Source organism: Sphingomonas sp., from assembly GCF_031372575.1.
GTDB lineage: Bacteria > Pseudomonadota > Alphaproteobacteria > Sphingomonadales > Sphingomonadaceae > Sphingomicrobium.
In genome coordinates, this window is the sequence record NZ_JANMLM010000016.1 from 1 (window position 1) to 52283 (window position 52283).

Annotated in this window: 68 protein-coding genes, 1 tRNA gene and 1 pseudogene (1 of these 70 running past the window's edge); 32 read left to right on the forward strand and 38 right to left on the reverse strand. The window is 63.6% G+C overall.

Annotated elements, in window-relative coordinates; genetic code table 11:
* The 5 genes and pseudogenes from RMN73_RS00995 to RMN73_RS01015 form a co-directional block, all read left to right on the forward strand.
* Positions 1 to 594: pseudogene (locus RMN73_RS00995) on the forward strand (ribonucleotide-diphosphate reductase subunit alpha); the annotation flags it as partial.
* 1 nt (position 595) lies between these two features.
* Positions 596 to 784: a hypothetical protein gene (locus tag RMN73_RS01000; protein WP_309601455.1), complete on the forward strand. Its 189-nt coding sequence runs from the start codon at positions 596 to 598 to the stop codon at positions 782 to 784.
* The gene (locus RMN73_RS01005) at positions 784 to 1191 is read left to right on the forward strand and encodes a PepSY domain-containing protein (RefSeq protein ID WP_309601456.1); all 408 of its coding nucleotides are present in this window, start codon (positions 784 to 786) and stop codon (positions 1189 to 1191) included. Before RMN73_RS01000 ends, RMN73_RS01005 begins: the two co-directional genes overlap by 1 nt.
* Positions 1192 to 1241: 50 nt before the next feature.
* Positions 1242 to 2300 carry a ribonucleotide-diphosphate reductase subunit beta gene (locus RMN73_RS01010; RefSeq protein WP_309601457.1) on the forward strand — a complete coding sequence of 353 codons (1059 nt, stop codon included), beginning with the start codon at positions 1242 to 1244 and terminating at the stop codon, positions 2298 to 2300.
* A gap of 102 nt (positions 2301 to 2402) precedes the next feature.
* The gene (locus RMN73_RS01015; protein ID WP_309601458.1) at positions 2403 to 3041 is read left to right on the forward strand and encodes a DUF4145 domain-containing protein; all 639 of its coding nucleotides are present in this window, start codon (positions 2403 to 2405) and stop codon (positions 3039 to 3041) included.
* A gap of 33 nt (positions 3042 to 3074) precedes the next feature.
* Here the strand turns inward: RMN73_RS01015 and RMN73_RS01020 are convergent, their stop codons facing one another.
* On the reverse strand, positions 3075 to 4139 hold the full coding sequence (locus RMN73_RS01020; RefSeq protein WP_309601459.1) for an HNH endonuclease: 1065 nt from the start codon (positions 4137 to 4139) through the stop codon (positions 3075 to 3077).
* A gap of 143 nt (positions 4140 to 4282) precedes the next feature.
* On the opposite strand from RMN73_RS01020, the gene RMN73_RS01025 reads away from it, so the two are divergent.
* Positions 4283 to 4483, forward strand: a complete 201-nt coding sequence (locus RMN73_RS01025; RefSeq protein ID WP_309601460.1) for a hypothetical protein — start codon at positions 4283 to 4285, stop codon at positions 4481 to 4483.
* 16 nt (positions 4484 to 4499) lie between these two features.
* Here the strand turns inward: RMN73_RS01025 and RMN73_RS01030 are convergent, their stop codons facing one another.
* The 5 genes from RMN73_RS01030 to RMN73_RS01050 form a co-directional block, all read right to left on the reverse strand.
* Positions 4500 to 4742, reverse strand: a complete 243-nt coding sequence (locus tag RMN73_RS01030) for a hypothetical protein (protein WP_309601461.1) — start codon at positions 4740 to 4742, stop codon at positions 4500 to 4502.
* A gap of 69 nt (positions 4743 to 4811) precedes the next feature.
* The gene (locus RMN73_RS01035) at positions 4812 to 5291 is read right to left on the reverse strand and encodes a hypothetical protein (protein WP_309601462.1); all 480 of its coding nucleotides are present in this window, start codon (positions 5289 to 5291) and stop codon (positions 4812 to 4814) included.
* Positions 5292 to 5304: 13 nt separating this feature from the next.
* Positions 5305 to 5877, reverse strand: coding sequence for a thermonuclease family protein (locus RMN73_RS01040; protein ID WP_309601463.1), 573 nt, complete (start codon positions 5875 to 5877; stop codon positions 5305 to 5307).
* Positions 5855 to 6682, reverse strand: a complete 828-nt coding sequence (gene ppk2, locus RMN73_RS01045) for a polyphosphate kinase 2 (protein WP_309601464.1) — start codon at positions 6680 to 6682, stop codon at positions 5855 to 5857. The genes RMN73_RS01040 and ppk2 overlap by 23 nt, the downstream gene beginning before the upstream one ends.
* 46 nt (positions 6683 to 6728) lie before the next feature.
* Positions 6729 to 6980: a DUF2171 domain-containing protein gene (locus RMN73_RS01050; protein ID WP_309601465.1), complete on the reverse strand. Its 252-nt coding sequence runs from the start codon at positions 6978 to 6980 to the stop codon at positions 6729 to 6731.
* A gap of 105 nt (positions 6981 to 7085) precedes the next feature.
* Here RMN73_RS01050 and RMN73_RS01055 point away from each other — a divergent pair, with 105 nt between their 5' ends.
* From RMN73_RS01055 to RMN73_RS01065, 3 genes are all read left to right on the forward strand, one after another.
* Positions 7086 to 7724: a hypothetical protein gene (locus RMN73_RS01055; protein WP_309601466.1), complete on the forward strand. Its 639-nt coding sequence runs from the start codon at positions 7086 to 7088 to the stop codon at positions 7722 to 7724.
* Between the two features lie 105 nt (positions 7725 to 7829).
* Positions 7830 to 8060, forward strand: coding sequence for a KTSC domain-containing protein (locus tag RMN73_RS01060; RefSeq protein WP_309601467.1), 231 nt, complete (start codon positions 7830 to 7832; stop codon positions 8058 to 8060).
* A 115-nt stretch (positions 8061 to 8175) separates the two neighbouring features.
* A complete protein-coding gene (locus RMN73_RS01065) occupies positions 8176 to 8442 on the forward strand; it encodes a hypothetical protein (RefSeq protein WP_309601468.1) in 267 nt (88 codons plus the stop codon).
* A 25-nt stretch (positions 8443 to 8467) separates the two neighbouring features.
* On the opposite strand, the gene RMN73_RS01070 is transcribed toward RMN73_RS01065, so the two are convergent.
* From RMN73_RS01070 to purT, 6 genes are read right to left on the reverse strand one after another with little or no spacing between them, the layout of a single operon-like run.
* Positions 8468 to 8872: a hypothetical protein gene (locus RMN73_RS01070; RefSeq protein WP_309601469.1), complete on the reverse strand. Its 405-nt coding sequence runs from the start codon at positions 8870 to 8872 to the stop codon at positions 8468 to 8470.
* A gap of 48 nt (positions 8873 to 8920) precedes the next feature.
* Positions 8921 to 9382, reverse strand: coding sequence for an arginine repressor (gene argR / locus RMN73_RS01075; protein WP_309601470.1), 462 nt, complete (start codon positions 9380 to 9382; stop codon positions 8921 to 8923).
* Positions 9379 to 10242 (reverse strand): acetylglutamate kinase, encoded by an 864-nt coding sequence (gene argB, locus RMN73_RS01080; protein WP_309601471.1) that lies wholly within the window; start codon positions 10240 to 10242, stop codon positions 9379 to 9381. The genes argR and argB overlap by 4 nt, the downstream gene beginning before the upstream one ends.
* Positions 10239 to 11402, reverse strand: coding sequence for a bifunctional glutamate N-acetyltransferase/amino-acid acetyltransferase ArgJ (gene argJ, locus RMN73_RS01085; protein WP_309601472.1), 1164 nt, complete (start codon positions 11400 to 11402; stop codon positions 10239 to 10241). Before argJ ends, argB begins: the two co-directional genes overlap by 4 nt.
* The gene (gene argC / locus RMN73_RS01090; RefSeq protein WP_309601473.1) at positions 11399 to 12406 is read right to left on the reverse strand and encodes an N-acetyl-gamma-glutamyl-phosphate reductase; all 1008 of its coding nucleotides are present in this window, start codon (positions 12404 to 12406) and stop codon (positions 11399 to 11401) included. The genes argJ and argC overlap by 4 nt, the downstream gene beginning before the upstream one ends.
* Before the next feature lie 27 nt (positions 12407 to 12433).
* Positions 12434 to 13585 carry a formate-dependent phosphoribosylglycinamide formyltransferase gene (gene purT, locus RMN73_RS01095; RefSeq protein WP_309601474.1) on the reverse strand — a complete coding sequence of 384 codons (1152 nt, stop codon included), beginning with the start codon at positions 13583 to 13585 and terminating at the stop codon, positions 12434 to 12436.
* A 36-nt stretch (positions 13586 to 13621) separates the two neighbouring features.
* Here purT and RMN73_RS01100 point away from each other — a divergent pair, with 36 nt between their 5' ends.
* Complete coding sequence (locus tag RMN73_RS01100) at positions 13622 to 14515, forward strand: peptidylprolyl isomerase (RefSeq protein WP_309601475.1); 894 nt, start codon at positions 13622 to 13624, stop codon at positions 14513 to 14515.
* Positions 14516 to 14518: 3 nt separating this feature from the next.
* On the opposite strand, the gene RMN73_RS01105 is transcribed toward RMN73_RS01100, so the two are convergent.
* The 3 genes from RMN73_RS01105 to RMN73_RS01115 form a co-directional block, all read right to left on the reverse strand.
* The gene (locus tag RMN73_RS01105; protein WP_309601476.1) at positions 14519 to 14782 is read right to left on the reverse strand and encodes a hypothetical protein; all 264 of its coding nucleotides are present in this window, start codon (positions 14780 to 14782) and stop codon (positions 14519 to 14521) included.
* A gap of 156 nt (positions 14783 to 14938) precedes the next feature.
* Positions 14939 to 15259 (reverse strand): PilZ domain-containing protein, encoded by a 321-nt coding sequence (locus tag RMN73_RS01110; protein ID WP_309601477.1) that lies wholly within the window; start codon positions 15257 to 15259, stop codon positions 14939 to 14941.
* Entirely contained in the window at positions 15256 to 15579 is a 324-nt protein-coding gene (locus RMN73_RS01115; RefSeq protein WP_309601478.1) for a PilZ domain-containing protein, read from the reverse strand. The genes RMN73_RS01110 and RMN73_RS01115 overlap by 4 nt, the downstream gene beginning before the upstream one ends.
* 212 nt (positions 15580 to 15791) lie before the next feature.
* Between RMN73_RS01115 and RMN73_RS01120 the strand changes: the two genes are divergently transcribed.
* Entirely contained in the window at positions 15792 to 17057 is a 1266-nt protein-coding gene (locus RMN73_RS01120) for a L,D-transpeptidase family protein (RefSeq protein ID WP_309601479.1), read from the forward strand.
* On the opposite strand, the gene RMN73_RS01125 is transcribed toward RMN73_RS01120, so the two are convergent.
* Positions 17058 to 17678, reverse strand: a complete 621-nt coding sequence (locus RMN73_RS01125) for a murein L,D-transpeptidase catalytic domain family protein (RefSeq protein WP_309601480.1) — start codon at positions 17676 to 17678, stop codon at positions 17058 to 17060. It lies immediately after the preceding gene.
* Between the two features lie 336 nt (positions 17679 to 18014).
* Between RMN73_RS01125 and rpsU the strand changes: the two genes are divergently transcribed.
* Positions 18015 to 18221: a 30S ribosomal protein S21 gene (gene rpsU, locus RMN73_RS01130; protein WP_294007032.1), complete on the forward strand. Its 207-nt coding sequence runs from the start codon at positions 18015 to 18017 to the stop codon at positions 18219 to 18221.
* Between the two features lie 32 nt (positions 18222 to 18253).
* Positions 18254 to 18805, forward strand: a complete 552-nt coding sequence (locus tag RMN73_RS01135) for an FKBP-type peptidyl-prolyl cis-trans isomerase (protein ID WP_309601481.1) — start codon at positions 18254 to 18256, stop codon at positions 18803 to 18805.
* Here the strand turns inward: RMN73_RS01135 and RMN73_RS01140 are convergent.
* The 5 genes from RMN73_RS01140 to pyrE form a co-directional block, all read right to left on the reverse strand.
* Positions 18802 to 19791: an AI-2E family transporter gene (locus RMN73_RS01140; RefSeq protein ID WP_309601559.1), complete on the reverse strand. Its 990-nt coding sequence runs from the start codon at positions 19789 to 19791 to the stop codon at positions 18802 to 18804. The genes RMN73_RS01135 and RMN73_RS01140 overlap by 4 nt on opposite strands.
* An 83-nt stretch (positions 19792 to 19874) precedes the next feature.
* Positions 19875 to 20852 (reverse strand): signal peptidase I, encoded by a 978-nt coding sequence (gene lepB, locus RMN73_RS01145; RefSeq protein WP_405051505.1) that lies wholly within the window; start codon positions 20850 to 20852, stop codon positions 19875 to 19877.
* Between the two features lies 1 nt (position 20853).
* Positions 20854 to 21261, reverse strand: a complete 408-nt coding sequence (gene acpS / locus RMN73_RS01150) for a holo-ACP synthase (RefSeq protein WP_309601482.1) — start codon at positions 21259 to 21261, stop codon at positions 20854 to 20856.
* A complete protein-coding gene (locus RMN73_RS01155; RefSeq protein ID WP_309601483.1) occupies positions 21258 to 21983 on the reverse strand; it encodes a pyridoxine 5'-phosphate synthase in 726 nt (241 codons plus the stop codon). Before RMN73_RS01155 ends, acpS begins: the two co-directional genes overlap by 4 nt.
* Complete coding sequence (gene pyrE / locus RMN73_RS01160; RefSeq protein WP_309601484.1) at positions 21980 to 22561, reverse strand: orotate phosphoribosyltransferase; 582 nt, start codon at positions 22559 to 22561, stop codon at positions 21980 to 21982. The genes RMN73_RS01155 and pyrE overlap by 4 nt, the downstream gene beginning before the upstream one ends.
* Positions 22562 to 22719: 158 nt before the next feature.
* Here pyrE and coxB point away from each other — a divergent pair, with 158 nt between their 5' ends.
* Positions 22720 to 23796 carry a cytochrome c oxidase subunit II gene (coxB, locus tag RMN73_RS01165; RefSeq protein WP_309601485.1) on the forward strand — a complete coding sequence of 359 codons (1077 nt, stop codon included), beginning with the start codon at positions 22720 to 22722 and terminating at the stop codon, positions 23794 to 23796.
* An 18-nt stretch (positions 23797 to 23814) separates the two neighbouring features.
* Entirely contained in the window at positions 23815 to 25497 is a 1683-nt protein-coding gene (gene ctaD, locus RMN73_RS01170) for a cytochrome c oxidase subunit I (protein WP_309601486.1), read from the forward strand.
* A 94-nt stretch (positions 25498 to 25591) separates the two neighbouring features.
* Here the strand turns inward: ctaD and RMN73_RS01175 are convergent, their stop codons facing one another.
* Positions 25592 to 26200: a peptidylprolyl isomerase gene (locus tag RMN73_RS01175; RefSeq protein ID WP_309601487.1), complete on the reverse strand. Its 609-nt coding sequence runs from the start codon at positions 26198 to 26200 to the stop codon at positions 25592 to 25594.
* A gap of 80 nt (positions 26201 to 26280) precedes the next feature.
* On the opposite strand from RMN73_RS01175, the gene RMN73_RS01180 reads away from it, so the two are divergent.
* Genes RMN73_RS01180 through RMN73_RS01215 form a run of 8 tightly spaced genes read left to right on the forward strand, consistent with a single transcriptional unit; the run spans position 26281 to position 31786 of the window.
* Positions 26281 to 27204, forward strand: a complete 924-nt coding sequence (locus RMN73_RS01180) for a heme o synthase (protein WP_309601488.1) — start codon at positions 26281 to 26283, stop codon at positions 27202 to 27204.
* The gene (locus tag RMN73_RS01185) at positions 27201 to 27332 is read left to right on the forward strand and encodes a hypothetical protein (RefSeq protein WP_309601489.1); all 132 of its coding nucleotides are present in this window, start codon (positions 27201 to 27203) and stop codon (positions 27330 to 27332) included. The genes RMN73_RS01180 and RMN73_RS01185 overlap by 4 nt, the downstream gene beginning before the upstream one ends.
* Positions 27329 to 27874, forward strand: a complete 546-nt coding sequence (locus RMN73_RS01190) for a cytochrome c oxidase assembly protein (RefSeq protein ID WP_309601490.1) — start codon at positions 27329 to 27331, stop codon at positions 27872 to 27874. Before RMN73_RS01185 ends, RMN73_RS01190 begins: the two co-directional genes overlap by 4 nt.
* Positions 27875 to 27915: 41 nt before the next feature.
* Positions 27916 to 28746 (forward strand): cytochrome c oxidase subunit 3, encoded by an 831-nt coding sequence (locus RMN73_RS01195; protein ID WP_309601491.1) that lies wholly within the window; start codon positions 27916 to 27918, stop codon positions 28744 to 28746.
* 4 nt (positions 28747 to 28750) lie between these two features.
* Positions 28751 to 29107, forward strand: coding sequence for a DUF983 domain-containing protein (locus RMN73_RS01200; protein WP_309601492.1), 357 nt, complete (start codon positions 28751 to 28753; stop codon positions 29105 to 29107).
* Positions 29104 to 29697 (forward strand): SURF1 family protein, encoded by a 594-nt coding sequence (locus RMN73_RS01205; RefSeq protein ID WP_309601493.1) that lies wholly within the window; start codon positions 29104 to 29106, stop codon positions 29695 to 29697. Before RMN73_RS01200 ends, RMN73_RS01205 begins: the two co-directional genes overlap by 4 nt.
* On the forward strand, positions 29697 to 30926 hold the full coding sequence (locus tag RMN73_RS01210; RefSeq protein WP_309601494.1) for a pitrilysin family protein: 1230 nt from the start codon (positions 29697 to 29699) through the stop codon (positions 30924 to 30926). The genes RMN73_RS01205 and RMN73_RS01210 overlap by 1 nt, the downstream gene beginning before the upstream one ends.
* Positions 30923 to 31786 carry a class I SAM-dependent methyltransferase gene (locus tag RMN73_RS01215; RefSeq protein ID WP_309601495.1) on the forward strand — a complete coding sequence of 288 codons (864 nt, stop codon included), beginning with the start codon at positions 30923 to 30925 and terminating at the stop codon, positions 31784 to 31786. The genes RMN73_RS01210 and RMN73_RS01215 overlap by 4 nt, the downstream gene beginning before the upstream one ends.
* Here RMN73_RS01215 and RMN73_RS01220 read toward each other — a convergent pair.
* Genes RMN73_RS01220 through RMN73_RS01230 form a run of 3 tightly spaced genes read right to left on the reverse strand, consistent with a single transcriptional unit; the run spans position 31776 to position 33360 of the window.
* Positions 31776 to 32414 carry a heme exporter protein CcmB gene (locus RMN73_RS01220; RefSeq protein ID WP_309601496.1) on the reverse strand — a complete coding sequence of 213 codons (639 nt, stop codon included), beginning with the start codon at positions 32412 to 32414 and terminating at the stop codon, positions 31776 to 31778. The genes RMN73_RS01215 and RMN73_RS01220 overlap by 11 nt on opposite strands.
* Positions 32411 to 32965, reverse strand: coding sequence for a heme ABC exporter ATP-binding protein CcmA (gene ccmA, locus RMN73_RS01225; RefSeq protein ID WP_309601497.1), 555 nt, complete (start codon positions 32963 to 32965; stop codon positions 32411 to 32413). Before ccmA ends, RMN73_RS01220 begins: the two co-directional genes overlap by 4 nt.
* The gene (locus RMN73_RS01230; RefSeq protein WP_309601498.1) at positions 32962 to 33360 is read right to left on the reverse strand and encodes a metallopeptidase family protein; all 399 of its coding nucleotides are present in this window, start codon (positions 33358 to 33360) and stop codon (positions 32962 to 32964) included. Before RMN73_RS01230 ends, ccmA begins: the two co-directional genes overlap by 4 nt.
* Positions 33361 to 33458: 98 nt before the next feature.
* Between RMN73_RS01230 and RMN73_RS01235 the strand changes: the two genes are divergently transcribed.
* The 9 genes from RMN73_RS01235 to hisIE all read left to right on the forward strand — a co-directional run bounded on the left by RMN73_RS01235 (position 33459) and on the right by hisIE (position 40462).
* Positions 33459 to 33549: transfer RNA gene (locus RMN73_RS01235), tRNA-Ser, on the forward strand.
* Positions 33550 to 33708: 159 nt separating this feature from the next.
* Positions 33709 to 33987 carry a YerC/YecD family TrpR-related protein gene (locus tag RMN73_RS01240; RefSeq protein WP_309601499.1) on the forward strand — a complete coding sequence of 93 codons (279 nt, stop codon included), beginning with the start codon at positions 33709 to 33711 and terminating at the stop codon, positions 33985 to 33987.
* Complete coding sequence (gene hisG, locus RMN73_RS01245) at positions 33984 to 34877, forward strand: ATP phosphoribosyltransferase (protein ID WP_309601500.1); 894 nt, start codon at positions 33984 to 33986, stop codon at positions 34875 to 34877. Before RMN73_RS01240 ends, hisG begins: the two co-directional genes overlap by 4 nt.
* Positions 34877 to 36139 (forward strand): histidinol dehydrogenase, encoded by a 1263-nt coding sequence (gene hisD, locus RMN73_RS01250; RefSeq protein ID WP_309601501.1) that lies wholly within the window; start codon positions 34877 to 34879, stop codon positions 36137 to 36139. Before hisG ends, hisD begins: the two co-directional genes overlap by 1 nt.
* Entirely contained in the window at positions 36136 to 37770 is a 1635-nt protein-coding gene (gene hisC, locus RMN73_RS01255; RefSeq protein WP_309601502.1) for a histidinol-phosphate transaminase, read from the forward strand. The genes hisD and hisC overlap by 4 nt, the downstream gene beginning before the upstream one ends.
* Entirely contained in the window at positions 37767 to 38357 is a 591-nt protein-coding gene (gene hisH / locus RMN73_RS01260) for an imidazole glycerol phosphate synthase subunit HisH (protein WP_309601503.1), read from the forward strand. The genes hisC and hisH overlap by 4 nt, the downstream gene beginning before the upstream one ends.
* Complete coding sequence (locus RMN73_RS01265; RefSeq protein WP_309601504.1) at positions 38354 to 39082, forward strand: 1-(5-phosphoribosyl)-5-[(5-phosphoribosylamino)methylideneamino] imidazole-4-carboxamide isomerase; 729 nt, start codon at positions 38354 to 38356, stop codon at positions 39080 to 39082. Before hisH ends, RMN73_RS01265 begins: the two co-directional genes overlap by 4 nt.
* A complete protein-coding gene (gene hisF, locus RMN73_RS01270; RefSeq protein ID WP_309601505.1) occupies positions 39069 to 39836 on the forward strand; it encodes an imidazole glycerol phosphate synthase subunit HisF in 768 nt (255 codons plus the stop codon). The genes RMN73_RS01265 and hisF overlap by 14 nt, the downstream gene beginning before the upstream one ends.
* Positions 39833 to 40462, forward strand: coding sequence for a bifunctional phosphoribosyl-AMP cyclohydrolase/phosphoribosyl-ATP diphosphatase HisIE (gene hisIE, locus RMN73_RS01275; protein WP_309601506.1), 630 nt, complete (start codon positions 39833 to 39835; stop codon positions 40460 to 40462). The genes hisF and hisIE overlap by 4 nt, the downstream gene beginning before the upstream one ends.
* On the opposite strand, the gene RMN73_RS01280 is transcribed toward hisIE, so the two are convergent.
* From RMN73_RS01280 to RMN73_RS01340, 13 genes are all read right to left on the reverse strand, one after another.
* The gene (locus RMN73_RS01280) at positions 40429 to 41193 is read right to left on the reverse strand and encodes an inositol monophosphatase family protein (protein ID WP_309601507.1); all 765 of its coding nucleotides are present in this window, start codon (positions 41191 to 41193) and stop codon (positions 40429 to 40431) included. The two genes, hisIE and RMN73_RS01280, sit on opposite strands and share 34 nt — an antisense overlap.
* Before the next feature lie 75 nt (positions 41194 to 41268).
* Positions 41269 to 41736: a prepilin peptidase gene (locus tag RMN73_RS01285; protein ID WP_309601508.1), complete on the reverse strand. Its 468-nt coding sequence runs from the start codon at positions 41734 to 41736 to the stop codon at positions 41269 to 41271.
* On the reverse strand, positions 41733 to 42548 hold the full coding sequence (locus tag RMN73_RS01290; RefSeq protein ID WP_309601509.1) for a tetratricopeptide repeat protein: 816 nt from the start codon (positions 42546 to 42548) through the stop codon (positions 41733 to 41735). Before RMN73_RS01290 ends, RMN73_RS01285 begins: the two co-directional genes overlap by 4 nt.
* Entirely contained in the window at positions 42545 to 43552 is a 1008-nt protein-coding gene (locus RMN73_RS01295) for a LytR C-terminal domain-containing protein (protein ID WP_309601510.1), read from the reverse strand. The genes RMN73_RS01290 and RMN73_RS01295 overlap by 4 nt, the downstream gene beginning before the upstream one ends.
* 1 nt (position 43553) lies before the next feature.
* Positions 43554 to 44531 carry a type II secretion system F family protein gene (locus RMN73_RS01300; RefSeq protein WP_309601511.1) on the reverse strand — a complete coding sequence of 326 codons (978 nt, stop codon included), beginning with the start codon at positions 44529 to 44531 and terminating at the stop codon, positions 43554 to 43556.
* Positions 44532 to 44535: 4 nt separating this feature from the next.
* Entirely contained in the window at positions 44536 to 45537 is a 1002-nt protein-coding gene (locus tag RMN73_RS01305; protein ID WP_309601512.1) for a type II secretion system F family protein, read from the reverse strand.
* Positions 45534 to 46925, reverse strand: a complete 1392-nt coding sequence (locus tag RMN73_RS01310) for a CpaF family protein (protein WP_405051506.1) — start codon at positions 46923 to 46925, stop codon at positions 45534 to 45536. Before RMN73_RS01310 ends, RMN73_RS01305 begins: the two co-directional genes overlap by 4 nt.
* Positions 46926 to 46927: 2 nt before the next feature.
* Positions 46928 to 48130 (reverse strand): pilus assembly protein CpaE, encoded by a 1203-nt coding sequence (locus tag RMN73_RS01315; RefSeq protein WP_309601514.1) that lies wholly within the window; start codon positions 48128 to 48130, stop codon positions 46928 to 46930.
* Between the two features lie 16 nt (positions 48131 to 48146).
* A complete protein-coding gene (locus RMN73_RS01320; RefSeq protein WP_309601515.1) occupies positions 48147 to 48776 on the reverse strand; it encodes a TadE/TadG family type IV pilus assembly protein in 630 nt (209 codons plus the stop codon).
* Positions 48773 to 49273 (reverse strand): TadE/TadG family type IV pilus assembly protein, encoded by a 501-nt coding sequence (locus RMN73_RS01325; RefSeq protein ID WP_309601516.1) that lies wholly within the window; start codon positions 49271 to 49273, stop codon positions 48773 to 48775. The genes RMN73_RS01320 and RMN73_RS01325 overlap by 4 nt, the downstream gene beginning before the upstream one ends.
* The gene (locus tag RMN73_RS01330; RefSeq protein ID WP_309601517.1) at positions 49270 to 50883 is read right to left on the reverse strand and encodes a pilus assembly protein TadG-related protein; all 1614 of its coding nucleotides are present in this window, start codon (positions 50881 to 50883) and stop codon (positions 49270 to 49272) included. Before RMN73_RS01330 ends, RMN73_RS01325 begins: the two co-directional genes overlap by 4 nt.
* A gap of 7 nt (positions 50884 to 50890) precedes the next feature.
* Positions 50891 to 51181: a hypothetical protein gene (locus tag RMN73_RS01335; protein WP_309601518.1), complete on the reverse strand. Its 291-nt coding sequence runs from the start codon at positions 51179 to 51181 to the stop codon at positions 50891 to 50893.
* Positions 51171 to 52283, reverse strand: partial view of a type II and III secretion system protein family protein gene (locus RMN73_RS01340; protein WP_309601519.1) — the 3' portion only. Its footprint extends 399 nt past the window's final position; only the last 1113 of its 1512 coding nucleotides appear in the window; its start codon lies beyond the right edge, outside the window; its stop codon occupies positions 51171 to 51173. Before RMN73_RS01340 ends, RMN73_RS01335 begins: the two co-directional genes overlap by 11 nt.

Genomic DNA, 52283 nt, shown 5'->3' on the forward strand with positions numbered 1-52283 from the left:
TGCCCCGACGCCGCCGACATGGGCGTGATGGAGCGCTTCAGCTGCAAGATGGCGATCGCGCCGACCGCGTCGATCAGCATCATCGCCGGCGGCACCTCGGCCTGCATCGAGCCGATCCCGGCCAATATCTACACCCACAAGACGCTGTCGGGCAGCTTCTCGATCAAGAACCCCTACCTCGAGAAACTGCTGTCGGAGAAATCGAAGAATAGCGAGGCGGTGTGGAATTCAATCCTCGAGCAGGGCGGCAGCGTGGCGCATCTCGACTTCCTCACCACCGAGGAAAAGGACGTGTACAAGACCAGCTTCGAGATCGACCAGCGCTGGCTGATCGAGCTCGCCGCCGATCGCACCCCGTTCATCGACCAGGCGACCAGCCTCAACCTGTTCATCCCCGCCGACGTCGACAAATGGGACCTGCTCATGCTCCACTTCCGCGCCTGGGAATTGGGCATCAAGTCGCTCTATTACCTCCGCTCCAAATCGGTCCAGCGGGCCGGGTTCGCGGGCGGGGTCGAGGCCGACAACACCGCCGAGCCAGCCAAGTACGAGCTTCCCACCACCGATTATGACGAATGCCTGGCGTGCCAGTGAAATGACCCTCGCCAATTTCATCATGCTCGGCATCGGCCTACTCGCCTTGGCGATCGGCACCGCCTTGCTCGCGCGGCGCGGCGGGAGTGAGGGGGGGCGAAACGCCCGCCGTATCGCCGGGACGATGGCACTGGCCCTCGGCGCGGTCCTGTCGATTTCCGCCTTCGCCCTGAAAGGGGTTCGTAACTGATGCGTACCTATCATCGCTGGCTGAGCGTGCTGTTCGGCATCTTCATCCTGTGGATTGCAGGGACCGGGCTGCTTAGCCACGCCGCTGCTTTGGTTCGCGACTCGCAGGGGCCCGCCGGCGTTGGCCCGACCGCCGCCGCGCAGATGGCCGCGGTCAAAGCGGCAGGCTTCGTCTGCCCCGAGACCATGACCTGCCGCGTCAAGCCCGACCCGGACAGCGCGTCGGCCTGGGTGAGCTATCTCCACCACCTCCACGCGGGTGAGGAGTTCGGCCTGACCGGAACGATCCTGTCGATCGCCTCGGGCTTTGCGCTCCTGTTTTTCGCCATCAGCGGCCTCTATATGTACGTCGTGATGTTCCGCCGCCGCGCCCGCCGCGCCAGCCATCCGCAGAGGATCTTCTGGTGAGACCTTTCGCCGCCCCCGCCCTCACTCTCTCGCCTTCAGGAGCCTGACCCATGTCCCTCACCGAAGCCCGCAAGCAGTATAAGCCGTTCGAATACCCCTGGGCGTTCGATTTCTGGAAGCGCCAGCAGCAGATCCACTGGATGCCCGAGGAGGTGCCACTGGGCGAGGATTGCCGCGACTGGGCGCAAAAGCTGACCGATCACGAGCGCAATCTGCTCACGCAAATCTTCCGCTTCTTCACCCAGGCCGATGTCGAGGTGCAGGATTGCTACCACGACAAATATGCCCGCGTGTTCAAGCCGACCGAGATCAAGATGATGCTCGCCGCCTTCAGCAACATGGAGACGGTGCACATCGCCGCCTACAGCCATTTGCTCGACACCATCGGCATGCCCGAGAGCGAATATGGCATGTTCCTCCAATATAAGGAGATGAAGGACAAGCACGATTACCTGTCGACCTTCGGCGTCGACAATGATCAGGATATCGCGCGCACCCTCGCCATGTTCGGCGGCTTTACCGAGGGGCTGCAGCTGTTCGCCAGCTTCGCCATGCTGATGAACTTCCCGCGCTTCAACAAGATGAAGGGCATGGGCCAGATCGTCAGCTGGAGCGTGCGCGACGAGAGCCTCCATTGCGAGGGCATCACCCGCCTGTTCCACGCCTTCGTCAAGGAACGCGATTGCCTGACCAAGGCGGTCCAGGACGACATCATCGACGCCTGCCAGAAGACGGTGCGGCTCGAGGATGCGTTCATCGACCTGGCGTTCGAGCAGGGCCCGGTCGAGGGAATGACCCCCAAGTCGATCAAGAAATACATCCGCTACATCGCCGATTGGCGCCTCGGCCAATTGGGCTTCAAGCCGATCTACATGATCGAGGAGCATCCCCTCCCGTGGCTCGCCCCAGTGCTCAACGGCGTCGAGCCCGCCATCTTCTTCGAACAACGCTCGACCGAATATTCCAAGGCCGCAACGCGCGGCAATTGGAACGAGGTGTGGGACAGCTTCGATCGCCGGCAGAAGGCCAAGGCGAGCGGGGATGTGGTCGAGGTCGAGGCGGATGCTGGCGAGGATATGTTCGCGCGGGCTGGTGTTGCGGCAGAGTGATCATTCGCGAGACTCCCGCTATGGCTGGCGAAGCGGCCTTAAAGGTCTCGGCGATGCGCAAGCGTCGCTGGAATTTCCGCGTGGGTGTGGCGGCGGAGTAAGATGGAAGACCCAGCTTTATTCAATGGCATCGTATACGGTCTGTCTCGATGTCCCCAATGCGGTGTCGCGAAACCGCTGATTTCTGCAGTGGTTAAGCCCGCAAAACATTTCGCAGACTCATTTTACACATATTGGCAGTTCACGGCTGAATGCTCAAAATGCCGTCGACACACTCTTTTCTACGGTCACACTGATGGGTCGGATCCTGAAGCGGAAAACGTCAAGATAAGCGAGACTTATCCTGAACTGCCAACGGTTGCAGAAGACTTGCCGGAAAGGGCAAAGCGATTCCTACAACAAGCGTTTGAATCAAAGCATGCGCCCGATGGTGTTGTAATGCTGGCGGCGAGCGCCATTGATGCCATGTTGAAGGACAAAGGCTATAAAGAGGGAGCTCTTTACAGCCGGATAGAAAAAGCCGCCGTCGACGGTACTTTAACAGAACAAATGAGGGATTGGGCACACGAAATTCGCCTGAACGCAAATGAGCCCCGTCATGCGGACGACGATTTTGACGGCTATTCATCGGCCGAAGCAACGCAAGTAATAGAATTTGCTAATGCTCTCGGGGAATATTTATTTGTGCTGCCTGCACGAGTACTAAAGTGGAAGTCCAAGACAACAGCTGATGAGTTATAGGATTACGCTGGAAGGAATGACGGTAGCAGTGCCCTAATTCTGCGCTTGAAATCCGAACCGTTGCCGATGCCACTCCAAATACCTGGGATGAGGCCGATGCGCTGCGGCAAACGGCCAATGCGCGCGGCGATCCGGACGGATCATTTTCTCAACGCCTTCCCGATCATTAATCTTATCACTTAAAAGAATATCGCCCGCTTCGCTCAACCCGATCAATCCTCGATCGAACATCCAGTGAATCGTGCCCGATAGCGCGATGCCGTTATTGATGGCATCCGGACCGCCGTCACCGACACCCATGATGTGGGCAGCTTCGGTTTCCAGGCGACCACCGCCGTTGACCAGCCGCATACCAGTAAGCGCGCAACGGCCATCATAAACGTGCAGAACTGCTCGCCGGAATTTGGCGTCGCGGACTTTGCGGCTGACCAGCATTGTCGCACGATCTACCGGTCCTTCGAAGGGCTGCTGCGCAGCCTCTCCGAGCATAGCCAGCATGGACTCGGGTTGGCCTACGCGAGGTAATTCGGGCTCAGCGTCCATCAGCCCGATCTCGACGATTCGGTTGAAGTCCGCATTATTTAGCGGTCGGATTGCCAGCTGCTTGCTGCCCTTGACGGTCCCATCATCGTTCAGCAATGCGCGTTCCATCGGCAACTTGTCTAAGCTGAATGGCACTGTCGTCCCGAAGTCGAGAAAGCTGCCTTGAGCAATCATCGCCAAATGCATGCCAGCGGTCACAAGATCGGGCACGATCTTGTCAACCTTAGCCACTGCGAAATAGCCTCGTCCGCCCGCCCGTCGTGGTTCGAGATAGACGATCCATTGTCCAACCATTCGCTGTGCCGCGAGAAGGTAGTTCGACGGAAAGCGATAGAAGTCTTTCGGCACGTCGCCGTAGATCGAATGTGACCCTGTGACGAACACGCCCTTCGTCACGCCGAGCGGCGCACTGGCCGCCGGCAACCCGGCGTACCGGTAAACGCCAGGACCGACGAATTCGAGCAATCCTTGATCGCGCAATTCCTGAAGCTCACGACTCAGCGTCTGCCATGGCGTCGCGCCGGTTGATCCGGTCGCTGCGATGATGGCGTTCATTTCTCCGTTTATCAGCGCTTGCCGACTAAATATGGTCGAACCAGTCCGCTGCACGTGCCGTCGGATCGCCGACGTCGCCGCATCGGACCAATTCGTGCCCACCAACTCTTGGATCTCCTGCTGCCTTTCGCCAGACTAGCGCAATGACCGATCCGAACAAGCGCATCGCAATCGTTTGCAGTTCGTGCGGCTCTGACAATGTCAGCCGCGACGCATGGGCGGTTTGGGATACGCGCGAACAACAGTGGGTGCTGCGCTGCGCTTTCGACTATGCCCACTGCCATAAGTGCGATGGCGAAACTCGTCTCGTCGAAGTGGAACTAAGAGAGACCGTCACCGAGTAAACCCGAACATAACCCCCTAAGCCCCGGTCGCCCTGGTCTCGACGTGGACCTCATAATCCTTCGCGGTCCAGCTGCCTGCGGCCATCAGCCCCAGGCTCGCAACCACGATCGCCAGTGCGAACACCACCACGCCGGTGATCACCATCCGCGTGTCGCGGCCCTCGATATCGGTGACGACCAGTTCTTTCTCGACCGGCACCGGATCACGCCGGATCGACACCCGCGCGCCGGTGCTCGCCAGATTGACGGACGGTTTCACAGGAGCGAGCGGACTGGCCATGACGGTGAAGCTACCGCACGAGGGTTATCATCTCCTTACCGCCGCGCGTTACGGGCAGTCGCCGATTCGTTGGCCGGTGATGGTGAAGTCGCCCGATGCCGCGTCGATGTAGGGGCCGCCGGGTTGTTCGTGATCGCCGTGAACCAGCGTTCCGCTCATGGCGAAGGCGTTGGTCGTGTGATGCCCGGTAAAGGCGAGCAGCATCGATCCCTCGCCCCGCTTGGCGCCGTCCATCCGGCACTTGCGGCCGCCGGCCAGGCGATTGCCGGTCAGCCGCTCCTCGGTCGCGATACAGCCCGGCCAGTCGGGAACCAGCCGCTGGAGCGGGTCAGCGGCGAAGTTTACCACATTGTCGGCGCTGAAGCAGATGTTGCCCTGGTCGCTTCGATCGTCGAGCGTTACCGACGCCTCGCCGACGATCTTGACCGCGTACAGCCCCGGCAACAGGTCGACCGGCGGCTCCTCCGCTGCGCCGGAACAGCCGGCCAGTGCAGTCATCGCCATCGCCACCACCAATGTCCGCATCATCGTTCCTCCATCCTCACCCGCACCAGCTGGTCTTGTGCCCCAGATAACGATGCGCCAGCCCGCTGGCCCGCATGTCCTCGGCGATCGACTGGCGGCTGCCGTCGGCGCGGTTGCGGCTGATCACGCGCAGGTCGCGGCCATAGCGATCGCGGCTGTCGTCGATCCGGCCGGTCATCATGAACGGCCCCTGGTTGAGCAACCGCATCAGCTCGACCGTCGCCGCCTCGCCCAGTCGCGCTTCCTCGGGGCAATTGGCGGGATGCGTCTCGGGCGCGTCGATCCCGACGATCCGCACCTTGCGCTGGCCAATCTTGAAGGTGTCGCCGTCGATCACGCAGGCATTTCCGCGCCCTGGACCGCATCGGGTGAAGTGGGCGTCGATCCGTTCGGGATTGGTCGACAAGAACGCGGGCGGCTCGATCAGCGCGGGATCGAGCGTCGGCCACAGCAGCCCGAGCAAAGCGGCGAGCCCCAGCGGCCGCGCCAGTTCGGCCGCGAAACTGCGCCGTCGCCGCGGTGCCAGCCAGTCATGGCGAAGCGCCCGCCGTCCGGCCCGGGTCCGCCTAATCGGCCTTGGCCTTCGCATCGCCTTTCCCGGCCTTCTTCTTCCCCTCGCCAATCGGGAAGTCGGCAATCGGCTTCAATCCGCCGAACCGTTCCGCGATCGGGTCATGGCCAAGCGGCGGCCAGTCGATCTTCTCGTCGGCAATCGCGGTGTCGGGCATCCGGTCGAGCAGGTCGCGTACCAGTGTCAGCCGGCCGCGTTTCTGGTCGTTGAAATTGACCAACGTCCACGGCGCGAACTTGGTGCTGGTCGCCTTGAGCATCGCTTCGCGCGCCGCCGTGTAATCGGCATATTTCTCCCGCGCGGACTGGTCGATCGGTGACAATTTCCAGCGCTTCAGCGGATCGTCGACCCGCTCGGCGAAACGCTCCTCCTGCTGGTCCTGGTCGCAGGTCAGCCAATATTTAAACAGCAATATCCCGTCGTGCACCAATTGCTGTTCGAACAACGGCGCCTGCTTCAAAAAGTCCGCGACCTGGGCGTCGGTAGCGAAGCCCATCACTTTTTCGACCCCGGCGCGATTATACCAGCTGCGGTCGAACAACGTGATTTCGCCCTTGCCCGGCAAATGACAGGCGTAGCGCTGGAAATACCATTGGCCTTTTTCGACATCGCTCGGCTTGGACAAAGCGACGATCTTGCACTGGCGCGGATTGAGCTTGGCCGCGACCGCCTGGATCGCGCCGCCCTTGCCCGCCGTGTCGCGGCCCTCGAAGATCACGCAGATCCGCTGACCCGTGGCCGCCGCCCAGCGCGCCATCGCCACCAGCTCGGCCTGCATCGGCTCGAGCAACTTGTCATATTTCTTGCGCTTGAGTGTCGCCATCGCCGCCTCCATCTTCGGACGGCGTAGCGACTCTCCGGCGGGCCCGCTAGCTGCCCGCTTCTTCTTCCTCGAACGTCACCGCGACATCGGCATTGGCCGACAGCCGCACTTGGTCGCCCTCGACCGTCGCGATCAACCCTTGCGAGATATAGTGGTGATGCCCTTCGTGACTGCCCTCGCCGCTGTCCTTCTTGGTCAGCTTGATGCGGTCCCCGTCCATATGATCGACGGTCCCGACATGGACGCCGTCGGCGCCGATGACTTCCATATGCTCCTTGATCTGGCTCAGGTCGGTCATTGCATCTTCTCCTTCTTGATCACTCGCCCAGCCAAACGCGTCGGGAGCGCATAAGGATGCACCGCTTCTTAACCTCCGCGCCATATGCCGTGCCTCATCGAATCAATGCGTATGGGGGTTGTGATGAAGTATCTGTTGCTGGCGGGGGCCTTTCTGGGCGTGATTGGCTATGCCTGGATGAGCAGTGGCGATCCCAACGTCTATCCGATGTCGCAAGCTGATGTTTATGCGAAGCTGCGCGCCGCGCCGATCCAGAAGGGCAATAATGGCGTGTTCGGCAACCTCGAGGCCTCGGTCAGCGGAAACGGCGATTCCAAGGTCTATTGGAACGCCGGCGGCACCTTCTCGTCGAATCACTGCGAGGCCGAGATTGCACCCGAGGGTGCCAGCAAGAGTCGAATCATGGCATTCTGCGAAGGCGGCGGGGCCAGCGATGGTGCCGCAGCAGGGATGCTGATGGGGATGCATCGCCGCGCATTGATCGAGCATATCGACGCCGCGCTCAACGACCGCCCGTTCGACAAGCGCCTGGCGCTCGGCGGGACTGCTGCACGCTGGCCGTCGGATGCCCGCCAGCCTGACGGCAGCTATGGCACGATGGTCGGCGAAGCGCTCAAGATGGAACGCGACATGAGCAAGATGCAGCGAGATTCGGCCAAGGATACGAACGGTCAGGATGCTCAGGACCTGACCGCCGCGACCCGATATCAATCGACCAGGCCAATGGTTGACCTGTCGCGCTGAGGCGCGTGAGGGGATTCAGCGGGGGGATTGGCACGGATCAATGATGCGAAGCGCTTTTTTCCGCCAAAAATGAGTCGAATTGCGCAATCATGCGTTACCCCCCGCATGACCCATCCTGCGATCCGCCCGATGATTCGTGGTGCCTGGTATCTGCCCAATCGGCAGCAGCTTGATCTGCTGTTCGGCAGCGGTCGTCATTATCGTTATTCCAACGTCCCCGCCGACCTTGCCCGGCGCTTTGCCAATGCGATGTCGAAGGGCCGGTTTTACAATGAAGAAATCCGCGGCCGCTTTGCCTGCATCCAGCTCGATGCGGAATTGGCCGAAGTCGCTTAAGCGCGACCGCCGCTTTCCTGTCGCCCTATCCCGCACGATGAACGGCTTGCCGCGCGAAATTTCATCGCCGGTTCACCTGTTTGCTGGTAATCCGGCGGCTCAAGGAGTGACGAACATGAAACGCGTTGTGATTCTGATCGGTGTTGGTGCGGTGATGGTAGCTGGCTTGGCCGGCGCTGCAATCGCGCAGCAGGCCAGCGGCACAGCCACGCCGAGCACGTTCAAATATGAGCTCCAGGGCAATAAGCGCGTCGACCGCCCGGACTCGCGTACGGTCGCTGCCGACGGCACGATCCGTGAGGAATATAAGAGCGGCAATTGCACCAAGATCAAGGAAACCCGCCCCGATGGGGCGGTCAAAACCACGCAGAAGTGCGACTGATTTTCGCTAACGCGCCCGCGGGAACTTAACCCGCGGGCGTCCCCGCTTTGGCGCCGTCCTTGATCACGCAGGCTGGCAAGCCGACCTTCGCGACATCGGCACACAGCCGAATCTGGACAGTTTCGTCGGCACCGATGAATAATGCCCATTCTCGGCTGCGTTTGAATTTGTCCTCGCACGCCGCCGTCCAATAGGACATATTCTTATACTCGCCGACGAAGCCCGATTTGGTCACGCGGCGGCATTCATTGCCTGAGGCATAAATGGCCCGCTTGAGCGCGATCGCCCGATTCAGATCGTCGAGCTGGTGCATTCTGTCCTGCCCCGCCGAACGAACGCTGATCTTCGTGGTTGGCGCTGGCGGCGCGCTCGATCTCTGGTCGCAGGCGGCCAGCGTCACAATCAGCAGTAGCCCTGAAATATGGCGCATCGTCACTCTCCTCGTCACCGATAACGTCCGGTGCATGCAAGAGGCTTCCTAGCCCGCAACGCGCCGCGTGCGAAGCCGTGCCGCGAGGATTCCGGCTGACGTTCCCTCGCTCAAGGCAACGAAAATCGTGTCATCCCCGGCAATTGTCCCCGCGACCCCGTCGATCGCCGCCGCATCGAGTGCATTGGCGACAAGATTGGCCGACCCTGGCGGAGTCTTGATCACCACCAGGTGCTCGGCCTCGATGATGTCGGTCACCCACTCGGCGAGCAGCCGGTCGAGCATGGCCGCGCCGTGGCCGCTGTCGACCTCGTTGGGCGGGACGTAGCGGATTGCCCCGTCGCGCCGCACCTTGACCGCCTTCAACTCGTCGAGATCGCGGCTGACCGTTGCCTGGGTCGCGGCGATTCCGGCCAGCCCGAGCCGCGCCACCAGTTCCTCCTGACTGCCGACCTTATGCTCGCGCAGCCAATAGCCGATCATCTGCTGGCGCTGGCTCTTGGCAGTCATTGCTGTTCGTCGCAGATCTTGGTGCCGATGCCTTCGTCCGTGAACAGTTCGACCAGGATCGAATGTTCGACCCGACCGTCAAGCATGTGCGCGGCATTGACCCCGCCCTCGATTGCCTCGGCACAAGCAGTCAGTTTGGGGATCATCCCGCCAGTAACCCCCGACTGGTTGATTTGCGCGCGGGCTTCGGTCGCGGACAGCAGGCTGATGACGCTGGTCGAATCGTCGGGGTCGGCGAGCAATCCGGGAGTGCCAGTCAGGTAAATCAGCTTTTCTGCGCCCATCGCAATCGCGATCGCGCGCGCGGCATCGTCGGCGTTGATATTGTACGGCTGGCCGCTGGCATCGGCGCCGATGGTCGACACCACCGGGATCAGCCCGTCGTCGAGGAAGTCGTGAAGCAAGGCGCCGCGCACCGCCACGACCTTGCCGACGAAGCCGAGCCGGGGGTCGATCGCCTCGGCCTCGAGCAGCCGCGCATCCTCGCCCGCGACCCCGACCGCGACCGGCTCAAGCGCGTTGATCGCGGACACCAGTTGACGGTTGGTCTTGCCGACCAGCACCATGCGGACGATATCGAGCGCGGCTTCGTCGGTGACGCGCAGCCCGTCGATCCGCTCGACGGCGATTCCCGCCCGCGCCATTTCGACATCGATCTGGGGGCCGCCGCCATGGACCAGAACCGGCCGGATCCCGACCGAATGGAGCAACAAGATGTCCTTCGCCAGGCTGCGCATTCGCGCCGGGTCGGTCATCGGCAGCCCGCCGACCTTGACCACCACTACCTTGCCGGTGAAGCGGCGGATGTACGGCAGCGCCTCGATCAGCAGCCGCGCGGTAACGTTTGGGGCCATCGTCATGAGGTTTCCGCATTTTCCTTGATGTAGCCGGGGCCAAGGTCGACCGAGACAGCGCGGCCGCTTCCGGTGCCAAGCCCGAGCTCGATCAAAATGTCGATTTCGTCGCCCTTCATATGCGCCATCACAGCGGCAGCATCATTGGGGATCTCAACCCCCGCCTCGGCCACCTTGATCCCGCCATAACTGACCGCGCTGGTCTCTGTGTCGAACGCGATCCCGCACGATCCCGCTTCCGCCAGCAGCCGCCCCCAATAGGCGTCGGCGCCATACCAGCTGCACTTGATCAGCTGGTTGTTGCCGATCGCCCGCGCTGCCTTGCGCGCCTCGGCATCGCTTGCTGCACCCGTGACGCGGATCACGACCAATTTGGTCATCCCTTCGGCATCGCGTGCCATCTGCAGCATCAGTTCCTCGCACACCTGCCGCACGTCATCCTCGAACTGGGCAAGGTCCGCTGGGCGGCCCATGCGGCCACTGGCGAACAGCATCACCGTGTCGTTGGTCGAGGTCGCGCCATCGGTGATCAGGCTGTTGAAGGTCGCATCGGCGGCACGGAACAGGATCGGCTGGAGCTCGGCCGGAGATAGCGCAGCGTCGGTGGTGAGGAAGGCGAGCATCGTCGCCATGTTCGGGGCGAGCATGCCGCAGCCCTTGGCCATCCCGCCGACCGCATAGTCATCGCGCACCACCTGCGCCTCCTTGGGCCGGGTATCGGTGGTGAGGATGCCCTTGGCCGCGTCGCGATGGCCGCCGATGCTGAGCGTATCGCCCAGCGTCGGAATCCCGCCGAGTATCTTGCGCATCGGCAGGCGGTAGCCGATCAGCCCGGTCGAGCAGACCAGCATGGCTTGCGGCGCGCAACCGACCGCCGCCGCCGCCGCGTCGCACATCTCCTCCGCGTCGGAGCGGCCCTTGGCGCCGGTCCCGGCATTGGCATTGCCCGAATTGACGATCACCCCCGACGCCATTCCGCCCAACGAGGCGAGCCGATCGATGCACGCTTCAACCGGCGGCGCGCGGAATTTGTTCTGAGTGAAGACGGCGGCGGTGGGGACGGGCTGGCCATCGTCAGTGGCGAGCAACGCCATGTCGCGGCGGCCGGGTTTGATGCCCGCTGCGACGCCCGCCGCGACGAAGCCTTTGGCGATGGTCACGCTCATGGGTAGATTCCGATATTGGACAGGCCCGAAGCCTCCTCGAGGCCGAGCATCAAATTGGCGCATTGGACCATCTGGCCGGCGGCGCCCTTGCCGAGATTGTCAATCGCGGTAAGGGCAACGACCGTCCCCGTGCGCTCATCAAACCGGGCCGAAACGAAGGCCGCGTTGGAGCCTGCCGCCCACTTGGTTTCGGGCAGTTTTTCACCGACATGGACGAACGGTTCGGCGGCATAGGCTTCGCGCAAGATCGCGAGCGGATCGGCGCTGCCGATCGCCTTGGCGTAGCAGGTCGCGAGGATACCGCGGCTGGTCGGCATGAGGTGCGGGCTGAACAACACTTGCCCGCCCGAGACCAGCTCCATTTCCGCCGTGTGGCGGTGGCGGGTCAGGCCATAGGCTTTGAAACTGCCGTCGACCGTGCAAAATTGCGTGCCGTGGTTGAGCAACCGTCCAGCGCCGCTAACCCCCGATGCGGCATCGACGATGATCCCCTTGGTCTCGATCGCGCCGGCGTCGATCAATGGCTTGAGCGCGAGATTGGCGGCGGTCGGGTAGCAGCCCGCCGCGGCGACGCGCTTTGAGGTCTTGATGTCGTCGCGATAGAATTCGGGCAGGCCGTAAGTGAAGCTGCCGAGCAGATCGGGGCGCTGGTGCGGCTCGCCATACCAGGCCTCGAAGTCGGCAGCGCTGTCGAGCCTAAAGTCGGCCCCGAGATCGACGATTGGAATGCCGGGCGCAAGCAGATCGTCCGCCAGCCGCTGCGTTTCGCCATGCGGCAGCGCGGCGAGGATAAAGTCCGCATCAGCGAGCAAGGCCGGATCCCACGCGGCGTGAACCAGATCAGGATAAGCCAGTGCTAAATGCGGATGAACCTCGGCCACGCGCTTGCCCGCCGCCGACGCACCGAACGCAACCGCCACCCCCATCTCGGGATGCGCATGGAGGAGGCGGAGCAATTCGCCCCCGACATAACCGGAGGAACCAAGGATCGCGATACGAATCATGCACACTATATGCAGATTAGTGCATAGTTATGCAAGATATTGAATGTCGATCTTGGCCGCTGCCTGTTCGGCGCGCTCGATGGCTTGATCGATGCTTTCGCCCAAGGCTAACGCCACCCCCATACGGCGGTTCCGCAGCGTGACGGGTTTGGCGAACAGGCGGATGTCCGCACCATCTTCGAGCGCCGCCGCGACGCCGGTGAACGCGAAATCGCTGCTTTCCCGATCGGCGAGGATCACGGCGGAGGCTGACGGCCCGTGCTGGGTAATGGCGGGAATCGGCAGGCCAAGGATCGCGCGGAGGTGGAGTTCGAATTCATTGGGGTTCTGGCCGATCAGGGTGACCATGCCGGTGTCATGCGGGCGCGGGGAGAGTTCGGAGAATATCGCCTGATCGCCCGCAACAAAGAATTCGACCCCGAACAGCCCGTGCCCGCCAAGCGCGCCGACCACCTTGGCCGCCTGGTCCTGCGCGGATTTCAGCACTGCCGGATCCATCGGCGCGGGCTGCCAGCTGGTGCGGTAGTCGCCGCCTTCCTGCCGGTGGCCGATCGGCGGGCAGAACAATATTCCGTCCTTGGTCGCAACGGTCAGCAGGGTGATTTCATAATCGAAGTCGATGAATGCCTCGACGATCACGCGGGGGCGGTCGCCGCGCATGTTGGCGACGGCATAGTCGAACGCGGTGGCGAGCTCGGCCTCGGTCCGCGCTACGCTCTGGCCCTTGCCGCTCGACGACATCACTGGCTTGACCACCGCGGGCAGGCCGACCCCCGCCGCAATCGCTTCCTCCCGCGTTTCGGCGAAAATGTAGCGCGAGGTGGTCAGGCCCAGTTCCTGCGCTGCGAAATCGCGGATCCCATCGCGGTTCATGGTCAGCTGCACCGCCTTGGCCGACGGGACGACGTGCCAGCCCTCCCCTTCGAGCATTGCCAGCATCGCGGTGTCGATCGCCTCAATCTCGGGAACGACATAATCGGGCTTATGCTTCTCGACCGCTGCCCGAAGCGCCGTGCCGTCGAGCATCGAAAATACTTCGCGCGCATCGGCGACCTGCATTGCCGGGGCGTCGTCATAGCGGTCGCAGGCGATCACCCGGCAGCCGAGCCGCTTGGCGGCAATCGCGAATTCGCGGCCGAGTTCGCCAGATCCGAGCAGCATGAGGGTAGCGAGATACATGCAAAGCCGCTTACACTCGGGCCAAAGGAGATGTCGATGCGTCACTTGTTGCTCGCCGCCGCCGCGCTTGCGTTGATCTCGGCCGCGCCGTCACCGCCGCCCAAATATGCCACCCCGCCGAGCGTGCTCGCCGAGTCAAAGCCAAATGAATGGCAGGCGATCCCCGCCGACGATTTGATGGTGATCGACCTGAAGAATGGGCGCCGGATCGTCGTTCAGCTCGCCCCATTGTTTGCGCCAGTTCATGCTGCGAACATCCGCGCGCTGGCGACCTCGGGCTATTGGCAGGGCGCCGCAATCTATCGCGTGCAGGACAATTATGTCGCGCAATGGGGCAATAATGACGGCGAGCGGCCGATCCCTGCTAGCGTGGTGAAGAAGCCCCCGGCTGAATATGAGCGGCGGCTCGCTGGCCTCAAGATCGTGCCGTTGGGATCGTCAGACGCTTATGCGCCCAAGGTTGGCTATACCGCTGGCTGGCCGGTGGCGTACGACCCCAAGGCCGGGACCGCCAACCTGCCGCATTGCTACGCATCGGTTGGCGTCGGCCGCGACCTGTCACCCGATACCGGGATGGGCGGCGAATTATATGCCGCGATCGGCCATGCCCCGCGCTCGCTCGACCGAGTGATCGCGGTGGTCGGCCGCGTGGTCAGCGGTGTCGATGTGCTGGCGAGTTTGCCGCGCGGGACCGAGGCGCTGGGATTTTACAAGGAACGCAGCTCAGACGTGCCGATCGCCAACGTGCGGCTGGCATCGCAATTGCCCGACCCTGAGCGCCCCAAATTCGAATATCTGCGCGAAACCAGCGCCAGTTTCGCGCGCTGGCTGAACGTCAAAAAGAACCGGCGGGATGAATTTTACATTCATCCCGCCGGGGGAGTGGATCTGTGCAATGCGCCGGTGCCAGTCAGGGCGTCGGCGAAATAAAGGCTAAGCGGCCCAGGCCGGGTTTTCGTTGTTGCGGTTGCGATGCTTGATGATCGCCGGTGCACTGTGGGAACGCATGCTGGCCTCGGCGAGCGGAAGCGCGGTGGTGCAGAACGCACATTCCGCCGACATCCGGCCGATGATCCAGTGGGTCCGGCCGCAGCCGGGGCAATGATTGACTTGCTGTTCGCGGTACACCGCATGATAGCCACGACCCTTGGGGTCATGACGCATCTGCAGGTCGCTCAGGCTCGGTATGCTCGACATCATCTTTCCTCTCGAGCCAATTAAACACCCCAACCAGCGCTTTGTTTCATGCGTTCCGAATCGAGACTGAGAAAGTGTTGCGATAATGTTACGATTGGAACCGATGGTTCACGGATCGGACAATTGGCGCTTTTTCGCCGATGCCTTGAAAGAGGATCAGCCTTGCGAGCCGATCCCGTCGATCGAAACGGCTTCCGAAAATTCGGCGCCGAGCCGGTCGCCGGCGGTCCAGCGTACGATCGCGCTGGCCCGATCGCGCCCGGGAAGGATCAGCCAGATCCGCGAACCGACTTCGAAATCGCCCGACGATTCCGCCATGAACCCGGTGTCGGAGATGTTGACGACCCTGGCTTCGGTGCCTTCGCTGCCAAGCTCTCGCACCTTGGCGTCGAGCTCGACCTCGATCCGCGCCGAGCGTCGCCGGTCGGCAGGGTCGGAAGCATCGACGATTCGTGCAGTGATGTCCGAGCCCCTCATTCCTGGTCCAGGGTCAAATCCAGCGGATTGGAAAAATTGATCCCAACGCGTCCGTCGCGTGACCAGCGAACCTGCCCCCTCACTGCCCCGTGGTCAAGCAAGTGAAGCGTGACGTCATCGCCATCGACAAGCGTACCCTGAAAGCCGAGCATCGCGCCGGACTGCGACAGATCGACCAGCCGGACGACGTGGCGGCGGCCGCCATGGTCGAGCATCGCGGTCTGCGACGTGGCGATCGACCGCGGCTCCTCGCGCTCGTCAAGCAATCGCCGCAGCCCCTCGCCGAGCAGGCTTCGTTTCGAGGCTGGGGATTCGTCCACTGGGCTACCTTTCGCTCGGCTAGCTAACAGATGGATGTTAAGGCGCGGTTGGCAATCGATTTTTTCTTGGGGCTGCGCTTTTGCCGCCACTGGCCGCGCCCGTTCATCTTTTGTATGTTGCGGCGTCGGCATAAGATGAGGTCGACAGGCCGAACATGGGAAGAACCGACGTGACGAAATTTGCAACATCCGCGGGACATTGGACATCCTTGATGCTGGTCGCGGCGGCGATTTTGCCGATGCAGATGGCGAGCGCGCAGGTCGCGCCGGCCGATCCGATGGCCCCGCTGCCCGACGCCAAGGCTGCGCCCGTGGTCGTTCCGCCGGTCGTCCCGGTGCCCGCGCCGCCGCCGCCCTTGTGGCAGATCGGCGATGTGCGCGCCCTCCAGGCTTATGTTGCGACGATCGGCAGCGAGGGCCTCGATCCGCGCGACTATGACAGCGCCGGGCTCGATGCCGCGCTGCGGTCAGGCGACCCGGTCATCATGTCGGCCGCCGCGACCGATCGCTTCAACAAGGTCGCTTCCGATCTCGCGCTCGGTCATGTTCGCGGCAAGGATCGCCAGGACTGGCACGTCACCGATGCCGATCTGACCCCCGAGGCGAGCGCCTTGCTGCTCGCCAGCGCGCTGCAGCGCCACGACGTGGTCGGCTCGCTCCGCAGCCTGCTTCCGACGCACCAGCAATATGCCTTCCTGCGGGCCGCATTGGCCAAGGCGAACAAGGCCGACGCCGCCAACTATGACCGGATCCGGCTCAACATGGATCGCTGGCGGTGGCTGCCGCGTGACCTGGGCAACAAATATATCATCGTCAACGTGCCGTCATTCTACGCCACGTTGGTCGAAAATGGCGCCACGCGGTGGAAGCATCGCGCGATTGCCGGGGCGGTCAAGACCAAGACCCCGCAGCTGACGGTGCAGGCGACCGGGGTGATCCTCAATCCGTGGTGGGAAGTGCCGCCGAGCATCACGCGCGAAGTCGCCGGCAAGAAGGGCTATGTCGCGGTCAAGGGCAAGGACGGCAAGGTCCAGCGCTGGCGCCAGCCGCCGGGACCGTCAAATGCGCTCGGCAAGGTCAAGTTCGTGATGCAGAACGGGCAGAATATCTACCTCCACGACACTAATGCGCGGAGCCGCTTCAACAGCCAGCTGCGCGCGCTCAGTCACGGCTGCATCCGGACCGAGAATATCATGGACCTGGCCAAGGAATTGCTCGGCGACGATGCCGGCGAGTGGACCCCCGAGAAAGTCGACGAGACCGTCGCCAGCGGCAAATCGGTGATGGCCAAGTTCGTCAAGCCGCTGCCGGTCTATATCGTCTATTTCAGCGCCGCCGCGCTCAATGACGGGAAGATCGTGCCCTACGCCGATCTGTACGGCCGCGACGCCAAGGTGATTGCAGCGCTCAACGATTATGGCGTGGTGAAGCCGAAAGTGCTGGTGAAGCCGAAGCCGATGCAGACAGCGTCGCGGTAATTACGCTAATTTTTCCGCGTAGATCATGCGGCCGCCGCCGAGGCGGTGCATCACCTGCCATTGGCTGGCGCGGCTGAAGGCGAAGCAGCCTTGCGACCGGCCCAGCTTGCCATGTGCGGCAACGGCGTCATCCTCCGCATACCAGGCATTGTGGATCACGATCGCGCGGCTGTTGGCATTATTGTTGGTCCAGTCGAGCCCGTCGACCTTCATCGACAGGCCGTACTTGCCTTCATAGGTGTCGGCAGTGACGTACGTCCCGTTCGAGGTCGCGTGGCTTCCGAAATCGTTCGAGAAATGCTCGACGAAGCCTGAGTGATCGGGGTCCGACCCGCTGCCATGCGCAACGCGGAAGCTGTCCGCCTGCCCGGTGGCGAGGTTGATCACGTGGAACCGCGGCTGCGCCGACGGCAGCGAGAAGTCGACCACGCCGATCGTGTCGCGATAGCGAATCGACGCGCCGTGGGTGACCATCGCCGCCTTGGCGCGCTGGAACAGCAAGGGATTGATCCCGGCCGGTGCAACCACCGGCGCAGCGGCGGGAAACGGGTCGCGGGTGATCGGCGGGAGCACCATGTTGGTCAGCGGAATCCCGACCGAACTGGCGGCCGAGGAGATCAACAGACCCCCTGCACCAGCCGCTCCAAGCCGCAACATTTCCCGACGATCCAAGGCTTAACCCTCCCAAAAAACGAACGATCTCTTTACCAGTCAGCGGGTTAACCGCCGATAACCGAAATCGCGTTTAGCCGATGCTGACCGCAAGTTCGGCTCGACTCGTCGCGATGGCGGCTTAATCGCCTGTCTTGAAAAGCCACCGACACTCCGCTAGGGGCACCGCAACGCTGCGGGCCTACGCTTCGCGGCGCACGTCATTTTATGCTTGTACGCGCCGCTTTTCGAATCGACGCGCTTTGGATCACCGGCATCGCCCGGAAATGGAGTTGGACGGCCTTTATGCAAATCATCGTTCGCGACAATAATGTCGACCAGGCGCTGCGGGCGCTCAAGAAGAAGCTGCAGCGCGAAGGCGTCTATCGCGAGATGAAACTGCGCCGTCATTACGAGAAGCCGTCGGAAAAGCGCGCCCGCGAACGCGCCGCTGCCATCCGCCGCGCCCGCAAGCTCGAGCGCAAGCGCGTCGAGCGCGAAGGCGCTCGCTAGGTCCCTCTCCTCCTCCGGTTGAGGATTGCACGATGTCGGCCACCCAGGTCCCGTTACGCCCGCTTAAAGCCGGCTCGATGTTCAAGCTGTGGCTGGGCATTGCGCTGCTGATTGCGGCTGCGGTGGCACTGGCGTGGATCGGTGCCGGATTGATGCGTGGTGAGACCACGGCCACGGGCGTGATGATCCGCACCATCGAAGCGGGCAAGGGCGATCCGATCAAAGCCAATGACGGTGCACTGGTCGACTATGAAGGCCGACTGATGGACGGCACCGTGTTCGATTCGAGCAAGGGTCGCGGTCCTGCGGGGATGATCCCCGGACAGGTCATTCCCGGGTTCGGCGAAGCGCTTCAGAAAATGCAGGAAGGCGGATCGTACCGGATCCGCATCCCCGCCGCCCTCGCTTATGGCGCGGCCGGTGCCGGCGACGGCAAGATTCCGCCCAATAGCGACATCGAATTTGACGTGACGATCAAGCAGGTCGTCCGCGACGCCGCGTTGATGATGCCGCCGCCGGGGGCAGAGCCCCAGGGCCAGGCACCGCAGGGCGACGTCCCGCAGCCCGAGCAGCCCGGCCTTTAGGCGTTGTCCGACTTGCGCTTGGAAAATTCCTCGAGCGCGATCTTGGCCGAAGCGACCATCGGGTCGGCCAGCAACAATCCCAACAGCCCGAACAGCGCACCGAAGATGAGTTGCGCCGCCAGCACCAGTGCAGGGGCGAGATCGACCGTGCGCCGGGCGACGTAGGGCACGATCACATAGCCATCGATCGTCTGAACGACCAGATAGGTGGCGATCGCCCACAGCCCGGCGTCAGTCCCGGCGGAAAAGCCGACCGCGACCATCAGCAACCCCGAGACGATCGCGCCGATGTTGGGAATGAAGGCGAGCAACCCGGTGAGCAAGCCGAGTAGGGCCGCCATCGGCACGCCACCAGCAAGCAGCATCAGCCAGGTGCCAACCCCTTCCACCACCATTCCGATAATCCGCCCGAACATCAACCGCCGCAGCGTGAACCCGACCTTGTTCGATAGATCGTAAAAGCCGTGACGGCGGGCAGTTGGAAGCATCCACGCCACGCCACGGTCGTACAATTTGGGCTCGATCGCGACGAAGATACCGATCACCAACACCATCAGGATCGAGCTGACCGCACCGGCTGCCGTGCTGAGCGCAGTGGTCAGTCGACCGACCCCGCCGAGCATTTGGCTGCCGACCTGCGACAAGTCGCCTTGCGGCATCAATCCGCTCTGCCGCAAATAACCCATCAGGCGTTCGCTTTGCGCGGTTACCACCGAGCGCAATTCTTCCGCCTGGCCGGCCAGCGTGGTTCCGGCGTAAAAGAAGGTCCAGCCGATGAACGCGAAGCCCGCGAGCGTGACAATCGCCAGCCGCCAGCCGCGACCGATCGGTAGCACCCGCCCGAGGAGGCGCGTTCCCCCGTCAAGGATTACCGCAAATACCAGCCCGCCAATGATCAGCATGATCGGCTGGGCAAGCACGATCGCACCGACGATCATCAGCGCCATGCCGAGCCAGATGGCGGCGCGCTTAACCTCGGCGATCATCTTGGCGTCGTGGAACTCGGTCGGCCCCGGCTGCTCGACGTGAGCCTCGCCCGTAACGGCCTTTTTACGCGGCGTGCGGGTGCTCAATTCTTGGCCAGTGGCGCGGCGGATGCGGGCGCGGCGCGGAGCGAAGTCCCCGCGCGTCCCGAGCGAAACGCGCTGAACCAGCTTGCTGGGTTGGTCAGGCTGGTCGTGCCATCGAGCGAGAAAGTGATGAATTCGGCGCGGCCACCGATATTTTCGAACGGCACCGGCCCGCCCAGCCCCTGATCGGACAAAGCGACGCGGCTGTCGGCGCTGCGGTCGCGATTGTCGCCCATCAGGAAGACGTGGTCGGCGGGCACCTTGGTGGCGGGATAATTGTCGCCCGGGCTCTGGCCGAGTTCGATCGTGTTGTAGGAAACGCCATTGGGCAATGTTTCGCGGACCACCGGAAGGTTGCACATCGGGCCGGCCCTGGTGGTCAGCACCTGATCCATCAGCGCATAATCGCGGCGCATCGGGTCGGGATCATTGCCGCACGGCATATTGGCGTCGATCGGCACCGCGACGGGCGGACGCATCTCAAATTTCACCAGCACGCCGTTGAGGATCACGCGGCCGCCGCGCACCTCGATCGTGTCACCGGGAAGGCCGATGACGCGCTTGATATAATCCTCGTTCGATCCCGGCGGGGTAACGATCACCACATCACCGCGCTGGGGCAATTGGCCGAGCACGCGGCCCTGGCGGAACGGCAGGGTAATGCCCCACGGCTCGCCGCTGCCGAGGACCAGGCTGCGAAAGATTGCCGCCGGATTGGGAATGGTCGGCGAGACATAGGACCAGCCGAACGGATATTTGCTGACCACCAACCGGTCGCCCTTGAGCAGCCCCGGCATCATCGATTCCGACGGGATGTAAAATGGCTTGGCGATGAAGCTGTGGAAGGCGAGCACCGCGAGCAGCACCCACAACAGCCCTTTGATCTCGCGCCACAAGGCTGAACTCTTTGGTTCGGGCGCGGTGGTCGCCGGCTCGGGCGCAGCTTCGCCAGCGGGGATGGTCTCGGTCTCGCTCAACTTAACGCTCCACTTTCAACGCTTCGATGACGACGAATGCCTGTGCCCAGGGATGGTCGTCGGTCATCGTCAAATGCACGGCGAGGACGTGGCCCGCCGGGGTCAGTGCGTCAAGCCGCGCCTTCGCCCCGCCGGTCAGCACGAGCGCAGGCGCACCCGACAGCGCATTGGCGACGCCGATGTCCTTCAAATACACTCCGCGCTTGAACCCGGTGCCAACCGCTTTCGAGAATGCTTCCTTGGCGGCGAAGCGCTTGGCGAGCGTGCCCGCCGCCGTGAACGGGCGCCGCGCAGCCTTGGCGCGCTCGACATCGGTGAACACGCGATTGAGGAAGCGGTCGCCAAAGCGCGCGACGGACTTCTCGATCCGCTCGATATTGCACAGGTCGCTGCCGAGGCCGACGATCAACGCGCCGAATCCATCAACCCGCGCATCCGCATCACGCTTGCCTCAAGCCCGGTAAAAATCGCCTCGCCGATCAGGAAATGCCCGATGTTGAGCTCGGCGAGCTGGGGAATGGCGGCGATCGGCGCGACATTGTCGAACGTCAGCCCGTGCCCGGCGTGCGGCTCGATCCCGTTTTTTGCGGCAAGCGCGGCCATGTCAGTAATCCGCTTCAGCTCGGCCACGGCTTCCTCGCCCACGACATGGGCGAAGCGCCCGGTGTGAAACTCGACCACCGGCGCGCCGAGGCGCAAGGCGGCGTCGACCTGCTGTTCGCTCGGTTCGATGAACAGGCTGGTGCGGATGCCGGCCGACCGCAGCCGGTCGACGAACGGGCGCAGCTTTTCAAACTGCCCCGCAGCATCGAGCCCGCCTTCGGTAGTCCGTTCCTCGCGCCGTTCGGGGACGATACACGCGGCGTGCGGCCGATGCGCCAGCGCGATCGCCAGCATCTCCTCGGTCGCCGCCATTTCGAGGTTCAATGGCAGGTCGATTTCCATCAGCCGGTCGAGATCGCTGTCGGTGATGTGGCGCCGGTCCTCGCGCAGATGCGCCGTGATCCCGTCCGCCCCCGCCGCCGCCGCAGCCCGTGCCGCGCGCATTGGGTCGGGATGCGGCCCCCCGCGCGCATTCCGGATCGTCGCGACATGGTCGATATTGACCCCGAGTCGAAGGGGGCTGTTCATGTCGCGCGGCTCCCCGGCTTGATCGCTGGTATCTTGGCTAGCTCGGGCGGCAAATCATCCGCCGAATAGGTCGGCACGTCGATCCGGATCAGCGTGGTGAACGGCACGCCAAGATCGACCGATCCGCCCGAGCGGTCGACCAAGGACGCGGCGGCGATGACCGTTGCGCCGGTTTCCTCGATCGCCCGAATAGCTTCCTTTGACGACAGGCCGGTGGTGACCACATCCTCAACCAGCAGCACCCGCGTGCCCGGATTGAGCGTAAAGCCGCGGCGCAGGTGGAAGAGGCCATCGGGCCGCTCGACGAACATCGCCGGTTTGCCCAAAGCGCGGCCCATTTCATGGCCGATGATCACCCCGCCCATCGCCGGCGATACTACCGCGTCGATCGACTCAGCGACTTCACGGGGCAATTTGGCGGCGAGCGCCTGGGCCAGTTTTTCAGCGCGTTTCGGATCCATCAGCACCCGCGCACATTGCAGATAGCGCGGGCTGCGCAGGCCCGAGGAGAGAATGAAATGCCCCTCGAGCAACGCATTCGCGCTACGGAATTCGAGCAATATCTGGTCGTCGGTCATGCCCGGTTCCTGCGCCTGTGTGGCCCGTCAATTAAGCGCCCGAATACAATCCATCAACCGCCCTTGAGAGGACAGCAACCCGCGCCTATAAGGCCGCCGATTCCACGGCCCTGCCAATGACGGCGGGCCGGTTCAGCAACCCAAGGTTCGGGACCAGAATGAAACTCATCGGTTGGGCACTTGCCCTGTCAGTCGCGGTCATGACTCCAGCAGCAGCGACCGCCCCCCAAGTCACCGCCGCAGCGCCTGCTGCGGCGACGGCGGTGCCGGTCGACCCTGCGGCAAGCATGGGCGAACAGATCGCCAACACCGCCGCGACCCCGGCCCCGGCTGCGCTGCCGACGATGGCCCCGACGCCTGGCATCGGCATGCCCGGCGGCCGGTACGGCATCCAGGACCAGGTGACCGACCTTGGCGAGCAGGCCAAGAGCTTCCACAACGGCCCGTTGCTGTGGATGTGTGCATTGATCAGCATCTTCGTCCTGCTGCTGCTCGGCTACACCATGTTCCGCTTCCGCCGCGGTGCCAACCCGACCCCGTCGCGGACCAGCCATCACACCATGCTCGAAGTCGTCTGGACGCTGGCACCGGTGCTGATCCTGGTGGCGATCGCAATCCCCTCGATCCGGCTGCTCGCGGCGCAATATTCGCCGCCGCCAGCCGACCTTTCGATCAAGGTCGTCGGTCATCAATGGTATTGTTCCTATCAATATCCCGACAATGGCGGGTTCGAGATCGTGTCGAACATGCTCAAGGAAAAAACCGACGTGAAGGCCGGCGAGCGTTTTCGGACCGACGCCGACGGCCCGGTCATGCTGGCGACCGACGAGCGGCTGGTGATCCCTGTCAACAAGGTGGTCAAGTTCCTGATCACTAGCGAAGACGTGATCCATAGCTTCGCCGTGCCAGCGTTCTGGACCAAGATGGATGCCAACCCCGGCCGTGTTAACGAGACCTGGGTCAAGGTTACACGCCCCGGCGTCTATTTCGGCCAATGTTCGGAACTGTGCGGCGCACGCCACGGCTACATGCCGATTGCGGTCGAAGTTCTGCCCCAAGCCGAGTTCGATGCGTGGCTGGCGGCGAAGGGCGGAACGCCAAAGGGGGCCAAGCCCGCGACCACCGCTGCAGTGGCGGTTGCACCGGACGCGGCGGCGGCGGTGGCGGCACCGGCCAATGACACGGCGGCAGTAGCGCAGCCGGCACTCAATCAGGCCGCTACGGCCCAGAATTAAGCGGAAGCGACCAAGATAATGAGCACCATCCCCGCCGACGCAAATGCGCTCAAGGCCCACGGCCTTGCCGCGGACCACGGCCATCATGACGCGGACCACAAGCCGGCATTTTTCGCCCGCTGGTTCATGTCGACCAACCACAAGGATATCGGCACCCTTTATTTGATCTTCGCGATCGTCGCGGGGATCATCGGTGGTGCCATTTCGGGCATCATGCGCGCCGAACTGGCGCAGCCAGGGATCCAGATCCTGACCCAAGGCTGGCCGCTCGGCGCGGGCGAAGCCAGCATGGACGCGGCGCTGCATCACTGGAATGTGCTGATCACCGCCCATGGGCTGATCATGGTATTCTTCATGGTCATGCCGGCAATGATTGGCGGCTTTGGCAATTGGTTCGTGCCGCTGATGATCGGCGCGCCCGATATGGCCTTCCCGCGGATGAACAACATCTCGTTCTGGCTGCTCGTCCCGGCCTTCATCCTGCTGCTTGGATCGTCGTTCGTCGGCGGTGGGACCGGGCTTGGTGCGGGCACCGGCTGGACGGTCTATGCGCCGCTATCGACCATCGGCTCCCAGGGCCCTGCGGTCGACATGGCGATCTTCTCGCTCCATCTGGCGGGCGCCAGCTCGATCCTCGGCGCGATCAATTTCATCACCACCATCTTCAACATGCGTGCGCCGGGGATGACCCTGCACAAGATGCCGTTGTTCGTCTGGTCGATCCTGGTCACCGTCTTCCTGCTGCTGCTCGCGCTGCCGGTGCTGGCCGGGGCGATCACCATGCTGCTGACCGATCGCAATTTCGGAACGTCCTTCTTCGACGCGGCTGGCGGCGGCGATCCCGTGTTGTACCAGCATCTGTTCTGGTTCTTCGGTCACCCCGAAGTCTACATCATGATCCTGCCCGGCTTCGGCATGGTCAGCCAGGTGATCGCGACATTCAGTCGCAAGCCGGTGTTCGGCTATCTCGGCATGGCTTATGCCATGGTTGCGATCGGCGTGGTCGGGTTCGTCGTCTGGGCGCACCACATGTTCACCATCGGCATGGACGTGAATACCAAGATGTATTTTACCGCCGCGACGATGATCATCGCGGTCCCCACTGGGGTCAAGATCTTCAGCTGGATCGCGACCATGTGGGGCGGCTCGCTGACCTTCGAAACGCCGATGCTGTTCGCGATCGGGTTCATCTTCCTGTTCACCGTCGGCGGCGTCACCGGGGTCGTGCTGGCCAATGGCGGGGTCGATAATTACATGCACGACACGTATTACGTGGTGGCCCATTTTCACTACGTTCTGAGCCTCGGTGCGGTGTTCAGCATCTTTGCCGGTTTCTATTATTGGTTCGGCAAGATGTCGGGGCGGATGTACAACGAGTTTCTCGGCAAATTGCACTTCTTCGTCATGTTCGTCGGCGTCAATCTGATCTTCTTCCCGCAGCATTTCCTCGGCCTCGACGGCATGCCGCGGCGGATCCCGGATTACACCCCGGCCTTCTCCTACTGGAACTACATCAGCAGCCTCGGCTATCTGATCATGGCGCTCGGCATGGTGGTGTTCTTCATCAACATCATCTGGTCGCTGGCCAAGGGCCCCAAGGCGGCCGACAATTATTGGGGCGAAGGCGCCACCACGCTCGAGTGGACGCTGTCGAGCCCCCCGCCGTTCCACCAGTTCGAGACGCTGCCGAAGGTGGATTAAGCTTAAGGCACCAAGCAAAAAGCTCGTCCTGCACGTTGCAAGGCGGGCTTTTTGACGAATAGAGGCCGCAAGCCGGCTCTAGCGAAGGCTCGGGCTATTTAACCCTTACCACCTTCACCATCTTCACCGCCGGGTCGAGCATTTGCCCCTTCATCGCGCCGACGCCCCTGGTTGGCGAGCGGGGCGCGGCGAAGATCGCTTTGACCACGTCCATCCCCTCGACCACCATCCCGAATGGCGCGAAGCCGGGGTCGGTCGCCGTGGAATCGAAGCTGGGGGCGTCGGTGGTGAGGATGAAGAAGTCATTGCGCGTGGTTTTACCGCCGGCGTTGGCCATGACGATCGCCCCCGCCTGATTGCGCAGGCCGGTGGTCGCGGTGCGTTCGATGATGATCGGCGGGAGCTGCTTGGCCCCGTCGCGCACCCCGCCCTGAATCAGCCCGCCATCCCCGAACGTCACCGCGCGGTAGAATGGCTGCGCGTCGAACCAATGCTTGTCGACATAAGCGAGGAAGTTGGCGGTGGTCAGCGGCGCACGGCCGCGATCGAGCGCGACCAGGATTCGGCCCTTGTCGGTATCAATCGCGACCCGCACCAGATCGGCCTTGGGTGCGACGGCAGCGGGTGTGGGCGGGGCGAGTTGGGCAAGCCCTGGCGCGGCGACGGCGGCGAACAAGGCGGCAAGGATGATTCGGTTGGTCATGGGCCTGTCGTAGCAGCGCAAAGATGAACCGCCGATTCCCGCCCTTTCCCTTGCGCCCACAAGCTTTTATAGGCGCGCCTATGACCTCGATTCCAATGACGATTGTGGAGAGCGAAACCCACCCGCTCCCGGCCGACTGGCGTGATCTGCTGGCGCTGACCAAGCCCAAGGTGATGCGGCTGGTGGTGTACACTGGGCTGGCCGGGCTGCTGGCGGCACCAGGCCCGGTCAATATCATCCTCGGCTTCACCGCCGTGTTGTGCATCGCGCTGGCCGCCGGGGCCGCCGGCGCGCTCAACCAATGGTATGAAAGCGACATCGACGCACTGATGAAGCGCACCGCCGATCGCCCGCTTCCGGCCGGCCGGATGACGCGCCAGACCGCGCTCCACTTCGGGGTCGGGCTGAGTGTGTTCTCGGTCGTACTGATGGACATTGCCACCAATCATGTCGCCGCGGCGTGGCTGGCCGTGTCGATCCTGTTCTACGTCCTGATCTACACCGTCTGGCTCAAGCGTCGGACCGCGCAGAATATCGTCATCGGCGGCGCAGCGGGGGCGTTTCCGCCGTTGATCGGCTGGGTCGCCGCGACCGGCACCGTCACGACCATGCCGATCCTGCTGTTCGCAATCATCTTCCTGTGGACCCCGCCGCATTTCTGGGCGCTGAGCCTGTTCGTGCGGATGGATTATGCCAAGGCCGGGGTGCCGATGATGCCGGTCGTTGCCGGGCTCGCCTCGACCCGCCGCCAGGTGTTGCTCTATACCTTGCCGATGGTCGCCGCAGCAGTGGCGCCGTGGGCGATGGGTTATACCGGCTGGATCTACGGCGTGACCGCGATCTTCCTCAACGCGATCTTCCTTGTGCTGGCCATCGCCGTGTCGCGCAACACCGCCACCGAGCCAGCGCAGATGGGGCCCGAAAAGCGGCTGTTCGCTTTCTCGATCCTCTATCTGTTCGTCTTGTTCGGCGCCCTCGTTGCAGATCGGATGTTCATCGCATGACCCCTGACCAGGAAATCGAACTCAAGCGCCGTCAGAAAAGCCGTTCGATATTGACCGCCGTGCTGCTCGGGCTGTTCGTGGTGCTGATGTTCGCGATTTCGATGGCCAAGATGGTGGTCGCCCCATGACCACCCTTGCCGCCAAGAATCGCATTGTCGGCTTCCGCGCGGCGATCTTCGGGCTGGTGATGCTGGGCGTCGCCTTCGCATCGGTCCCGCTGTATCGCGCCTTTTGCCAGCTGACCGGTTTTGACGGCACCACCCAGCGCGCCGACGCCGCACCGGGCGCGGTCGCCGGACAAATCGGGGTGCGCTTCGATGCTAACATCAATGCCGCCTTGCCGTGGAAGTTCGCCCCTGAACAGAAAACGGTGCGGATCCACCCCGGCGCGCGGACCACAATCTATTACACCGCCGAGAATATGGCCGGCCGCGCGACCACCGGCCAGGCGGCGTTCAACGTCTCGCCTTCGCAAGCCGGTGCCTATTTCAGCAAGATCGAATGTTTCTGCTTCACCGAGCAGACGCTCAAGGCCGGCGAAAAGGTGCGCATGCCAGTGGTGTTCTTCGTCGATCCCAAGCTGCGGACCGATCCAGCGACCCGCGACATTGACGAAATTACCCTGAGTTACACCTTTTACCCTGTGGAAAGTCCCGTGGCGACCCGCTAGAGCGCGTTTTAGGACTGATGGCACGACAGTAGGAAGTATCCATGGCCGGCACCAAGAACCACGATTATCACATCCTCGCGCCCGATCCCTGGCCGATCATCGGCGCCTTTTCGTCGCTGGCCTTGTTCGGCGGGCTGGTGATGTGGATGCACGGCAGTCCCTACGGCAAATTCGTCGGCGGGGCTGGCTTCGCGATGGTGCTGTTCACAATGTATTCGTGGTGGTCGAAAACCATTCAGGAAGCCCATGCCGGCGATCATACGCCGGTCGTTTCGCTCCATCTGCGTTACGGGATGATCCTGTTCATCGCGTCAGAAGTGATGTTCTTCGTCGCCTGGTTCTGGGCGTTCTTCTCGGCCGCTTTATTCCCTTCCGCGCTGGATGCGGTTGGCGGGCAATGGCCGCCCAAGGGCACCGAAGTGCTCGATCCGTTCGGCTTCCCGCTGCTCAACACCCTGATCCTGCTGTGCTCGGGCACTACCGTCACCTGGGCGCATCATGCGCTGATCCACGGCGATCGTGACGGGCTCAAGAAGGGCTTGCTGGCGACCGTGGCTCTCGGCCTCGTGTTCTCCGGAGTTCAAGCTTACGAATATATTCACGCCCCGTTCTCCTTCAAGCTTGCCAATGGCGGCAATATTTATAGCTCGACGTTCTTCATGGCGACCGGCTTCCATGGCTTCCACGTCATTGTCGGGACGATCTTCCTGATCATCTGCTACCTTCGCGCGGTGAAGGGCGATTTCACCCCAAAGCAGCATTTCGGCTTCGAAGCCGCCGCCTGGTACTGGCATTTCGTCGACGTCGTCTGGCTGTTCCTGTTCGTGTCGATCTACGTCTGGGGCAGCTGGGGCGCGCCGATCCACGGCTGATCGAGTGACTCCGCCAACTTTGGTGCGGGCCAGCCTCAACGGGCTGTGCCCGCGCTGCGGGGCTAAGAGCCTGTTTCGCGGTCCTGTCGCGCTTGCCAGATACTGTTCGGGATGCGGGCTCGACTTTGATGCGCTCGATGTCGGCGATGGCCCGGCGGTGTTCCTGATCCTGATCGTCGGGACGATCATCGTGGTCGCTGCGGTGGTGGTCGACCTGACCTACGCTCCCGCCTGGTGGGTGCATCTGGTCTGGCTGCCGGTCGCAATCTTGCTGACCATGATCGGGCTTCGCTTCGGCAAGGCGATCCTTGCATATCAGAGCTTTCGTCATGATTCGGGCGAAGGGCGATTGGTCAAATGAACTGGAAGCGCCTGCCGATCATCCCGACGATCCTGGTCGCTGCTGCAGTGGCGACGATGATCGGACTCGGCTTGTGGCAGGCCCGCCGCGCGCAGTGGAAAAACGCCTTGCTCGCACGTTACGAAGCGGCGCGGACGATGCCTGCGATTGGCTGGCCGACCATGCCGATCCAGGAGCCATTGCCCTTGTTCCGCAAGGCGAGCGGCACGTGCCAGCGCGTCGCCGGCTATCGCACTCGCCCGGGCCAGAATTTAAGCGGCGAACCGGGGTTCCTGATCATCGCCGACTGCGTGACGGGCGCCGAGGGGCCGGGCATGGCGGTCGAGATGGGCTGGTCCAAGAACCCCGCTGCGGGACGCGGCTGGGGCGGCGGGACGGTCAACGGGATCATCGCGCCTGATCGCGACCAGCGGATGCGGCTCGTGGTCGCGTCCCCTTTGCAGGGGCTTGCGGCATCGGCCCCACCGTCGACCGAATCAATTCCCAACAATCATTTGAGCTACGCCTTCCAATGGTTGTTCTTCGCGATCACCGCGCTGGTGATTTACGGCATTGCGGTGCGCAAGCGGCTGCAGGGGCTGGATAGCTGATGGTCGCCGATCTAACCCGCCTGTCCAACGGCCTGACGGTTGCGATCGACCCGATGCCGGGTGCGCGCTCGGCATCGATTGGGCTCTATGCTGCGGTCGGATCGCGGTCCGAAGCGGCGGGCAAGGGCGGGCTCGCGCATCTGCTCGAACATATGGTGTTCAAGGGCGCCGGCGGCCGCGACGCGCGCGGCATTGCCGAGGCGATCGAGGATGTCGGCGGATCCTTGAACGCGTGGACCGCGCGCGACCAGACGGTGTTCCACGCGCGCACCCTGCCCAATGACGTCGGTTTGGCGCTCGAGCTGATCGCCGACCTCGTCCGCGCGCCGAAACTGGACGCCGACGAACTCGAACGCGAGAAGCAGGTTATCCTGTCCGAGCTTGGCGAATGCCTCGACGCGCCCGACGACCTGATCCACGACCATCTGTTCGAGGCCGCGCTTGGCGATCAGCCACTCGCCCGCCCGGTGCTCGGCCGGGAGAAGAGCATCCTCGCGCTGACCCGCGACGATTGCCTAGACTGGCTCGCGACCGAATATCGCCCGTCGCGGTTGGTGATTGCGGCGGCCGGCGCGGTTGATCCCGACGCGATATTGTCGCTCGCCGGGCGTCTGTTCGGCGATCTCGAAGCGGCCGACCCGCCCGCGATCCCGACTGCGGCATTCGTCGGCGGCATCTGCTCCGACCGCAAGGCGGCCGAGCAGACCCATCTCGCCTTCGCACTCCCCGGCCTGCCCGCGACGCATGATGATGCACCGGCCTTGGCATTATTCTCCCAAGCCGTCGGCGGGGGGATGTCGTCGCGGCTGTTCCAGGAACTGCGCGAGGAGCGCGGGATGGCCTATTCAATCTATTCGTGGACCCAGGGATTCGCCGACACCGGGCTGTTCGCGGTCAATTTGTCGACCGACAAGGCCCGCGCGGCCGAAGCGATGGCGCTCGCCCGAACATGCGTCAGCCGCGCCGCCGAAGACCTCACCGACGTCGAGCTGGACCGCGCCCGAGCGCAGGTCGAAGCGGGCATCATCATGGCGCTGGAGACCGCCCAGGGTCGCGCCGATTCAATCGCGCGTTCGATCGAAATATTCAATCGAATCATGACCTTGGATGAAATGCTCGGCGAACTCCGCTCGGTCACCGCATATACTGCTCGCAGTGCTGCTCAAACAATGCTCAGCGGCCCCATTGCCCTCGCCTCGATCGGCGGCAAGCTGGCGCTCGCAGCATGAGCAACCTTACCACCATCGTCGCCGAACCATGGGATGATTGGGGCCTGATTGACAGCGGCGGCGGGTGGAAATTCGAACGCTACGGACCGATCCGCGTCGTTCGCCCCGAACCGCAGGCGATGTGGGCCCCGGCGCAATCCAACTGGGACCCCGACGCGACCTTCATGCCTGGATCAGACGAGGATGGCGGCGGCCGCTGGCAGCAGCATCGCGAGGTCCCGCGCGATTGGCCACTGGCGCGCGGCAAGGTCCGCTTCCACGCCAGCCTGACCCCGTTCCGCCATCTCGGCTTCTTTCCCGACATGGCGCCGCAATGGGATTTGATGCGGGAGCGGTCGGCGGACGCTGACGTGATGAATCTGTTCGGCTACACCGGGGTCGGCACGTTGCTGCTAAGCGAGGCCGGGGCAAAATTAGTCCATGTCGACGCATCGAAGAAGTCGGTCGAGGGCGGGCGTCGTAATGCCGAATTGTCGGGGATGAGTGACCGCCCGATCCGCTGGATCGTCGACGACGCCGCCAAATTCACCGCGCGCGAGGTTCGGCGCGGGCGGCGCTACGACGGTATCCTGCTCGACCCCCCCAAATTCGGGCGCGGACCCGAGGGCGAAGTGTGGCGGCTCGAAGAGCATCTCGCGCCATTGCTCGCCGACTGCGTGAATTTGCTCGATGCCGAAAGCCGCTTCCTGGTGCTGACGGTTTATGCGGTGCGGATGTCGGCGCTGGCGATTGGCGAACTGCTCCGCCAGCTGACCGCTCACCTCGGCGGCGAGGTCGAGTGCGGCGAAATGGCAGTGCGCGAGGAAGCGCGTGGCCTGCTGCTGCCGACGGCGATTTTCGCGCGCTGGGCTAAGTCCTAGCAGCTCTGATTGCCGCCGCGGTCACGAACGGCGCACCGGCTAGAGTCAGCAACGCCACCGCCGCCTCCAGCTTGAGCGCGCCTTCCTGGCCAACGCCGGTCGCCGCTGCGCCAAAGATCACCAACGGGATTGCGAGCGGCATCAGTAACAGCCCGGCGAGCGAGCCAGCGCGCGGCAGGCCGGCGGTAAGCGCGGCGACCGTCACCGCGAGCGCAGCCAACGCCGGGGTGCCGATCGCCAAGGCGATGATCGCGCGGAGCAATGCGGGTCCGTCCAGCCCGACAAGGACGCTGGCGGGGATGGCGGCGAGCAGCAGCAACGGCCCGAAAGTCAGCCAGTGGCCGGCGATCTTGGCAACGGCGATGCCTTCCTCGCTCGTCCCAGCCAGCGCGAGTTGGTCGAGAATCCCATCCGCGCGTTCGGGTTCGACCAGCCGCTCGATCGGAAGCAACGCTGCGGTCAGCGCCGCGATCCACAACGCCCCGCCGCCGATCCGCGCCAGCAATTTGGCATCGGGGCCAACTGCGAACGGTACGATCGCCGCGACGATTAGGAAGAAAGCCACCGGCAGCCACGCCGCCCCCGTCAACCCGCGCCGGACCTCGCGAGCGATGAGCGCGCCGATCATTGCGCCAGCTCCAAAATCTGCCACTCGCCGGCCAGCGGGGCATGGCTGGCAATGATCACCCCGCCGCCCGCCGCGCGATGGTCGGCGATCGCCTGATCGAGCCGCGCCACGCTCGCCGTGTCGAGCCCGTTGAGCGGTTCATCGAGCAACCATAGGGGAGCACCGGTGGCCATCACCCGCGCCAGCCGCGCCCGGCGCGCCTGGCCGGTCGAAAGCATGCGCACCGGAATGTCGGCCAGCGGCTCCAGGTAGAACGCCGCCATCGCCTCGGCTATGCGCGGCCCGCACCAGAAAGCCAGCGCCCTGCCCAACGCAAGCTCTCGATCAAGCGCGAGATGGTCGTCGGCAAGCGCGGCCTCGGCGCGGACGATCGTCCCCGCCGCGGGGGTCAGCAGTCCGGCAATCAGGCGGATCAGGCTCGATTTGCCGCAGCCATTGGGCCCGGTGACGTGAAGCCCCTCGCCAGCTACAAGCGCAACATCGAGACCCTCAAACAGCAGCCGCCCACCACGCACCAGCGCCAGTCCCCGCCCCTCGACCAGCTGGCTCAAACCTGCTCCTCAAGTGCGTGCATCGCCTCGTCGGACAGCCCGAAATGATGGCCAGCCTCGTGGATCAAGATGTGGCGGATGAGATGCTCGAAATCCTCGCCCTCCTCGACCCATTCATCGAGGATCGCACGGCGGAACAGGCGGATACGGTCAGGCATCTGGCTTGGCGAATCGACGCTTTTCTCGCCGATCGGTACGCCTTCATAGACTCCGGTCAAGTCAAGCGGATGGTCGATGCCGAGCTCGGCGAGCAAATCCTGTTCGGCCAGTTCATCGACCTGGAGCACGATGTCGCGCAAATGATCGGCGAACGGCGACGGCAGGCCAACTAGCGCGGCGCGCGCGATCACTTCAATCTCGTCCGCCGAAGGGGGAATGTCGAAGCTCCGCGCCATGCGAACCGCCTTAGAGGGCGCAGCCCCCGCCCGGCAAGCTTGCGGGCGACGGCGCGTCCGCCTAAACGCCGCTCCATTCCAGGCATCATGAGATGTGCGGAGCGGTGGCCGAGTGGTCGAAGGCGCTCGCCTGGAAAGTGAGTATACGGCAAAACCGTATCGTGGGTTCGAATCCCACCCGCTCCGCCACATTCCCTTGTTGAATCCAAAGCAGGCAAAAATCGCTGCGGCGATGCGTCGGATTTCGGACTTGCATTATCCCCGCTATCCCTCTAGCGGCACGTTTCACTGTTTTAACACGATGGAACAAACGTGATTGCTAATCAGACTTTAGCCGTTTCCAGCAACGTGCTTGCAGACGATCTTGCCGAGGCAATCGCCTTGCTTCGCAACGCGGGTGATGCGCGCGCATTGCTGGCCGATCTTTGCACGCCGGCCGAGGTACACAGCCTTGCCGAGCGCTGGCAAGTCGCCAAATTGCTCGACGCCGGCGCGATGACTTATCGTGAAATTCACGATGCCACGGGGGTCAGTACAACGACCATCGTCCGGGTCGCCCGCTTCCTCCGCCAGGAGAATAATGGCGGCTATCGAATGCTACTCGACCGCGTCGGAGGCAAGTTATGAGCCCTGATCGCAATCGCCTGCACATGGCGGTGCAGAAATCGGGACGCCTGTCGGACCGGTCGCGCCAATTGCTCAAGGACGCCGGCCTTCGCCTCAGCGAGAGCGGCAAGAACCATCTCGCCGCGCGGGCGGAAAATTTCCCGCTCGACCTGATGTTCGTGCGTGACGACGACATCCCTACTTTTGTCGCCGATGGCGTGTGTGAGCTCGGAATCGTCGGGCAGAATGTGCTTGAGGAATATGCGCTCGGGCTATCCGAGCCGCGGATCGAGGAAGTCGCTAGGCTGGGATTTGGTAAGTGCAGTTTGAAAATTGCTGCGCCCGACACCCTCAACTCATTCCAGCCCGCGATGCTCGACGGGCAGCGCATTGCAACCAGCTACCCGCGTCTGCTCAAGCGATTCGTGGAAAGCCACGGCCTCACCGCCGAAATCGTGACCATGCGCGGTGCGGTCGAGCTTGCGCCGCGACTGGGAATCGCCCGCTTCGTGTGCGACCTGGTATCGACCGGCGCGACGCTGGAAGCCAATGGCCTCGCGCCCGTGTGCGACGTATTCGAAAGCGAGGCCGTGCTGGTGCGGACGCTGCGGCCGATCGACAATCTGCACAGCGACAAGGTTAGCGCGCTGCTGGCGCGGATCGACGGCGTGATCGCCACCGCCGAGAGTAAATATATTGTCCTCAATGCGCCCGAATCGGCGCTTGCTTCGATCACTGCAATCCTGCCCGGCGCCGAGGCCCCGACCGTGGTGCCGTTGATCGGTCGGCCGGGCCATGTCGCGGTTCAGGCGGTGTGCCAGGAATCGGTGTTCTGGGAGACGCTCGAGCGGCTCAAAGCGGCTGGCGCGTCGGCGATCCTCGTCATGCCGATTGAAAAGATGATGATGTGATGCGGTTTGACTGGTCTGATCCCTCGGTGCGCTCGGCCGCACTCGCCCGGCCGCGTGGCCGCGATGATGCCACCCTTCGCGCGGCAGTTGGCGGAATTATCGATGACGTACGAGAGCGCGGCTGGCCGGCGCTGGTCGAGCAAGCGGTGCGGATTGACGGGCGAGCGCCGGGCCCGGTCGAGGTTGCGCCTTTCGCCGCTGAGGCGCGACGATCAATGCCGGTCGAGGCGCAGGAGGCAGTGCAGCTCGCGGCGCGCAATATCGAGGCATTCCACCGCGCGACCCTGCCGGGCGATACCGAGGTCGAGACTTACCCGGGGCTGCGCGTTGCCAAGCAATGGCGGCCGCTGGACCGCGCCGGCCTGTATGTGCCGGGCGGCAAGGCACCGTTATTTTCGACCTTGTTGATGCTCGCCATTCCGGCGCGGGTTGCGGGGGTTCGGGAGTTGGTGGTGGTCACCCCGCCGCGCCCCGATAGCGGGCTGGATCCGGCGATTGCACTCGCTGCGGAGATCGCCGGAATAAAGACGATCTGGGACGTCGGCGGGGCACAGGCGATTGCCGCGCTGGCATTTGGCGCGGGCAACATTCCGGCCGTCGATCGGATTTGCGGCCCCGGCAACGCCTGGGTCTCGACCGCCAAGTCGATGGTCGCGGCGCGGTCCGGTGGTCCCGGCATCGACCTGCCCGCGGGTCCAAGCGAGTTGCTGGTTATCGCCGATGACAGCGCGAACCCCACGACCGTCGCCGCCGACTTGCTCAGCCAGGCCGAACATGATCCGGACGCGCAGGTGCTTCTGGTATCGCCATCGACGGTGCTGATCGACTCAGTCGCGGGCGAAGTCGAGCGCCAATCTGCGGCGATGGGCGGCAACTTCGCTTCCGCGCGGTTCATCCTCTGCGCCAATCTCGATGAGGCAATCGTCATTGCCAACACCTACGCCCCAGAACATCTCTCGCTCGCTTGCGACGGCGCGGGTGCGATGGTCGCGGCAATCCGCAACGCCGGTGCCATCTTTGTCGGGCATCAAGCGGCTGAAAGTTTCAGCGATTATCTTGCCGGACCGAGCCACGTTCTCCCGACCGACGGCGCAGCGCGCTTTACCGGCGGTGTGTCGACGCTCACCTTCATGAAGGCGATCACGGTGCAGCAAGTCACTGCGGAGGCCGCCGCCGCTCTATCCGCCCCAGCGGCAGCGCTGGCCAGACTCGAAGGGCTCGAAGCGCACGCCCGCGCCGCCGAAGCCAGGGTCGCGGCATGAGCCTCGTCCAGCGCCTCGCGCGGCCCGCTATCCTCGCGCTGCCGCCGGTTGATATTGCCGGTGCGCCGCTGCCTGGGACGGTGCGGCTCGACGCCAACGAGAACCCCTATCTGCCGTTGGTCCAGGGGCAGCCTGGGGTCAACCGCTATCCCGACCCGCAGCCCGATGCGCTGCGGCGGCGGATGGCGGATCTGTACGGTGTCGCGCCCGACCAATTGTGGGTCACGCGCGGCAGCGACGATGCGATCGACTTGCTGCTCCGTACCTTTTGCGAAGCTGGCGTGGATAAGGTCGGGATCGTCGAGCCAACCTTCTCGGCCTATGCCCAATTCGCGCGGATTCAGGGCGCGGGTGTCATTACCGCCCGGCTCGGCGAGGGCTTCACGTTCGACGGCGACGCGGTGATTACGGCGATGCAGCCTGAGCGGCCCAAATTGCTGTTCCTGTGCACCCCCAACAACCCGACCGGATCGCCGGTCGACCCCGCCGACGTCCGCCGGATCGCGGTGGCTTTGCCCGACACGATTGTCATCGCCGACGAAGCCTATGGTGAGTTTTCCGATGCGCAGAGCCTGGCAGCAGAATGCGGGAAGATCGAAAATCTGGTTGTCCTGCGCACTTTGTCCAAAGCCTATGGCCTCGCCGGCGCGCGGATCGGTTGTTCGATCGGGTCGCGCGAATTGATCGCGCTGATCGCCCGCGTGTCACCACCGTATCCGCTGCCGGTACCGAGCATCACCGCCGCGATCGACGCGCTTGGACCCGAGCGGATGCCGATCCATCGCCAGCGGATCGCTACCCTGCTCGAGCAGCGCGCGCTGCTCGCGGACCAACTCCGCGCGGTCGATGACATCCAATCGGTGCGCGAGGGCGGGAACTTCCTGTTCCTCGAGGTCACCAACCCCGCTGATCTCGCCCGGCGACTCGCCGCCGCCGCAGTGCGGGTGCGCTTTCGTCCCAACGCCGCGTCGGGCGGGGTGCGCGTAACGATCGGGACAGACGAGGAGAATGCAGCCCTGCTCGCGGTGTTCGGAATCGCCGCGCCCGCCAGCAGCCGCCGCGCCGACGTCATCCGCGACACCAAGGAAACACGGATTGTTTTGAGCATCGACCTCGACCGACCCGAGCCGCGCCATATCGACAGTGGCATCCCGTTCTACGACCATATGCTCGACCAGGTTGCCGCACATGGCGGGTTCGGGTTGACGTTGGCCTGCACCGGCGACGTTGCGATCGACCCGCATCACAGCATCGAGGACATCGCGATCGCGCTCGGCACCGCGCTCCGCCAGGCGCTCGGCGACAAGCGCGGGATTGGCCGGTTCGGGTTCGTGCTGCCGATGGACGAGACCGAGGCTCACGTGCTGATCGACCTATCAGGCCGCCCGTTCGCCAAGTTCGAGGGCAGCTTCGATGCCCCAGCGGTCGGCGACCTGCCGACGCAAATGGTGCCGCACATTTTCCGCAGCCTCGCCGACAGCATGGGCGCGGCAATCCACGTCCGCGTCACCGGCGACAATGATCATCACAAGGTCGAGGCGTGCTTCAAGGCCTTCGGCCGGGCGCTTCGCCAGGGGTTGGCGATCGAGGGAAATGGGAGCGTTCTGCCCTCGACCAAGGGCATGTTGTGAGCGATTTGCTGATCCTCGATCTCGATTATGGCAATACGCGATCAATCGCGCTGGCGTTTGAGCGACTGGGCGCGAGCGTAGCGCTATCGGCGGATCCCGCAGCGGTCGATCGCGCCGACCGGGTAGTGCTTCCCGGGGTTGGGGCAGCCGGCACGGCGATGAAGCAGCTGCGGCAAGCGGGGCTCGATGACGCACTTCGCCGCCGCACGGGCCCGACGCTTGGCATCTGCCTGGGGATGCAATTGATGTTCGAGAATTCGGACGAAGATGGTGGGACAAAGTTGCTCGGAATCCTTCCTGGATCGGTCGCCGAATTGAGGCCGAGCTCAGGTTTCCCGGTCCCGCACATGGGATGGAGCGCGCTTACAACCGAAGCGGACAATATCGGGCTCGACCCTGGCGATTACGTCTATTTCGCGCATAGCTTCGCCTGCCCCGATAGCTCGCACGTCGCCGCCCGCGCGGCATACGGCGGCACATCGATCCCGGCGGTAGTGCGCAGCGGCGCATGGTGGGGGGCGCAATTCCACCCCGAACGATCATCGGCCGCGGGCAGTCGCTTCCTGTCGGCGTTCCTCGCCGCATGATCCTGCTCCCGGCAATCGACCTGATCGGCGGTCGCTGCGTCCGGCTGGCGCAGGGCGATTTCGCGCGCGAGACGAATTACTCGGACGATCCTGCTGAAGCCCTCGCGTCGTTTTCCGATGGCGGAGCGGTCGAGGCGCATCTAGTCGATCTCGACGGTGCCCGCGCCCGCGAACCGCGCCAGCATGATCTTTTCATCGCATTGGCCAATTCGACCTCGCTCGCGCTCCAGGTCGCGGGCGGATTTCGGACCGTCGACCAGGTCCGCCGCGTGCTCGATGCCGGGGTTGCGCGAGTGGTTATCGGCAGCCTCGCGATCGACGATCCCGACGCCTTCGTCCGGATGATCGACCAGTTTGGTCCCGACCGACTGACCCTCGCGCTCGACGTGCGGATCGAGGATGGCATGCCGCTTGTCGCGACCCACGGCTGGGCGACCGGATCGGGCGAAACACTCGACACGGTGCTCGCGCGCCATCCGTCGGTGCGCCATTTGCTGGTTACCGACATTGCGCGGGACGGAATGCTCGACGGGCCCAACCTCCCGCTGATGAAGGCCATCGTTGCCGCACATCCGGCGGTTGAGCTGCAAGCCTCGGGCGGGGTCGCAGTGCTCGACGATCTAGCTGACCTCGCCAACGCCGGCGCCGCGCGCGCGATCGTCGGCAAGGCAATCTGGGAGCGACGTTTCACCGTCGCCGAAGCGGTGGCGCATGCCCACGGCTAGGATCATTCCGTGCCTCGACGTGGCCGATGGTCGCGTGGTCAAGGGCGTCCAGTTTCGCGATCATCGCGATATTGGCGACATCGTCGATCATGCTTTGCGCTACCGCGACGAGGGCGCGGACGAACTGGTGTTCTACGACATCACGGCCAGCGCCGATGGACGCACGGTCGACCTTGCGTGGGTCGAGCGGGTGGCTGCGGTGATCGACATTCCCTTCTCGGTCGCGGGCGGGATCGGCGATGTCGCGGCGGCGCGCAGCTTGCTGTCGGCGGGGGCGGACAAGGTCAGCGTCAATTCACCGGCGCTGCAGCGGCCCGAATTGCTGAGCGAGCTTGCTGCCGCCTTCGGACGGCAATGCGTCGTGCTCGGGATCGACAGCTTGGTCGGCCCCGACGGTCGCCTGTCGGTCAAGCAGTTCACCGGCCGGCCCGAGGCGACCCGCAGCAGCGGGCGCGAGACGATAGACTGGGCGGTCGAGGCGACGCGACTCGGTGCGGGGGAGATCGTGCTCAACTGCATGGATCGCGACGGGGTGCGCGAGGGTTATGATATCGCCCAGCTGAGCGCGATCGTGGCGGCAGTCGATGTCCCCGTCGTTATATCCGGCGGGGCAGGCACGATGAAGCATTTCGCGGAGGCCTTTCGCGCCGGGGCGAGCGGGGCGCTGGCTGCCTCGGTATTTCATGACCGGCGGATCGCGATTGCGAATCTCAAGGATTATCTGGCGGCGCAATCAATCGAGGTTCGACGATGATCGATAGGGATAAACTGGCGTGGGACCGGATGGGCGGCATGATCCCCGCGATCGTCCAGGATAAGGCGAGCGGCGAAGTGCGGATGCTTGGATATATGAACCGCGACGCGCTCGACGCGACGATCGCGAGTGGGTTCGTGACATTCTTCAGCCGATCGCGCGGCGTATTGTGGCGCAAGGGTGAGACCAGCGGGAATACGCTCGCGCTGGTCGGCATCGCGGTCGACTGCGACAGCGATGCGCTGCTGATCACCGCAACGCCGACCGGCCCGACCTGCCACAATGGCACCACCTCGTGCTTTGGCGACAAACAAGCCGCCGGCACTGGTTTCATTGCCGAGCTCGAACGCGTGTTGATCGACCGCGCGACCGCCGACCCGGCGACCAGCTACACCGCGCGCCTGCTCAGGGAAGGTACCAAAAGGATCGCCCAGAAGGTCGGCGAGGAAGGCGTCGAAACCGCGCTCGCCGGGGTTGTCGGCGATGATGCCGAGCTCGCCAGCGAGACTGCCGACCTAGTCTATCATCTGACCCTGCTGCTTCAGGCGCGCGGGCTATTCTGGGCGCCGGTGATCGATGAATTACGTCGCCGTCACGCCGACAGCAACGCCACCGTCTCGGCGTAGAGCGACGCACTGGCCGCAGCGATGATGCGCCCGCCATCCCAATCTTCGCCGCCATTCCAGTCGCCGATCGCCCCGCCCGCCCCGCGCACCACCGCAACGAGCGCATCGAGATCATGCCGCTTGAGCCCGCTTTCGATCACCAGGTCGATGTCTCCGGTCGCAACCCGCACATAGGCCAGAGCGTCGAGCCCGTAGCGCGTCACCAATGTTGCCCCGCGAACGCGCTCGAATTGGTCGCGTTCGGTTCCTTCGAACAGATAGGGGTCAGTGGTCGACAGCCGCGCCGATGCAAGGATAACGCACCCGCTAGTCGCGACCGGTGCGCCGTTGCGCAGCGTTTTCCCCCCGCTAGCGATCAGCTTCTCGTCCAGCATGGGCAGGTCAATCAACCCGGCGACATGTGCCCCATCCTCGATCACGCCCACCAGCACCGCCCAACTCGGCAAGCCGCAGATGAAGGCGCGGGTGCCGTCGATTGGGTCGATGCTCCAGATTCGCCGCGCTCCTTGACCGGTCCTGCCAAATTCCTCACCGCGAATGGAGTCGCCCGGAAACGCGTCCGCGATCAATCCTCGAAGCGCGGTTTCGATATCGCGATCGACTTGCGTGACTGGGTCGAGGCCAACATCAGCCTTGTTCTCGTACGCGCGATCAGCCGCATGCGATTGGGCGACGACGTGCCGCGCGGCGTCCGCGAGTTGGCCCAGAAGTTCAGCGATGCGATCCATCATCGCCCTGTCGCAAAAGCCGGGCGTCACGCCAAGCGGCAATATGAAAGGACCGCTGATCGCAATCCCGAACCAAGCTCAACGAAGCATGAGCAGCGTTCCGCAGGCAATGGCCACGCCATAAGGAATGCCCCTCGAGGTCTTGGTGTCGCGCCGATCGTCACCCCGCCGCCGGAAGGCCCTTATCGTCAGTACGACAAGGGCAAGGATGCCACCGGCGAGAAGGACGTTGATCAGCATCGTGACACCGCTGCGCAAGTCGAACCATGCACCGCACGCCGCAATCAGCTTGACGTCGCCGCCGCCGAGCTTCCCGGCGGCAAAGATCGGCGTGCCGAGCGCCAGCAAGATCACGAAAGTTGCGGCATTTTGCCACAGCGCCAGTCGCGGGCCGGCAAGCATTGCAGCAGCGATCGCCGCGACCAAGATAAACAGGCAGGTGAGATTGGAAATCCGCAGCCGCCAGGCATCTTCCGCAGCGGCCGCGACAAGCAGGGCTACGAAGAGCAGCAGCAACCAGCTTGGCGCGGTTGCAGCGAGATTCATTTTTCGGCCTCGGCCAGTGCGAGATTATTCGCCGCCCGTTCAAACCAGACGTTGTTGGCCATGATGGCTTGAGCAAAGGCAGCGATCGCCTGCTTGCGCTGGCCGCGAAGGTCGGCAACGATCCCAGCGTCGTTAAGCCGCGCCGCCCAATTTTCGGCGCTTTCGTCGGCGCGGCGTTGCGGAAGGTTTTCGCTCACCGCAGTGCGGGCCAGTTCCAAATTGTTCGCGATCCGCGTCACATGTGGATCGAGGACGGCGGCTTGCTCCAGCAAGGCGAGCCCGCTTTGCCATTGTCCGCGAAGAAGCAATGACCACGCCTGGTTATTGAGTACTTCCGGCGCGTTCGGTTTTGCCCTTGTTGCCCGCGCATAGGAGCGATCGGCATCAATCCAGTCGCCGCGCAGGTCGGCCAACACACCGCGTGCATTCCAGGCGCGCCACGAGGCCAAAGGCGCGGCGGTGGCAAGCTTAAGGGCGCTCGCCGCCTTGGCCAGATTGCCTTGGTGAATAGCAGCAACACCGATCCGCTCGGCAAACAGTGGTTCGCCCGGCTGGATCGCGAGCAAGGCCTCATAGCGAATCAGGGCAATTGCAAAATCGCTCGACGCAAAGGCGAGATCGGCAAGCAGGCGATCGAGCTGCGGGCCGTGGACCCCAGCCTGGATGGCCTTGCCGATCATGATCCGGGCTTGATCGAGCCGTCCGCTGGCAATTGCGTGGTCGGCCTCGCTGAGCGGCGCGGGCTGGACCGGCGGGGCCGGCGGGGCCGGCGGGGCCACCGCGAGCGCCGCGGCGACCAGCAGCGCAATCATCCGCTTTGACCCTTGATCATCGGCATGCTCGCAGCATCGCGGCCGAGCAGGATCGTGATCTGCCGTAGATTGGCCCGTTGTTCGACCCCGAAGCCGAATTGGGCCGACAGCCGCATCGCGGCAGCGCGCTTGTCGGCCGGATAGAGGATCAGGCTGCGCGATCGTGGCAGCTGGACATCGCCGACGCTGGCCACCGCCCAACCGCGACTGGTAAGATAGGCCCCGGTTCGGGACGCCAATCGATCGACCCGCGCCGCGTTGAGCAGGCGCAGTCCCGAATGGGCGACTGCTGCTTGCCGGACGGCGGCAGCGCCAGTGATCGGCTTGCGAACCACCGCGTCGGCCATCTGCGTGCGCCATTGCGGCCCGGCTGTGGTGATCAATGCAACCTCGCCGAGCGACACGCGCTCAAGCCTTGGCCCGGCCCGTGCGATGGCCGAACGCGGGGCCGATGGGGCTGCATTTGGTGACATTGTGGGCCAATCGCTCGCCGCCATCACGGCATTCACCGCATTGGCAACGGTCGTCGGCAAGACCGGCTGTAGTGCCAGTGCCGCCATCGGGGTCGATGGCGCCGCGTTTGTAGCCAGGCGTTGCTGGATCTCCAGTCGAACCGACGCGGCCTCCGCCGTAAAATGCTGAGCATCGAGCGATTCTGCCAAGGAGCCAAGCAACCGGGGATCGCCCGGCGCGATCGCCAGCGCAATTTCATAGTTTCGGCGAGACAGGTCAAACCGACCCATTCGATCGTAACAAGCGGCAATACCGGCGAACGCATCGGCGCTTTCAGGATCTTCGCGCGCCGCCTTGCGATAGGATTCGAGCGCCAGCCCGACATTGCCGAGCGCAAACTGGCCGCGCGCTTCCGCCACCCGGAACGAAACCGTCCTGACCCCGCTCGCCAGCGTCGGCTCGATCGCGCGGATCTGCAGCTTGCCCTGCTCGGTGCACGCGCTGGTCGTCAGCATGGTCGCGACCACACAGATGATGATCTTCCTCGTCAATCTAGCCTCCTGCTGTCAGCGCCGGGATGACCGCGCGCATCACCCGGATCGCGGCCGGCAACATCAATACGCCGATCATCACCGGAAGCATGCAGGCGACCAACGGGATCGACAGCAGAACCGGCAGCCGATGCGCTTTTTCCTCGGCCCGCATGCGCCGCCGTTCGCGCATTTCGGATGCATAGACGCGCAATGTCTGGGCAATCGACGAGCCGAGCTTGGTCGACTGGATCAGCAAGGTCGCAAACGCGCGCACTTCATCGGCACCGGCCCGGTCGGCCATTCGCCGCAGCGCGTCTTCACGGTTCCGCCCGGCGCGAAGCTCGAGCACGACCGCGCCCAATTGCTCCGCCAGCCGGGGGTGCGATTCGGTCATTTCCATTCCGACCCGGGCGAAGGCAGCATCAAGCCCCAAACCCGCCTCGACGCAAACCAGCATCAGGTCGAGCGCGTCGGGAAAGCCATTGATGATTTCCTCGGTTCGCCGGGCCGCCCGAACGCGGACAAAGAGGGCGGGCAGGTAGAGGCCAAGTGACGCCGAGATGATGACCGCAAAGTAGAGTTTGGTCAGGCTGGGAGTTGCATTCATCATCCAGAACAACCCAAGCACGGCGATCGGCAAGGCGAATACCATGACCGTGCGCACAAGGGTGAAGACCCGCGGCGCGTGCGCGGCGGTAAAGCCGGCCGCTGCCAGCTTCTGGCGTAGCGCCTGGTCCTTTGAATCCGTGAGCGACAGGCCAGCCTTTTCAATCCCATTGACCAACGTCAGCCACGCGCTTTCGATCTTGTCCGAACGGAGCGATCCGATCCGCAGCGGAATCTCACCTGGCTGGACATCGGGGTTGAGGCGTCTGCGTGCAATCTGGCGGGCGGCCCCTGCAGTCGCTACATAGAAGGTGCCGAGCGCAACAATTCCGAAAAGGATGGTCAGCATCGAGATCCTGAGGATCGGATAATCGGTGATTAGGTTGAGCATCCGCCTAGACCTTCAGATTGACCATGCGGCGGATCGAAAAATAGCCGATTGCATAAAGCAGCATCAGGCCGACGAATCCCGGCACGAACGCCGGGTCATCCGACACGTCGAGATAGAAAGAGGGGTTGGCGAGGAACAGGCCGGTGAACGCCAGCACCGGCAATGCGGTGAGCATGATCGCGGTCATTCGCCCTTCGCTCGACAAGGCCCGAACCTTGAGCATCATCGATTGCCGATCGCGGATCACGCCCGACAGATTTTCGAGAATCTCAGCCAGATTACCGCCGGTTTCGCTCTGCACCGAAAGCGAAACGACGAACATCTTCATGTCGTCGAGCCCCCATCTTTCGGCCATCGCCTGCAGCGCATCGCGCAGTTCGGCACCATAAGTGATCTCGTCAACTACGATCCCGAACTGGCTTCCGATCGGATCGGACATTTCGACCGTGAGCAGTTCAAGGGCCGAGGCGATCGGATGTCCGGCCCGAAGCCCGCGCACGAACACGTCGACCGCAACCGGGAATTGATCCTGCATTTTCTTGCGAGTCCGGTTGGCCCTCATCTGCAGCACCATCAGCGGCAGCAGGCACCCGACCACGCCCGAAAACGTCGCCAGCAACAGCAACCGACCCCAGCCAATCGGCATGCCGATAGCGTAAAGGACGACCAAAAGCACAAACAGCAGCACGAAAGGCGCGGCCAACAGGATGGTCATCAGCCGCGCCGTCGGCATGGTGACCTGCGCCGCCATCAGCGTGCGTTCGAACTTCAGCATTGCCCGTTGCAGCACCGGCGGAAATCCGAGCGAGACGGTGCTTTCTGATCGACGGAGCATGTTCAGCACCTGGCCGGGGGACCGGCCGGAACCAATCATCTGCAACCGCATATTGATCGCGCGAACGGTCGAGCGACTGTTTGCCAGCGACCGGACCAGCGCGTCGGCAGCGAGCAGGACCGCGCCGAAGATGCACGCCAGAAGCAATGCCTTGAGCCAGCTGTCGCTCATGTTTCCTGCTGCGCGTCTGGCCGGAACAGATCGGCTGGTAAACTGAGGCCGTGGGCGGCGACCTGATCAAGGAAGCGAGGCCGGATTCCGGTTGCCTGGAACCGCCCTTGGACCTGCCCGTCGGCGCTGAGGCCAGCGAGCCGGAAATGGTAAATTTCCTGCATCGTGACGACTTCACCTTCCATTCCGGTAATCTCCGAAATGCTGACCACCTTGCGGCGTCCATCGTTCATGCGCGAAACCTGAATTACCACCTGTATCGCCGAACTTATCTGCGACCGGGCGTAGCGAGCGGGAATGTCGATTCCGCTCATCCCGATCATCTGTTCGACCCGGGTCAGCGCATCGCGCGGCGTATTGGCATGGACCGTGGTCATCGATCCATCGTGGCCGGTGTTCATCGCTTGAAGCATGTCGAACGCCTCGCCGGCGCGAACCTCGCCCAGGATGATCCGGTCCGGGCGCATGCGAAGCGCATTCCTGACCAAGTCGCGCTGCGCCACTTCACCCTTGCCCTCGGTGTTGGCGGGCCTCGTTTCCAGCCGGACGACGTGGCGCTGCTGGAGCTGGAGCTCGGCCGAATCCTCGATCGTCACGATCCGTTCGCGATCGTCGATAAAGGCCGACATGGCGTTGAGCAATGTCGTCTTGCCCGACCCGGTGCCCCCAGAGATAAGGACGTTGCGGCGCGACGCGACGATCGCTTCGAGTACTTGACCCATCGACGGGGTGATGCTGGCTAGTTCGACCAGTCGCTCCATGCCGATCGGCACGCGCGCAAATTTGCGAATTGACAGCACGCATCCGTCGATCGCAAGCGGCGGAACGACCGCGTTGACGCGGCTGCCATCAGCCAATCGGGCATCGACCATGGGCGAGGATTCGTCGATTCGCCGGCCGACTGCGGATACGATCTTCTGAATGATCCGCAGGAGATGCTTCTCGTCCTTGAAGCGCACCGGCGTCGGCTCGAGAATCCCGAAGCGTTCGACGAACACCTGATTATGGCCGTTGACCAGGATGTCGGCGATGGTCGGATCTTTAAGCAACGGTTCGAGCGGCCCCAGCCCGAGCAATTCGTCGAGCACGTCGGCCACCAATTGCTTTCGTTCCGACTGGTTGAGGGCATGGTTCTGCTTGGCCAGTTCCTCGCTGACGATATCGCCGACTTCGGCTTCGATCTGCTCGTGGGACATCTGGTCGAGCGCAGAGAGGTTGATCAGGTCGAGCAACCGCTGGTGAAGCTCGACCTTGAGTTCGGTCTTTGCATCGCGCTGCGCGAAAGCGCCGGCTTCACCGGGATCGACCAGCCGCTGCTCGACCAGCGGCAGCGATTTGTGTTCATCGGAAGGGACCGAGCTGCGGTCCGTCTTGCGAATGTTCCACATGGTCACCGCTCCAGCCCCAGCGCGGCGGCAATGCCGGCATCGAGCAAGTCGAGATCGCGCATCAACGTGCTTTTACGCTTGAGCTCGACAATCGGGATCCCGCGATCGATCGCCGCGCTCATCAAGGCATGTTCATTGGCGATGGTGAAGGCGACGTCGCGCCCCAGACTGTCGCGCACGTCGGTCATCCGGACTGTTTTCAACAGCCCCTTTTCGAACCGATTGACGACCACCCGGACATTGTTCTCGTCCAGCTCCTGCGACCGGATCAAGTCGAGTTGGCGGCGCGCGCGGGACAGGCTTGCGACAGTCATTTCGGTTACCAGCAAGACAACGTCGGAACGGGCCAGGATCGACAGCGACCAATTGGTCCAATTGGTCGGCAAATCAACGAACACGGTCCCAAATTCGCGCGCCGCGAGCTCGACAATCTCAAGCAATTGATCGCTCGACAGCGACTCTAGTGGCGTCACGTCGGGCGGCGCGGCGAGCACCTGCAGTCCGCTCGAATGCGACGTCATCGTGGCGCGCAGCATATCGCCATCAATTCGCGCGCCAGCGTCGATCAGGTCGGCGAGGGACAGGTTGGGTTGCAGCCCGAGCTGGAAGGCGGCGTCACCGAACTGCACATCGAAATCGATCAGGCAGGCCTGGCGGCCATGTGCTGCTTCCTGCTCGCAGAACCGGATCCCGAGCTGGGTCAGCAGCGCGGTCGCCCCGACCCCGCCGACGCTCTTGATGATGCTGACGACCTTGGCACCCCCGGTCTGCGCAAACGCATTGTCGCTAGCCAGGGAATCGCGGATGGGTGCCAACGCCGCTTCGAGGTCGGCGACGTCGAGCGGCAATGGCACGACATCATGCGCGCCTGCCCGGATCAGCGAGCGAACGAACGCCAGCGGCGGCTCGAACGCGGCGGCGATCAGTGGGGTACGGGTGGCGGCGGCCAGTTGCTGGAACCGGGCAACCGACTCCGGCTGATCGCGATTGACCTGGATCACCGCGGCCGAGGCGGCGCCAAGATCGGCCGGATCGATACGATCGGTTTCTGATAGCAAGGCGAGAGTCAGCGCGAAACCGCCGACGCGCGCGCCGATCAGAGATGACGCGTCGCCGTCGGCCCCGGACAGGTACAGGATGACGGTCGGCTCACGCCGCTGCGTGCGCCAACTCTTGGACGCTTCATTGGGGTTGATTACCGACATGGCGACGCTCGAGTTCTCAATTTGCCACCGCGCCCGATCCGTCCTCGAGCGTTAGCGCGGCACGGAAATCAGGCATATCGACACCGAGCCCCAGCATCATCGTGCTCAATGGCTGGAATCGCATGCCGGTCAGCCGGACGGTGACCAAGGGTGCGACGTCGGGGCCATTGGGATCCCCCGCATAGCCAAGCCCGACATTGCGATACTCGACCGAAACGCGGGGTGCGGTGGCACCATGGTACATTTTGTTCATCCGTCCGACGATCAATCCGAAAGCGGCCGAATCATAACCGATCACGTTGCAGATCCCCGAGCTTCCCGAGCAGGTGCACGAGGCATTGTTGCACGTTGCGCTGCCGAACCAGGCGGGCGGCGATCCCGCGGAACTGGTCGGGATTGGTTCACCGGCGGTGACTCCTCCTTGACTGGCGAAGCTATAGCTACCGAGCCCGGCCGGAACGACCGCCGTTGCGACGGCGTAGCGGACGCCCATCTGGGTCGCTTTCTCGGCCTGATTATATTCCCACATGAACCGGCCAGCATCGATCAACCCGAGCAACAGCAACAGTAACAACGGCAGCACCAGCGCGAATTCCGCCGCGCTCGCGCCGCGCTGGTCGCGCAGGAAAGGCTGTTTCGACGTCATGCGCCATACACCGCGGATTGGCTCGCGGCGCCAAGCGTGAGCGAGGGCGTGCCGATCCCCATCGTGCCGAGCAGCGACGGGTAAGGCACCGTGGCCTTTACCTCGACAACGGTCACGCCGGTCGGGAACTGGGTGTAGATGCCGGTGTAGGTTCCGGTTGCAGTGCAGGTCAGCGTAACCGTCGTCATGGTATCTGCCGTCCAGCCTTCCAGCCGCTGGCTTGCGCCGCCACTGTCGGGACGTCCGGTTCGCGCCACGCGCTGGATTTGCGCCGTTGCCGCGGAGGTTGGCACGCAGGATGGATAATTGACCATCGGCAGGCGCGCGGCATAACGTGCGGCATCGCGAACCCCTTTCTGCACGACATGTTCGGCGAGGAAATAATTCCCCAGCTCGAACGTGCCGAACAGCAAGGCCAGCAACAGCGGCAGGACCAGCGCCATTTCGGCAGCGGCGGTCCCGTCACGATCGGCGGCAAGGCGAGGTCGATTGGTCATTCGATCAGGTACGGCACGCTTTTCTTGACAAGCTGCACCGCGCCCTCGTCGGTCGCATTGTTGGTCCGGTTGATCACCTCGACGTAAATGTCGCCGGCGCCGGTTCGTGCCCGGTTGATCGACGGTTCGACCAGAAACACGTCGAGCCAGTCCTTGACCTGGACGCCCGTGGAATTGCCGTTCACGCCCTGGGCCGTGCAATTGACCACCGCGACCGACAGCTTGCGGCGATCGGTCGTGTTCGCACCAGGGGTAATACCGCCGCCATATCCCTCCGCCGGGCTGCAAACGGGTTGACCATAGGCGACCTTGGTGTTGCCCGACGCGCCCGGCGGATTGGGGCCGAGTACGGTCACGCCATCAATCGTCTGGCCGAGATGCGCGATTTCCCATTGATAGACCTGGTAGCGCGTTGCCGTGGCCCCGAGGCCGGTGTTCGCCAGCCAATTGGCGTTGGTCCAGCGGGTCGCGTTGGAACGAAGATAATTTACCCGGAAATAGGCATCGCGATCCCACAGGCCATTCCCGATCGGACTGAGGCAGGCGCCGCTCACCGCGCTGTCGACCGCATGGCACATGTCCCTTGGGTGGCCCATGGAACCGGGAACCGAGGCAATTGGCATGATCGCGGTGGCCGACGTCGGCATCGTCCCGGATCCATAATAAGCTGCGCCAAGCCCCCATCCCTGGTTTTGGAGCTTGCACTTGTTATTGCCATTGGCGTTCGCGCCGCGGACCACGTCCTTGACCGAGTTGATCGATGCCGGGCACGAACCCCCCGACTGGCAACTGGTGTTGCTGTCGTAAATGTCAAACCGCGTGTTGAGAGCGTCGGTTACGGATACCGACGCGCCCGGCTTGGTATCGACGCCGGTGGCGGCGGCGCAATCGCCAGGCGCGGCATTCCAACCCAGCGCCTCGCGCAATCCGGGGGCGCCATTCGATCCGCCATGCGTATCGAGGTAACCGAAATTTCCCGGCGCCCACGTGCCATTGCCATTGCCGACCGACACCAGTTTGATCCCGACGCCGATCAGCGCGTTCACGTTGAACCCGGTATTGCCGCCAGTCTCTTGCGGATTGCAGATCATTACCGGCGGAGTCTTGCAAATCGCCGATCCAAGCCCGGCGAACGCCGTTGCATTGAGCGCGCCAGAGGAAAATGCGGCCACAATCGGAGTCAGTGCGTAGAACGCAGTCCGCGGTGCGACACTGACCTCCATGAACTTAGCGTTGGCATCGGAGGTCGCAGCGACGCTCTTGGCTAAATCCTGGTAAAAGCGGATTGAGCCAACGGCATCGCAGGCCGACTCAGTGGCGATCGCAATGGTCGTCGCACCACCGTCATTGGCCATCAATGTGCGATTGGTAATCAGCGATCGCGCCGCTTGTGCCGCGCGTGAACATGCATTGGTCTGGCCATCAAGCTGGCTGACCCCGGCCAGCGCGGCCTGGTCGGCGGCATTCTGCAATTCGGTATCGAGCGACGCCATCCGCGCATAATCAAAGGCGACGCCGCCAACCGCGATCAGCGCAAACAACGACAGCGCGACCGTCGCGGTGACGGCCCCGCCGCGATCCTCGATCAACCGTGGCGCGTGCTCGAGCATTGGACCCTCATCGAGGCCCGCTGGAGGAGCTACTGCTCGTGGTGGTGCCTTGCGATTCGACCGCCTTGACCTGATCGGTGCGATAGCGGCGCGCTGCGGCGGCGGCCTTGGCCCCGTTGCTGCCGGGTTGCGCATCTTGGTCGTCATACACCGGATCGGGGTCGATCACCTGCAGCGCCATGTCATATTTGACGGTCTCGCCAAAGCCCGCATCGAGCGAACCGGCTTGCGGCGCGGGCGTCTGGCAACCGGCCACCAAGACCACAGAGAACGGTACAAACAGCCGTTTAAAGGACATGGCCATACTCCTTTTCGAAGCCGATGATCTGGTTGGATGCCGACCCGCCCGGGCCGCGCGGCGCGGGCGGCGGCAAGGCGGCATCGGCCGGTGGCTGGCCGGCCGAGCCGGGACCAGCCTTGACCCCGGTGTCGGTGCGCCCGAGCAGGAATAGATCAGCCTCGGTCGGCGGGCCGGCGCGGTCGGTCGGCAGTTTCATTGCATTGGCGCGGACCGGTCGCACCAGCCGCGGCGTGACGATGATCACCAGCTCGGTTTCCTCGCGCTGGAAATTGGTCGACTTGAACAATGCGCCGATGATCGGGATCGAGCCGAGGATTGGGAATTGCCGGACGGTGTCCTGAAAATCGGTGCGGATCAGTCCGGCCAACGCAAAGCTCTCTCCGTCACGCAGTTCGATAGTGGTCTTGGCGCGGCGAGTCTGAAGGCCGGGGATGCGGAGACCGTTGATCACGATCGACGCGGTCGGATCGATCGAGCTGACCTCCGGTGCGACCACCAGGTTGATCACTCCGTCGGCCAGGACAGTCGGCGTAAACGCCAGGCTGACACCGAACGGTTTGAACTGAACTGTGATGCTCGCATTATTGTTGCCGCCACTTCCGCCGCCGGTCGAATTGCCGAGCACCGGGACCGGAAATTCGCCGCCCGCGAGGAAGCTTGCCGTTTCGCCCGACAAGGCCACCAGTGTCGGTTCGGCCAGCGTGGTGATCGCACCTTTGCGCTCAAGCGCATCAAGCGCGGCGTCGAAATTCAATCCAAATGCGCCGAACCTCTTGGTCAGAATTCCGAAGCTGTCGATGATCGATCCGAGCCCCAACACGCCCGCCCCGGTGTCGGCATTGGGCGTAAGGCTCGACCCCCCGCCAAGCACGCCGGTGAACGAGCCGCCATCATTGCCGACGAAAAAGCCCGCGCCGATCTGTTTTAAGGCGGAGCGCTTCACTTCCGAAAACCGGACTTCGAGCATGACTTGCTGCGCCGCGCCGATCGACAGCATATTGACGACCTTGCCCGGGGCATAGGTTTCGGCAATCTGGACTGCGCGATCCGCCGCCGGGCCGCTCGACACCAGGCCTTCCAGGATGATCGAATCGTTCGA

What these genes read in the sequence shown, in the direction of transcription:
- RMN73_RS01000 (WP_309601455.1), top strand. Translation starts at nt 596, where the DNA reads ATGACCCTCGCCAATTTCATCATGCTCGGCATCGGCCTACTCGCCTTG.
- RMN73_RS01005 (WP_309601456.1), top strand. Translation starts at nt 784, where the DNA reads ATGCGTACCTATCATCGCTGGCTGAGCGTGCTGTTCGGCATCTTCATC.
- RMN73_RS01010 (WP_309601457.1), top strand. Translation starts at nt 1,242, where the DNA reads ATGTCCCTCACCGAAGCCCGCAAGCAGTATAAGCCGTTCGAATACCCC.
- RMN73_RS01015 (WP_309601458.1), top strand. Translation starts at nt 2,403, where the DNA reads ATGGAAGACCCAGCTTTATTCAATGGCATCGTATACGGTCTGTCTCGA.
- RMN73_RS01020 (WP_309601459.1), bottom strand. Translation starts at nt 4,139, where the DNA reads ATGAACGCCATCATCGCAGCGACCGGATCAACCGGCGCGACGCCATGG.
- RMN73_RS01025 (WP_309601460.1), top strand. Translation starts at nt 4,283, where the DNA reads ATGACCGATCCGAACAAGCGCATCGCAATCGTTTGCAGTTCGTGCGGC.
- RMN73_RS01035 (WP_309601462.1), bottom strand. Translation starts at nt 5,291, where the DNA reads ATGATGCGGACATTGGTGGTGGCGATGGCGATGACTGCACTGGCCGGC.
- RMN73_RS01040 (WP_309601463.1), bottom strand. Translation starts at nt 5,877, where the DNA reads ATGCGAAGGCCAAGGCCGATTAGGCGGACCCGGGCCGGACGGCGGGCG.
- ppk2 (WP_309601464.1), bottom strand. Translation starts at nt 6,682, where the DNA reads ATGGCGACACTCAAGCGCAAGAAATATGACAAGTTGCTCGAGCCGATG.
- RMN73_RS01050 (WP_309601465.1), bottom strand. Translation starts at nt 6,980, where the DNA reads ATGACCGACCTGAGCCAGATCAAGGAGCATATGGAAGTCATCGGCGCC.
- RMN73_RS01055 (WP_309601466.1), top strand. Translation starts at nt 7,086, where the DNA reads ATGCGTATGGGGGTTGTGATGAAGTATCTGTTGCTGGCGGGGGCCTTT.
- RMN73_RS01060 (WP_309601467.1), top strand. Translation starts at nt 7,830, where the DNA reads ATGACCCATCCTGCGATCCGCCCGATGATTCGTGGTGCCTGGTATCTG.
- RMN73_RS01065 (WP_309601468.1), top strand. Translation starts at nt 8,176, where the DNA reads ATGAAACGCGTTGTGATTCTGATCGGTGTTGGTGCGGTGATGGTAGCT.
- RMN73_RS01070 (WP_309601469.1), bottom strand. Translation starts at nt 8,872, where the DNA reads ATGCGCCATATTTCAGGGCTACTGCTGATTGTGACGCTGGCCGCCTGC.
- argR (WP_309601470.1), bottom strand. Translation starts at nt 9,382, where the DNA reads ATGACTGCCAAGAGCCAGCGCCAGCAGATGATCGGCTATTGGCTGCGC.
- argB (WP_309601471.1), bottom strand. Translation starts at nt 10,242, where the DNA reads ATGACGATGGCCCCAAACGTTACCGCGCGGCTGCTGATCGAGGCGCTG.
- argJ (WP_309601472.1), bottom strand. Translation starts at nt 11,402, where the DNA reads ATGAGCGTGACCATCGCCAAAGGCTTCGTCGCGGCGGGCGTCGCAGCG.
- argC (WP_309601473.1), bottom strand. Translation starts at nt 12,406, where the DNA reads ATGATTCGTATCGCGATCCTTGGTTCCTCCGGTTATGTCGGGGGCGAA.
- purT (WP_309601474.1), bottom strand. Translation starts at nt 13,585, where the DNA reads ATGTATCTCGCTACCCTCATGCTGCTCGGATCTGGCGAACTCGGCCGC.
- RMN73_RS01100 (WP_309601475.1), top strand. Translation starts at nt 13,622, where the DNA reads ATGCGTCACTTGTTGCTCGCCGCCGCCGCGCTTGCGTTGATCTCGGCC.
- RMN73_RS01105 (WP_309601476.1), bottom strand. Translation starts at nt 14,782, where the DNA reads ATGTCGAGCATACCGAGCCTGAGCGACCTGCAGATGCGTCATGACCCC.
- RMN73_RS01110 (WP_309601477.1), bottom strand. Translation starts at nt 15,259, where the DNA reads ATGAGGGGCTCGGACATCACTGCACGAATCGTCGATGCTTCCGACCCT.
- RMN73_RS01120 (WP_309601479.1), top strand. Translation starts at nt 15,792, where the DNA reads ATGCTGGTCGCGGCGGCGATTTTGCCGATGCAGATGGCGAGCGCGCAG.
- rpsU (WP_294007032.1), top strand. Translation starts at nt 18,015, where the DNA reads ATGCAAATCATCGTTCGCGACAATAATGTCGACCAGGCGCTGCGGGCG.
- RMN73_RS01135 (WP_309601481.1), top strand. Translation starts at nt 18,254, where the DNA reads ATGTCGGCCACCCAGGTCCCGTTACGCCCGCTTAAAGCCGGCTCGATG.
- RMN73_RS01140 (WP_309601559.1), bottom strand. Translation starts at nt 19,791, where the DNA reads ATGATCGCCGAGGTTAAGCGCGCCGCCATCTGGCTCGGCATGGCGCTG.
- RMN73_RS01155 (WP_309601483.1), bottom strand. Translation starts at nt 21,983, where the DNA reads ATGAACAGCCCCCTTCGACTCGGGGTCAATATCGACCATGTCGCGACG.
- pyrE (WP_309601484.1), bottom strand. Translation starts at nt 22,561, where the DNA reads ATGACCGACGACCAGATATTGCTCGAATTCCGTAGCGCGAATGCGTTG.
- coxB (WP_309601485.1), top strand. Translation starts at nt 22,720, where the DNA reads ATGAAACTCATCGGTTGGGCACTTGCCCTGTCAGTCGCGGTCATGACT.
- ctaD (WP_309601486.1), top strand. Translation starts at nt 23,815, where the DNA reads ATGAGCACCATCCCCGCCGACGCAAATGCGCTCAAGGCCCACGGCCTT.
- RMN73_RS01175 (WP_309601487.1), bottom strand. Translation starts at nt 26,200, where the DNA reads ATGACCAACCGAATCATCCTTGCCGCCTTGTTCGCCGCCGTCGCCGCG.
- RMN73_RS01180 (WP_309601488.1), top strand. Translation starts at nt 26,281, where the DNA reads ATGACCTCGATTCCAATGACGATTGTGGAGAGCGAAACCCACCCGCTC.
- RMN73_RS01185 (WP_309601489.1), top strand. Translation starts at nt 27,201, where the DNA reads ATGACCCCTGACCAGGAAATCGAACTCAAGCGCCGTCAGAAAAGCCGT.
- RMN73_RS01190 (WP_309601490.1), top strand. Translation starts at nt 27,329, where the DNA reads ATGACCACCCTTGCCGCCAAGAATCGCATTGTCGGCTTCCGCGCGGCG.
- RMN73_RS01195 (WP_309601491.1), top strand. Translation starts at nt 27,916, where the DNA reads ATGGCCGGCACCAAGAACCACGATTATCACATCCTCGCGCCCGATCCC.
- RMN73_RS01205 (WP_309601493.1), top strand. Translation starts at nt 29,104, where the DNA reads ATGAACTGGAAGCGCCTGCCGATCATCCCGACGATCCTGGTCGCTGCT.
- RMN73_RS01210 (WP_309601494.1), top strand. Translation starts at nt 29,697, where the DNA reads ATGGTCGCCGATCTAACCCGCCTGTCCAACGGCCTGACGGTTGCGATC.
- RMN73_RS01215 (WP_309601495.1), top strand. Translation starts at nt 30,923, where the DNA reads ATGAGCAACCTTACCACCATCGTCGCCGAACCATGGGATGATTGGGGC.
- RMN73_RS01220 (WP_309601496.1), bottom strand. Translation starts at nt 32,414, where the DNA reads ATGATCGGCGCGCTCATCGCTCGCGAGGTCCGGCGCGGGTTGACGGGG.
- RMN73_RS01230 (WP_309601498.1), bottom strand. Translation starts at nt 33,360, where the DNA reads ATGGCGCGGAGCTTCGACATTCCCCCTTCGGCGGACGAGATTGAAGTG.
- hisG (WP_309601500.1), top strand. Translation starts at nt 33,984, where the DNA reads ATGAGCCCTGATCGCAATCGCCTGCACATGGCGGTGCAGAAATCGGGA.
- hisD (WP_309601501.1), top strand. Translation starts at nt 34,877, where the DNA reads ATGCGGTTTGACTGGTCTGATCCCTCGGTGCGCTCGGCCGCACTCGCC.
- hisC (WP_309601502.1), top strand. Translation starts at nt 36,136, where the DNA reads ATGAGCCTCGTCCAGCGCCTCGCGCGGCCCGCTATCCTCGCGCTGCCG.
- RMN73_RS01265 (WP_309601504.1), top strand. Translation starts at nt 38,354, where the DNA reads ATGATCCTGCTCCCGGCAATCGACCTGATCGGCGGTCGCTGCGTCCGG.
- hisF (WP_309601505.1), top strand. Translation starts at nt 39,069, where the DNA reads ATGCCCACGGCTAGGATCATTCCGTGCCTCGACGTGGCCGATGGTCGC.
- hisIE (WP_309601506.1), top strand. Translation starts at nt 39,833, where the DNA reads ATGATCGATAGGGATAAACTGGCGTGGGACCGGATGGGCGGCATGATC.
- RMN73_RS01280 (WP_309601507.1), bottom strand. Translation starts at nt 41,193, where the DNA reads ATGATGGATCGCATCGCTGAACTTCTGGGCCAACTCGCGGACGCCGCG.
- RMN73_RS01285 (WP_309601508.1), bottom strand. Translation starts at nt 41,736, where the DNA reads ATGAATCTCGCTGCAACCGCGCCAAGCTGGTTGCTGCTGCTCTTCGTA.
- RMN73_RS01290 (WP_309601509.1), bottom strand. Translation starts at nt 42,548, where the DNA reads ATGATTGCGCTGCTGGTCGCCGCGGCGCTCGCGGTGGCCCCGCCGGCC.
- RMN73_RS01300 (WP_309601511.1), bottom strand. Translation starts at nt 44,531, where the DNA reads ATGCTCAACCTAATCACCGATTATCCGATCCTCAGGATCTCGATGCTG.
- RMN73_RS01305 (WP_309601512.1), bottom strand. Translation starts at nt 45,537, where the DNA reads ATGAGCGACAGCTGGCTCAAGGCATTGCTTCTGGCGTGCATCTTCGGC.
- RMN73_RS01310 (WP_405051506.1), bottom strand. Translation starts at nt 46,925, where the DNA reads ATGTGGAACATTCGCAAGACGGACCGCAGCTCGGTCCCTTCCGATGAA.
- RMN73_RS01315 (WP_309601514.1), bottom strand. Translation starts at nt 48,130, where the DNA reads ATGTCGGTAATCAACCCCAATGAAGCGTCCAAGAGTTGGCGCACGCAG.
- RMN73_RS01320 (WP_309601515.1), bottom strand. Translation starts at nt 48,776, where the DNA reads ATGACGTCGAAACAGCCTTTCCTGCGCGACCAGCGCGGCGCGAGCGCG.
- RMN73_RS01325 (WP_309601516.1), bottom strand. Translation starts at nt 49,273, where the DNA reads ATGACCAATCGACCTCGCCTTGCCGCCGATCGTGACGGGACCGCCGCT.
- RMN73_RS01330 (WP_309601517.1), bottom strand. Translation starts at nt 50,883, where the DNA reads ATGCTCGAGCACGCGCCACGGTTGATCGAGGATCGCGGCGGGGCCGTC.
- RMN73_RS01335 (WP_309601518.1), bottom strand. Translation starts at nt 51,181, where the DNA reads ATGTCCTTTAAACGGCTGTTTGTACCGTTCTCTGTGGTCTTGGTGGCC.